Here is a 57,671-nt window from a genome sequence, read left to right as displayed (position 1 = left end):
TAACAATCCACGTACAAAAATATGCGGAGGTTTCTTTTTATGGAGCACACTCATGAAATCTTGCACTCGCTTATGAGAATTTTAAGAAAATTGCTAGCTTTATCAAACTAAATTAGTTTATCTTGAAATGAAAAATCAAATAGGTTATAGATCTTTATACAAAACGGATTTATTTGAAATTGGCAATGTCTATGAAGATGCCTATTTAATAAATAATGAGACTAAAGAGAACATTCATATTGGATGGTTTTATGGAGAACCTACTTGCGCTTTTATAAATGCCGATAATAGTTGGTGTGTTGTTGGAGGAGATGTTTTAATTCTGATAAAGAATTTTAAGCTTATAGATATTGATGGAATAAAGGATGTATTTGCTGTTAAGTCTATTGATGAAAGTAATATTCAGATTCTTACAGATCCATGGTCGGAATATTCTTCTATTTGGCAATTGAATGTTGAATCTCTTGCATGTATTAAAGTCCAGAACTTTACTAAATATAAGGGTGAAAAATATACTAATGATGTAGATTGGTGAAATAAAAATCCCCAAGCATTTCTTTTGAGGATTCTGAAATTTGTGGAGCACAGCGCCAAAGTCTCGAACTTTTTTTGTGAGGATTATAAGGAAATTGTTAGCTTTATGGAATATTTTAATTTAAGATTATGAAATTTCTTTTCTTTAGTTTACTATATATAGTATGTATAAATTCTTTTGCTCAAGAGTTTGATAAACAAAACATATACTATAAGGCTTTAAAGTCACATTTCGAGTATATTGAAGCCTCAAACAAGAAATACCCTAATTTATGGAAAATGTCTGATTTATATTATATTGAGAAAGATGATTTAACAACGAAAAATTTTCCTGATTCAATAATGAGTTATAAGATAGAGCTTTTATCTCTTCCTGACATTAGAGAAAAAACCAATAAAAAACGCTCTATAAGTATATTCGCTGTGCGGCCTGCCCAATGGGAAAATGGCAAATTGCTTATAAATGTCATACAGTTTTCGGTTTCAAGAAGAGGTAATGATTATTCTTATATGAATATGATGGATGGAACATCATATCAAGTTATATATGACTCAAACATTAAAGAGTATTCTCTTCTTCCCATAAAATAAAATCCCCACACTTTTTCAAATGCAGGGATATTTATTTCGTGGAGAATATCGGACTCGAACCGATCACCTTTAGACTGCCAGTCTAACGCTCTAGCCAGATGAGCTAATCCCCCGTTCTCAATTCTGCAACAAAGATACAAGTTTTTCTTTAATTGTGGTCTTATTGAGAATAAAATACAAATTAATTAGATACATTTTCAGACGAACTATCCGCCTGTAGATGTGTAATTGATGTTGCTTGACTCGTTTTGCAATTCGATTTTCTATTACTTTCTAAAAACACCCCGATAGCAAAGGCTGTAGGTAGTATTGTCAGTGCAGTAAGAAGCGTTGCAACATAAATTTTTTTCAAGTGTAAATCTCTTTTCATACGCATTTTTAATTTAAAATTGTTACTACTCTTATAATGATTATCAGGATGGAAAGTTCATAAAAAAAATAGATATTTCAGTAAAAAGTGAGATTTTTTTATAGTTAAATAATAAGTAGTGCTTTGTGTTAATTGAATTTGAACGTTTGTTGTGATATTTTTGCTTATAATAGCTTGTATTATTGGTCTTTAATAAGTGGATAGGTTTTGTGTTTATGCTAAAAGCAAATTATCTGATTATCTTTGTATGCAGTATAGATAAATCTTATAGAATAATTATGTTGATATTTAATACAACTCTTCATATTGAAGATACGGTGCATGATGAATGTCTAATCTTTTTGAAAACGTTTTACATCCCTAAAGCTTTAGAGAGTGGATTGTTAAGCCAACCCAGCTTAGCTAAAATAGAACGTCAACATGAAGAAAGCGGTGTAAGTTATGCCATGCAATTTAAAACAGAAGACATAGATATCCTGAACAAATGGGCAGGAGAAACGGGCGAAGGTTTAAGTGCTGAACTAAATAAAAGGTTTGGAACTACAGTTGGTGGTTTTGTAACTCTTCTGGAGGAAGTTTCATTAATATAAATACAATCGGTTTTGTCGATTGAATATTTGTAGAAGGAATGGCTTCACTGTTGTAAATAATAGGTCTGTGACCCGAATAAATGATTAATGGCTAAAGTAGATAAAGAACGTATAATTTTGGGCATTGACCCCGGTACTCAAATTATGGGGTATGGAGTGTTGCGTGTATTAAATAATAAACCTCAGTTGGTGACAATGGGAGTAATACAGTTGAGTAAGTATGACGATCATTATTTGAAATTGAGACGTATTTTTGAGCGTGTTTTAGCTTTAGTAGAAGAATATCTTCCGGATGAGCTGGCAATCGAAGCTCCTTTTTTTGGGAAGAATGTTCAGAGTATGTTGAAATTGGGACGTGCGCAAGGAGTCGCTATGGCTGCTGCTTTGTCTCGTGATATTCCGATTTTTGAATATGCTCCTCTGAAAATAAAAATGTCAATAACGGGTAATGGTAAAGCTGCAAAGGAACAGGTTGCCTACATGCTTCAGCAATATTTGAAGATACCTGACGAAAGTATGCTTCCTCAACTCGATGCCACCGATGGACTGGCAGCAGCAGTTTGCCACTACTTTCAGACTAATAACCCTACACAGGAAAAGAAGTTTAATAGCTGGAAAGATTTTATAAATCAGAATCCAAACAAGGTAAAAGGCGACAAGTAGAGAAATCTGATAGAGTTAATAAGCGATTCTTATTAATATCTACTAAGTAAAAAAGGCCACCTTTAATCAATTCGAGGATCTGTACCCCACTTTAATTTGTTTTTAAGCGTGCTGTAAAAAGTCTGTCCTATTCGCTTTACTACCCGTACAGATGTTTTCGCTTTGGTTATTTGTAAGGTTGTACCATTAATTGGCATGGCTTTTGACCGACCATCAAGCGAAATCAGGAAGCATGAACTGCGACTTCTTATAGTTAAAGTTAAGATATTATTGTCCTCAATAACCAATGGTCTGGCACTTAGACTATGAGGCGCAATTGCCGTAATAATAAAATTGGATGTATTGGGCGCCATAATAGGTCCTCCTACACTAAGAGAGTACGCAGTTGAGCCCGTTGGAGTAGATACCAGAAGTCCGTCTGCTTCGTAAGAGGTAAGCCTTTCGCCATTGATGTGGACATCAATAGTAATCATTGAAGAAGAATCCTGCTTTAGTATAGCTATCTCATTAAGGGCAAAATCGGCAGCTTCGCATGAAGAATCATTAACCATCAGTTTGAGTTGGCTGCGTTCTTCTATTGTATAATCCCCGTTTAGTATTTCGGACAGAGTTTGTTCCATATCGTTTTCCGAAACATCAGCCAGAAAGCCGAGACGTCCAGTGTTAATGCCTAAAATAGGAATGTTCTTTTCTCTAATTGCAGATACAGTACGCAAGAATGTACCATCACCTCCAATACTAAATGCCATATCCAGACTTAAATTATTATAGTCGATAATACCGGCAATAGAATCTTTTAAATCCAGACTAGGTTTCAGGTATTCATAAAATTCCTTTTGAATAAAAATCTCGACCTTGTTACGAGATAAGATGTCAAAAATTTTCTTTATTTGCTCCTCTTTCTGATATTTTTTGCCGAAAATTCCAATTTTCATAAAAGCTATAATTAATATCTGTTTATTTTATCACTTCCTTTTTTATTACTTTAATAACTTGTTACAAAAGTAATACATTTATCTGTGCCCTTAAAAATACTGAAATAGTACCAAGTTTCGGTATTTACTATTAAATTTGCGTAATAGTATATCAGGCGATAGTACAAAGTTGGTGAAAAAGTTTTATTATTAGAGGTAGCCGACTATTAATTGCTAAAATTTAAATGTAGCTATTAATATTACATGTTGCTTAGTTATATACTTTAAGAAGAATAAAAGGTCAGAGACCTTAATCAAGTAAAGAAGCTATTATGACACAGTTGAGCGTAAATATTAATAAAATTGCGACTATCCGAAATGCACGGGGAGGAAACGTTCCAAATGTTTTGCAAGTTGCTTTGGACTGCGAAAAATTTGGAGCGCAAGGTATAACAGTACACCCTCGTCCTGATGAGCGTCATATTAAGTTTAAAGATGTGTATGATCTGAAAGCTCAGATTAATACCGAATTTAATATTGAAGGATATCCGTCAACTGACTTTATAGAGCTTATCAAATCCGTAAAGCCGACTCAGGTAACACTAGTACCCGATGCTCCCGATGCTATAACATCCAATGCAGGTTGGGATACAAAAACTCACCAATCTTTTTTGAGCGATCTCATAGATGAATTCAGAGCAATGGGGGTGCGTACTTCTATTTTTACAGGTACTGATCCTGAGATTATAGAGTATGCTGCTAAGACCGGTACTGACCGTATCGAATTATACACGGAACCTTATGCTACTTTCTATCCGAAGAATAAAGAAGAAGCTATAGCTCCATTCGTTGAAGCTGCTAAGATTGCCAAGAAATTAGGATTGGGAATAAATGCAGGACATGATTTGAGTTTAGAGAATCTAAATTTCTTCTATAAAAATATTCCTTATATTGAAGAAGTATCAATAGGTCATGCATTGATCAGTGATGCTCTTTATCTGGGATTAGAAAAAACTATTGCAGCTTATAAAAACTGCTTGAAATAGGTCGTATAGACCTCTAAATAAAGTAAGCCTATGGCTATGGTAAAAGAAAAGACAATAAGTTTAGCGGGAACGATAGCGTTTCATGTAATACTATTGTTGTGCTTACTGTTCTATTATATAAAACCTGTTAGTGATAACAGATATAGTCAGGAAATGGGCGGTGTGCCCGTTATGTTTGGTAATGTTGCCGATGCATTGGGCGATGACGAACCTTTTGGAAGGGGTAATGGTTTGACCGAAGATGTGACGGAGCCGATAGAATCGGATCCGACTATGCCTAATAATTTAGGTGAATTGACCCCCGATGTGAAAGTTGAACCTATTCCGGTAAAGGCTACTACTCCTAAAGTAGCGAGTAAAGAGGCTAAAGCTCCTACCGCAACACAGGATATGGAAAAAACGATAGCCATAAATGAAGCCAAGAAAGCTGAAACCGAACGGAAACGGAAGGAAGATGCAGCTGCAGAGGTAAAGCGTAAAGCTCAGGCTGAAGCCGATAGACAAGCACAAGAAGAGGCTGCCCGGAAGAAGAACATAAACAACCAAATGGCTGGTCTATTCGGAAACGGATCGGGTAGTGGTAGTCGCGGAAATACTCAAGGTACGGGTACTCAGGGTTCACCTTCGGGTAATGGTAGTACAGGAAAAGTATCAGGAGTAGGAGGTACGGGAACTTACGATCTTGGAGGTAGAGGTGTTGGAGCAGGAGGTTTAAAACTGCCCGAATATCATGTTGATGATTATGGTACTGTAGTAGTAGATATAATTGTAGACCCTAAAGGAAATGTTATAGAAACCAGTATTGGTAAGGGTACAAATACAACAAATGCAAGTTTGAGAAACGAATCTTTACGTGCTGCTCGTCGGACTAAGTTTTCTGTCAGTCCCGACTCTAATAATCAAAAGGGGACGATTACATATAAGTTTAATCTAAACTAAGTTTTTAGACTTTTATTTATAATAACAAACAGGTCTGCGACCTTAACTAGAATTGAAAATGAGAAAAGCATTGATTTTTTTAACAACAGGATTTGAGGAAATAGAAGCTTTGGCTACTGTAGATATATTGAGGAGAGGCGATGTGGATGTGAAAACCATTTCATTGACCGATCAGAAAACTGTAGTAGGAAGTCATGGTATTCCCGTGGTTGCCGATTTGTTATTTTCGGAAGCTGATTGCTCAGCTACGGATATGTTGATTCTACCGGGTGGTACACCTAAAATCAACGATCATGAAGGATTGAAAAAACAGGTAAAAGCTTTTTCGGAGGCCGATAAAGATATAGCTGCTATTTGTGCAGCGCCAATGGTTTTAGGAGGATTGGGTTTACTCAAAGGTAAATCTGCAACATGTTATCCCGGATTTGAAAAATACTTGGATGGTGCAACTCTCAAAACGCAGGAAGCAGTGGTTGTAGATGGCAAAATAGTAACAGGAAGAGGACCCGGTTTAACTTTCGATTTTGCTCTCCAATTACTAGAGGTGCTGGCAGGAAAAGCAAAAAGAGACGAAGTTGCTAAAGGTTTACTTCTAGCTTAACCATATACATAGTATATAGATGAGGCGTCAAGTATAAATTAAGATGTTTGGCGCTTCTTCACACTACTCTTATTTTTCTAATACTAATGAATCTGAATTAGTTCTGTAATCTTGGCAGAACTTGCTATTGATGATTAAACCACTAACATCTCTTCGATTTGTATTTGCCTTTATGGTCTTTATGAGTCATTATATTCTTTTCGACAAACAAACAAATCCTTTCCTTCATCATATATTTTATGAAGGGTATGTGGGCGTTAGTTTCTTTTTCGTACTGAGTGGTTTTATTCTCGCGTATGTTTATCAGCAAAGTTTTCAGGAAACTAAGGTTAGCAAGCACTTCTTTTATGTGGCACGTTTAGCACGTATCTATCCTTTGCATATTCTCACGATGCTTATTTGGGTATATATGAGGAAAGATCATCCTTTGAATGAGCCTTATATAACTAATTTTATTTCTAATGTATTTCTTATCCAAAGTTTCTATCCGACAGAAGAAATTCGTTTTAATGCTGCTGCATGGAGTCTTTCTAATGAAATGTTTTTTTATCTTTTATTTCCTTTTCTGGTAACTTGGTTTACAACGATGAGGCGTAAGTTTCTTGTTGTGTTTACTGTGGCTAGTATTATTATTTTGCTTTTATGCCCAATACTGAGTGGTAGTAAGAATGAAGAATGGTTTCTTTATAGCTTTCCTCCGGTGAGATTGCTCGATTTTGTATTAGGAATACTTTTTTACAATATCTGTCAAACAATTAAGGTTCAGAATTTGGTAAAATCTGTTTCTCCTACATTGCTGGAATTATTGGTTATTGCTCTATTCTTGGCTTTTTATGCTTCTGCTTACTTTATCCCACAAGTTTATCGTCATTCCCTATGGTATTGGCTACCCGTGGGATTGTTTATATCAGTATTTTATTTTCAGGCAGGAAAAATTTCTCAGTTTCTATCAAGCAATACATTTATATGGTTTGGTGAGATTAGTTTTGGTTTTTATCTGTTTCACGAAATAGTTATCTGGTATACAGACAGAGCTTTATTCTTGCTGGATATCCATGTCGATAAACCGGTTATCTTTATCTTGGGAGCTACTTTCTCTATTATCGTTTCAGGCTTTTCTCTCAAATATATCGAGAAGCCTGCTAATAAATGGGTGAAGCAGAGATTTAATAAGCCTTTAGCTTCAATTCTATAAGTTGAAAAAAAATCGATATTATATTTCGAAACTATAAAAGGGCTGAGACCTTAGAGCCATTTTTTCTTTTTCAAAAACAGAAGGGCTATTATTACGATGAGTATCATTATTGCCCAAGCTACAATGTAGCCAAATTTCCACTTCAATTCGGGCATATAGTCAAAATTCATGCCCCATACTCCAACCATAAAAGTGAGGGGGATAAATATCGTAGATACAACAGTCAGTTTGGTGATGACATTATTCATCTTCAAATTGTTGTTATTGAAATATAGATTGCTTAGAGAATTAATCGATTCATGGAAAATATCAAGATCATCGGATGAAGTTCTTAATCTGTCATCAAAATCATTGAAATATATTTTGTTTTCACGCTTAATCAGACGATTGTCATTGTGGAGCAAGTTGGAGTATTCCTCTCGCATTGACGATACAGCTCGTTTTAATAATGAGTAATCGTTCTTGCGAATCCTTATAAATCTCATAATATCAATTCCTTTAGTATCATTCTCAATGAGTTTATCTTCCATATTGTCAATTTTAGTTGCTAACTTTAAGACAGTATCATTGTATAGAGATTGTACACAGTTGAGTAATATATATAAAAGATAATCGGTACCTTTCTCCCGTATTTGCACTTTCGAGTTTTTGATAGCTTCCTGAACATCTGTAAATATGGGTGTGCCATTTTCCTGAAGACTGATGATATAATTATCACCCAGAATAAAAGCGATATGATCGAGATCCAATTCGTGGGACTCGGTGGTGAAGCATCCCGACATCAATATAAATGTGTTGTGCTCATAAGTTATCACTTTCGTAACATGGCGTCCCGATAAGAGGTCTTTAACATCAAATCGGGGTATTCCAAACGATTTACAGATGTTGAATATCACTTCGGCATCTGATATTCCTGTTATTTTAAACCAGCTTATACAATCGTCCTTTATGAGGTCTTTTAATTTATCGGAGGGTGCGATAGATTTTGTAGAAGTTTGTTTTGAATTATATTGAATAAATTCAATCGACGTAGGTAATTGTACCTCACCTAAGTAGGAAAGAGTTTCGAGCAAGTGAGCATTTTTTATATGCTTACGGTTACGTATTCCGTTAGAACTTCGTTTTGCCATAAAATTGTGTATGATGATAAACTTAGATCAAAAATAAGAAAAAATGCTATATTTGCGACCTACATTATAGGTATAAACACATATAAGTAAAAGTAAGCATAAATGTTGTACTTAAAAGGGACAACAATTGATAACTTTTATATTCGAGTAGACAATAAAAAGGTCTGAGACCTTAATCAAAAAAATGGATAATTAACTAATGGATAGTTCTTTTGTAAAAGCATTGTATGGAAAGAAGCTGCAAATCTTTTTTCTATTCTATATGATTATGTTTCTTCCGCTTCTGACACCTTTAGCGCAGAACCTTTCTTTCAAACATGTGGTCGCCACAATAACGATAAATGCAATTCTGTTTATATCAATCGGGCTTCTTCTGTTATTCTGTAAATCACGAACCCAAAAACTGGTTTTCTCGGGTTTATTCGTAATCTCGTATCTGCCTAATACTATTTATACAAGTTATTTGTTGTTTGCACATGTATTGCTGCAGAAAAATAGCGTTATAAGCTTGTTTGAGACTAATCCCGAAGAGAGCCGGGAGTTTCTGGTGCACTATTTCAATCCGTGGATTATAGTTGGATGCCTTGTTTATATATTACTCTGCTTCTTGATTATCTGGAAGATGAGAGTGGGCGAACCTTTGAAAATCAGAAATCATAAGATAACTTTCGTCTCAGCCCTGGTTTCGGTGTTGTTGGTTGTATCTCTTACTCCATTATCTCAGTCTGTTTATTTCGTCAATTTTTATAAGATGTTTGTTAATTATAAAATAAGATTGGGTAAAGAAGAGTGTGCAATTTTAGAACGGCAATCTCAACCTTATGAAGTAAAGGAAATATATCAGGATACAGTACCTAAAACAATTGTGGTGGTGATTGGCGAGTCATTGACCCGTAGGCATATGTCTTTGTATGGATATCCAAGAGCTACGAATCCGAAATTAGGAGCTTTAGGCGATAGCCTGCTGGTTTATGAAGATGTTGTATCGCCTCAGGTGCATACAATTCCGGTGTTGCGCTCTATACTTACTTTGGCTGATAGGGATAACCTCGATTACATAACAGAGAAACCTTCTATGTTTGAACTATTCAACAGAGCTGGCTATGAAACTCACTTTATAAGTACTCAGCCGTTTGGGGGGAATTTCAAGACAAGTTATGATGTATTATTGAATCTATCGAAAAATATATATAGTCTCTCTAGTGAGAAACAGCCGGATGAGATAATCTTGCCTACTTTTAGGAATATATTAGCGGATGGGAATAAAAAGAATAAGTTGATTCTGATTCATCTTATCGGTAATCATATGGCTTACGGATTTAGATATACTCCGTCTTATAATATCTTTAATAACGAGAAGGATCATCTAATAACAGAAACCGATTTTAGGGATAAAAAAGCTATACGTACTATTGACAAGTATGACAATTCTGTTTTGTATAACGACTTTGTGATTTCTCAATTGATACATACTTTGCAGGAGCAATCGTCTCAGAAAACAGCCTTAATATATTTCTCGGATCATGGTGAAGAGGTATATGAAACAAGAGATTTTGCAGGGCATGCCTATGAAAAAGTGTCACCTAGCATGTGTGAAATCCCTTTTCTGGTATGGATGTCTCGCGATTTTAAAGAAGGGCGAAAGGACTTGATCTTGAATACAAAGAGAAGTTATTCTACATCTGATTTTTTGTATAGCCTATCTGATATAGCAGGTTTTAGTTACCCTGATTATGATGATAAAAGAAGTGTTTTTTCGATAGACTTCGAACCTAAAGAACGTTATGTAGGCGAACTTACTTATGATGAAGTAAAGAGGAAGAATTATAAGAAGTAGTAATTTTATAATTACTACTTCTGTTTTATAATAGATTATGCATTACTAGTTAAAGCGTCCGCTTCTTTTTTGAGGCTTCTTACCTGAAATGTAAATAGAATGAAAGTTACAATTACCGCTAAGGAATCTGCCACAGGCATGGATAACCAAATCCCTTTGAGACCCAGATATTGAGGTAATATATATAAAGCAGGTACTAAAAACAGTACCTGACGGGTAAGACTTAAGAAGATTGATTTTCCGGCTTTACCTATACATTGGAAAAAGTTGGTGACAACAATCTGAAATCCGGCAAGAGGAAAGCATATAACGACAAGACGTAGTGCTGTAGCCGATTTTTCAGCAAGTTCAGGTCCCGGTCCAAAGAAACTGACGAATATTTGTGGGAAAAAGAAACCCAAGATAAAGCCAAATGTAGTAATACCTGTACCTACTTTAATGGTATAAATAAGAGTCTCTTTTACCCTCTCATAATTCTTTGCTCCATAGTTATATCCCACAATAGGCTGCATACCTTGTGTAAGTCCTAGTACAATCATCACAATAAGCATAAGCATAGTGTTGGCAATTGTATAGGCTGCAATCGACATATCACTGGAGTGGGAGTCTGTTCCTCCGAATATTTTAAGCTGTGCTATAATGAAGAACACTACAACTGAGGCCGTCAATTGAATAAGGAAAGGCGACATCCCGATAGATGTAATAGACCAAACAATCTTTTTATTTAGTCTCAGATTTTTCCATCTAAGCTTTATATAACTGTTAGGATTCAGGAAGTGTTGCATTACAAAGATAAAGCCTATTACCATGGCTATAAATGTAGCTGCTGCGGCTCCCTTCATTCCCCAACCTAAATAATGTATAAAGATGGGTGCTAAAATGATATTTGCTACCACACTGATAAGCATGGTGATCATTGCTTTTTTAGGGTAACCCGATGCTCTCATCATATTATTGAAGTTAAAGCATAAAGACAGGAATAGATTACCCGGTAAAAAGATTACGAGGAAATCTCTGGCGTATGGATAAGTAGCCTCACTTGCCCCTGCGTACATGAGTACGGGTTTTAGAAATAAGAGCAGTAATCCTATAACGACACCGCTGATAATAATAGTCATAAGAAAGGACGTTCCTGCAATTTTTTCGGCAGTTTCTTTATCCTTTTTTCCCAGATAGATAGAAATACGACTAGCTGATCCTGCTCCTACAAGCATACCTACTGCTGCTGTAATATTCATAATAGGAAGTACCAGCCCTAAGCCGGCTAAGGCATCGTCTCCCACCCAATGACCTATAAATATACGGTCGATTACATTATACAGAGAGTTGACCAGAGTTCCCACGATTGCAGGTAATGCATATTGCCAAAGAAGTTTAGCAATGTTTTTGTTTTCGAGTTCGTCAACATTTGCAACTTGTTGCATTTCTTTTAAAATTTAAGAATGAAGAGCAATACGAGATGTGTAGGTTTTGCGAATAAAGATAACTGCTCCATATTATCTCTACTGATCTGATATTTGATGTGTCTTAGATTTTGTCTAATAGGCGCCTGTTGTTTTCAGATAAAGCAACGCAAAGTTATACAATAATCCTCAAAGAAATAAAAATAAGAGGCTGTTTCGATGGATAAATTATAGACAGCTTTCGAATAGCATATAGATCATTATGCCAGGTTAAGCAACCGTAAATAATGATAAATATAAATAAAATAAGCATTTTTAGTTAAAATATCGACTTGGGGTAGTAGGTTATTATAAAATGCTGACATATATTTGGGAAATCTAAAAACTATCTTACAATATTCTATTTTTAGTAGAAACCTTATAAAGAATACGTATGAGAATAAAGAAACTGCTCGGACTACTGTGTATCCTGTTGTTTTTCCCTTTGCTGCTAGCGGCTCAGTCTGCACCCGAGTCTAAAGTTACGCTAAAAGGCATCGTATCCGATTCGTTAACTTCCGAATCGATACCTTATGCAACTATTAAGATTTTTAAACAATCTAGTCCCCAGAAGGTAGATAAGGTAGTTCCTACTGATGAGAACGGAAAATTTCAGTTCTCGATAACTCAACCCGGAGAGTATTTGATGACTGTAGAGTTTATTGGAAAGCAATCTGTCAGTAAACCTCTGACGTTGAATGATAATAAGATACACGATTTAGGAAATATTCTAATGCAAGACGATAGTAAGATGCTTAATGAAGTGGTGGTTTCTGCTCAAAAGCCTCTGATAAAGGTAGAATTAGATAAGATAACCTACAGTATGGAGGATGATCCCGAATCTAAGACCAACAATGCTCTGGATATGATGAAAAAAGTTCCCATGATAACAGTAGATGGAGAAGATCAGATTCAGCTCAAAGGATCATCGGCATTCAGAATTTATATAAATGGAAAACCTTCTTCGATGTTGGCTAGCAATCCTAAAGATGTATTAAAGAGTATGCCTGCCAGCACTATTAAAGATATAGAGGTGATAACCGATCCCGGGGCAAAGTACGATGCCGAGGGAGTGGCAGGTATTATTAATATCATTACTGTGAAAAATACTTCGATGGGTGGATATACGGCAACTGTAAGCAGCTGGGGTAACTCTCAGGGAGGTTATGGAGCTTCGGGATACCTGACCATGAAATCAGGGAAGTTTGGTTTTACAGGTAATTACAGTTATTACGAATATAGAAATCCTGAATATGATACTTACCTGAGACGAGAGAATTTCTCTAGTTTAGATGATAAGTACTTAATTCAGCGAGGAGCAGGTAAGAATAGAGGTAATGGGCAATTTGGAAATGGAGAACTTAGTTATGAAATAGACTCATTGAATCTGATAAATGCAAGCTTTGGTCGTTATGCCGGAACAGGGACGCAGACTTCTTTTACTAATAATAGAATAGAAAATGCTTCATTTACTCCTGTAAAGGAATTTGATCAATTTACAGACGGTGACTATAAATACGGTTCTACGGAGTTAAAAGCAGATTACCAAAAGACATCGAAAACTGTAAAAGACAGATTGTTGACACTTTCGTATCGTTTAGCTTTGGAACCGGACAATTGGTCATCGGACAATAGAGTGGATGGTATTTTAAATATTGATAGCTTCAAAAATAAACAATACTCAGATGGTACTCAGAAGGAGCATACCATGCAAATCGATTATGCTACCCCTTTTAAAAAAATACATAATCTGGAAGTCGGTCTTAAGTACATTATACGATTGAATAAAAGTAATAGCGGACGGTTTTATGATCAATCGGGGGAGTGGGTAGAAGAGCCTTCTCTGAAAGATGAATTTAAGCATAGACAGGATATTTATGCAGGCTATGCAAGTTATGCTGTTAAATATAAGAAATTTGGTCTCAAAACAGGACTTAGATATGAGGGAACTAACTTAAGTATAAAATATCCTTTGGCGGAGGGAGAACAGGCGGATGAAAAGAACTATGAAACAGATTTGTCTAATTTTGTACCTTCTGTTACTCTTAGTTATCAGTTGAAACCTTCTCAAACTCTTCGCTTGGGTTATAATATGCGTGTGTCCAGACCGGGTATATGGCAACTGAACCCGTTCGAAAATAGAACCGATTCATTGAACGTAAGTGTTGGTAATCCAAATTTGAAGCCTATAGAATCGCATACGATCGATATGAATTACAGCTTTTTCAATCCTAAGTTTAATATGAATGCCAGCCTGTCTTATAATTTTGTAGATAACTCTATTGAACGTATTACCGAACTGGATAATATTATAAGTAGAACAACTTATGCTAACATAGGTAAAAGTAAAAGGCTGGGGCTTTTTACGTATTTTAGCTGGACTCCTACTCAAAAGATCCGATTGTCGGGAAATGTGTCAGGCTCATACATCGACGTTAAATCTAATATGGATGAATTCGAGTTCTCTAATTCGGGTTTTGCTGTAAATGGCTATACTAATATGCAGTACACCTTGCCTAAAACATACAGAGTGAATGTGTTTGTAAATGGGGGGACTCCATATATTAATATACAAGGAAGAGGACCTTCTTATAACTATTATGGATTGTCGGTATCCAAGGGTTTTCTGGCAGACAAATTGAACGTTAATATATCTGCCTCAAATATGTTTTCAGATAAGCAGACATTTAGAAATATAGTGAATAACCCGACTTTCAGGTCAGAGTCATATAATATCTATAGACGCCGGTATTTTGGAATAAGGGTATCATACCGATTTGGCGAAATGAAAGCTCAGATTAAGAAAGCAGCGCGCGGAATTAATAATGATGACTCCATGGGCGGTGGTGGCGGTAATGCACAAGGCGGTGGTCAACAATAAAATGTAAGGTGAAATAACCATTTAAACATCTCTAAGGAACAGAAAACTTAGAGATGTTTGTATTTTAAACAGGCTCTAAATGAAACATAATTGCTGAGGCTTTGTTTAATAAAGGAATAGTTTTATTAATATTGTTGAAAATGTAGACCCTTCTGTATGAAAATAAAGAAACGTAAGCTTCTGGAGATTGTTTGTTTCGCTATAATAGGTATTGTTATAGTGGGATTTATGGTCAATTGGTATATGAGGAACAGGCTTGAGGGGTTCTTACGGGAAAAATTAAGCGAAAGGATATCGGAAGCAACGGGTGGATTTTATCAATTTCATTCCCAACACCTCGATATCGGACTTTTTAATGGAGAGCTGACTCTTAAAGGAGTGGAGCTTAAACTTGACTCAACGGTGTTTAAGGAATGGGCATCAAAGGATAGTTTACCGCAAAATTATTTTGATATAGAAATAGAAAGAATCCATTTTAAGGGGCTCAATCTGGTTTGGCTGTTTAATTATAGACAGCTTCATTTCGATTTGTTCGAAATACAAAGACCTGTAGTAAAGGTTTTTGAATCGGAATATTCATCACGCCTTGAGATAAAAAACAAAAATCAGAGTTCAAAATCACTGCATGAGTTAATATCTCCATATATGGATGCATTAACCGTGAAAAAAATGAATTTGGAGAATGCCAGTATTTCTTATTTGGCAGATGATCAGGGCACACCGGTTGTGTATGGTCTGAAAGATGTAAGCTTTCATGCCTACGGCTTTGTTTTGGATCAGAACTCAGCACAATCCGGAAAACTACTATTCTGTGATAACTTCGATTTTACAACTAATCAGCCTCAGGTTTTATTATCTAATAATCAATTTTTACTTCAGACGGACAATATAAGATTAAGTACAAAAGATTCGATTATTCAGATCGATAAGGCTCGTTTGGAGCCACGGACACTTTTGTGGGAACAACAAAATGCACTTCCTGATACTTATCTGGACGCAAAAGTAAATTCAATAGAAGTTAAAGGGGTGCGGTTTAAAAGAAAAAATGCCTATAACTACTTAGAGGCAAATTCTTTTAATATAAATAAATCAGAAATAGAATACTTCAATGTTAGGCGTGATAGTGTGAAAATCGATCCTAAAAAGGAACCCGAAACTAAAGATACATTAAATCTGTCTTGGACTTTGTACGCCATAGTATCACCTATCTTACACAGTATTACAATAGATAAGATAGGTATAGAGGATGCCAGATTTAAGTATATAAATTCATCTAAGGATGCGGTCGATATATATAATCTGGATCGTTTCAATTTCGAGGCTTATGGCTTTAAGGTTGATTCTTTAGCCGATATTCAGCAACGTTTTCTGTATTCGCAGGGTTTCTCTGTAGATGCTGCTGATATAAAAGGTGTTGTTAACAGTCAGAATCATGCGATGAGTATAGAACGTATGAAGCTGAATACTTTAACAAAAGACTTTCAAATTAATAATGTAAAGCTCTCGCCACTGAAACTTAAAACTCAAAAAGATTACATTGTTGGAACAATAGATTCGATTCGTTTATCGGGCTGGGAATATGATAAAGGAATGCGGGCTCAACGTTTATCGATAGATGCTCCACGTATCGAGTATGTGAAAATGCATAAATCGAAAAAGAAGGAAATAACGGAAGTAAATGATAAGTCGGTCAATCTGAATGCCGTTACTCCGCTTTTTAATCATATATCCATAGGTGAAGTAAATCTGAACAATGGAAATATTACATTCCGTGATAAGACAAATAAGGATAATCTAGTTTATAAATTGCCTAAGATTGACTTTTTTGCATCTAATTTCCTTATTAATGAAATCACGCTAAAGCATTCGCATACATACTTTGCATGCGATAATCTGCGGTTTAGTTTCGAACGTTTTGATAACCTTCTGCCTGGGAAGGATTATCGTCTGATGATAAGAAAAGGTGTGTATACAGGCATACAAGGCAATCTTGAATTATATGATCTAAAACTGTTACCTCAGAAAGATACATGGAAGAAGGCTCCCGATACTTATTTTTCAGTGCTGATACCATTTGTAGCTGTAAGGCATATCGATTATAAGATATCGGAAAAGGAAAATACATTCATGTTTAATTCTTTTAATATAGAGTCTCCAACAATACAAATAGTCAAGACCGGAGCAGCTTCGAATACGAGTAAAAAGGGAAGTGAACAGAAAGATAAAACCATCAGTTTTATTGCAGGATTATTTGATATCTCCAATGCGAAAGTAGAATATTCGGACAGGACAACTAAAGACAGTTTGAATACAACGGTAGGTAAACTCCAATTGAAAGCGTTGTCATGGGATGCTGACATGAAGAATACTTCCATTGGGGAGATTACATTACAATCGCCTGTAGTTAACTATAAAAAAGAGATGGAAGGAGCAGGAAGCCAAAGTAAGGCAAGTACTTCGAAAGCTTTTACCGGCTCTATAAAGATCGGGCGAATCGGGGTTTCCGATATTCGGGTAGGTGTAGATCAGCCCGGTTTAAAACTGCATTTCGAAACTTCAAATCTGGATATTCTGGATATCAAATTGAATAATCAGATATTCAATCTTTCAAGTGTGGATGTCGCTAAACCTTTGGTTAAAATAAATCAGATTTCAAAATCGGAACAAAAGAGCAAAGTTGCATCCGATAAGCAAGACATCTATAATATCTTCGGACAATTAGGCAAACAGGTATCTGTAAATAAGTTTAATGTATCGGATGCTAATATTGACTATGCAAGTACATTGAACGGGAAACTTTACAGGCAGCAACAATTGAATACTACCAGCTTGTTTTTCAGTGGACTGGTTGTAAATAGTGAATTGAAAACATTTGCACTGGATGATATTAATTTCAGTACACGCAATTTTCATTTCCCTATCAACAACGGTTTCTATACCTTACAAGCAGAAGCAATTGATTTGAAGAAGAAGGAGGGTAGTTTAAATATCGAGAAACTCCATCTAGTACCTGCCTATCCTAAAAAAGAATTTGCATATCACCATCCTACTCATAAAGATTGGTTCGATGTGGGGGTAGGGCATATATCATTATCAGGAATCGATTTTAACCGATATTTTGCCAATAATATATTTCATGCAAGAGAATTGCTGGTGAAGGATGTCGAACTTCTGAATTTCAAGAATCAGCAGATTGAGATACAGCATAATATTATGCCGATGATTTATGAAGGTTTACAGAAGCTTCCGGTGAAATTTGATATAGATACTGCTAATGTCAATAATTTTAAAGTTGTTTATGAAGAATTGCCCAAGAATAATACTGTTTCGGGTGTGATCTTCTTTACAAATATGAACGGACGGTTATCGGGACTTACTAATATTGTTTCCCGACCTCACCAGTATATCAAACTCGATGCCGATGGAAATTTGCAGGGAACGGGGTATTTTACAGCTACGTGGATGTTGCCTGTTGATTCTCTTAACGATCATTTCCATCTAAAAGCCCATCTGCATCAATTTGATTTAAGAGATCTGAATCAGTTGATTACACCAATGGCTCCCGCAAGAGTTGAAAGTGGTTATGTAAAGTCTGTTATCTTTAACACCGATGCATCCAGTAAGGGAGCTACTATCGAGATGCTTATGTTATATAATGATCTGAGTGTTTCTGTGTTGAGAAATAAGGATGGAGAACTGACGACCAATTCATTCGCCAGCACAGTTGCCAATAAGGTTATAAAAACGAATAACCCGGATAAGCCTCATAAACGGGCCCGACATGTTCATGTCACTATTGAGCGGAATGCATACCATTCTACATTCAATTATCTTTGGCAGATACTACAGCCTGCTGTAGTGGAGTCTGTTGGATTTTCCCAGAAGAAGCAGAATTTTGCGAAAAAGGTTTCGGGCTTCATTCATAAGATGAAAAATATATTCCACAAAGATAAAAAAGAAGATAAGAAAGGAACAAAAGGTACTATTAAACCCGTAGTGCATTAATATTTCTTGTTTTCTTCTATAAGTTCTTCGCTGCATTGTTCGGGTGCTAGCGAAGTAAATAGCTCTATCAGATTTTCTTCAGGATCTCGTAGGTGAACCACTCGCATTCCCCAGTCCGGCATATCTGTCGGTTGATTAATAAACTTTACTCCGTTGGCAGATAATGTTTTATAAATTTCATCCACATCTGATACTTCAAATGATACTTGAGCATACTGCTGTACTGCACGGATAGCGCCTTTCTCGAGTCGAACCGGAATGTGATTTATAGAATCTTTATAATTATATAAATGATCCAATACTAACATAACACAACTTCCGGGATACCCGAAAATTGTACTTACATCATGGTTTAAAAGCGATTTTAATAATATCTCAGCACCTGCGATTGATCTGTCCATCTTTTTCAGACAAAAGTATTCTCTGTCAGAAAGAAGAACAATAGTGAAATATAACTATTGGAAGTGATAAATCAAACCTTAGCTTTTTTGCATAACCTTCCCTGATATGCATTGCGCTCGGCAAATCGTTTCAAAACTTTAGCGGTAAATTCAAAGTTCTTCAATCCCCAATCGGGAGCAATAAGCAACGATTTGGGAGATTGTGACACAAACCGTTCGATAATGAAGTCGGGGTTGAGGCGTTCCGTAAAATCAATACAAAGATCAATATAGTCTTCTACTTTAAACAGGTTGAACCATTCGGGATGTTCTCTGTATTGACGGGCCATAGCCGTGCCTTTTATCAATTGCAACTGGTGCATTTTTAGGGTGGTCAAAGGTAGTTCTGATAACTTATCGGCATGCTCTAACATTTGCTCTCTGCTTTCTCCGGGTAATCCCAGAATCATATGAGCGCCCGTATATATTCCTTTGGCAGCCGTTTGGTAAATTGCCTCTACGCTTTCGGCATAGGTGTGTCCTCTGTTGATAAATTCGAGGGTAGAATCTAAAGTTGATTCCAAACCATACTCTATCAACAGGAAAGTTCTTTCTTTTAGCTTGGCGAAATATTCGAGCAGCTCGGCAGGCATACAATCGGGGCGGGTGCCTATAATGATGCCTACTACATTGGGGTAAGCCAATGCCTCTTCGTATAAGGCGATTAGCTTCTCTATATCATCGTATGTGTTTGTGTATGACTGGAAGTATGCAAGATACTTCATCTCAGGATATTTATGGGAAAAGAAGGCAATGCCATCTCTTAATTGATCGGTAACTGTGCGTTGCTTGCCTCCATATCCGGGGCTAAAGCTTTGGTTGTTACAGTATGTACATCCACCTACTGCTTTAGAGCCGTCGCGATTGGGGCAGGTAAAGCCGGCATTGATAGATATTTTCTGAACTTTATGTGGAAATATGCTGTTTAAGAAATCTCCAAACTCTTTATATGGTTTATTTGTCATTAATTTTGCTCTCATGTAAAACTATGCAAAGGTACAAATTGTTATAGAACCAAATGAGTTTAAGTACAATTTTAAGATTTGAGGTCGCAGACCATCTTTAAGCATTGATTATTGTATTATACTTAGATCTTTAGCCTTTACATTTGCTGAGATAGTTCGACTTTCGAGGCAAATGGCTAAGAATTTACTATAACAGACCCTTACTTATGCGCAGTATTAGAAAATTTGGCGTTGTATTATTTATATACAGCCTATTGTACCTCAATGTATCGGCTATGGATGCATCTTTCGCGTTGGAAGAGGACACCATCCCGTTATATTCGGGAGGTGTAATCAAAAAATCGATTTATCCTCAAACTGCGGCGAAACGAGCCGGGTTATATAATCGCATTGTCGGTAAGCATTATCGTGAACTCTATTCTACCCCAATAACTGTTAAATCAACAGAATTATATGACCTTCACGGAGGTCTCAAGTTTATAGGTCAACTGCCTCGTCTGCATGCTTTGTTTCTTGAAGATAAAAATGCACACCTTTACATGGTCAGACCTCTTGGCGGTGCAACAACATTTATGGAGTCCGATTTTTTTAAGAATACATATAGTAAGCAGGAGTTTCAAGGTACTTATGTTGATAAGTTTATAGGAGACGCTTATACGATAACCCATCCCTATGCTTTTATGGTTGCTAATAAGTTGGCAGAAGATGTAGGAGTGAATTCTTTTGATTCTGAAATATACTATATCCCCAAACACACAACAACAGATACTATTGCCGATGGAACAGGAATAGCTGATAGATTGATTAGTATCTATGATTTAAAGACATTCACTACACACTCTAAAGTGATAGAGACAACTGAGTTGCTGGCTAAGATACAGGAATCCAAAGCTTTTCATGTTGATCAGCATGAGTATATAAGAGAACGGCTTTTAGATATACTTATCGGAGACTGGAATAAGACAAGAGAGAGCTGGCAATGGTATGAAGTACCTCATGGGGATAGCCTTGTGTATATGCCATTGGTTGCAGACCGTAGCCATGCATTTACAAAAGTCGATGGGGTTTTGTTTAAGCTGATGTTAGATGTATTCGGTCTGAATAGTATAACCAACTACGATAGTAATATAAAGAATCTGAGGAAAGCAAATGGTATTGCTATTCCCCTTGATATAGCGCTGGTTGCAAGAACAGGGCGGGATGTATGGTATCAGGAAGCGAAATATATTAAATCTCTTTTAACTGATGCGGTGATTGACAATGCTTTCAAAGAATTGCCCGAAGAAATTTATGTATCACCGGACACGGAGATTATCAAAGAGAATTTGAAAAATCGCAGGGATGTTGTTGAACAGATCGCTCAAAAATATTATGATATGTTACAGGAGACACCGGTAATTACCGGTACTCATGGAGATGATTTATTTGTCATAGATCAGAAGGACAGGCATACTACTAATATTCGTATATACGATCGAAAATCAAAGCTTCTGTTGTTTAATAAGAAATATGACAAGAGTACAAAAGAGATTTGGTTGTACGGACTAGAGGGAGATGATGAATTCAGATTAAATAACGAGTCAAAGAGAGCTATGCCGTTAACATTAGTAGGAGGAAAAGGCTCCAATACATACAATGTTATAGGAGGTCGAAATGCAGATATCTATGATTATAAGTCTCATGACGTTAAAAATGATACACTCGGTAATGCGAGCATTATACGGACTAATGTAGAGAAAGTGCATACTTATGATTATAAGAAATTGAAGTATCAAACTATAAGCTTTACGCCGTGGGGGGTATATGACTCCGACTTGGGTTTTTATTTAGGAGCATATGTAAGTAAAACAATGTATGGCTTCAAACGCTCGCCTTATAGTTACCGTCACAGAATTGGTTATAGTTACCTGGACGGTTTGATGTATCAGGGAATGTTTCCTTCTCTGGATGAAATGAAGGGTTTTAATATTGAAGCCATTTTTGGTATTGCAAACGATTTCCATAACTTTTTCGGATATGGAAATCAGACAAACGGATTTAGGGATAAATCGATCGATTTTAACCGGGTAGGTATTGCCAAATATAGTTTAGAACCCTCCTATTATTGGAAATTTGACGAAACTAATAAGTTTACAGCTGCGACGACAGTCGAACTATATAAAATGGATAAGCCTACTGATGATAGGTTTATAAATGAAGTATATGGTGATGATGATCCGATATTCGATACAAGGGTTTTCACCGATTTTCATTTGACTTATGAAATAAACCGCGAGTTTAGTACTTTGCTAAAATCAATAGATTTTTCAGTAACCGGAGGCTGGAATTGGGATGTGAAGGATATGAGTCGAAATTTTCCTTATTTGAAATCGAGGTTTGCATTTAATATAGCATGTGGAGATCGTCTGTCGTTAGCCATGGCGGTAATTGGTACGGCACTGTTTACGGACGATTACGAGTTTTATCAGGCAGCTTCTGTCGAACTTAGAGGTTTTAGAGAAAGCCGTTTTATAGGCCGCCAATCTCTCTATCAACATACCGATCTTAGATACGATCTGGGTCACCTAAAGAACCCTTTTACACCTGTGCAATATGGTGTTTTTGTTGGTGCTGATTATGGTCGGGTATGGTATCCGGGCGAAGATTCTCAAAGGTGGCATACCTCTTATGGTGGAGGCTGGTGGCTAACACTCTTTAAGAGCTATACGGGTAAATTCTCTTATTTCGGTTCGAAAGATGGCAATCGTTTTTCTATTGGCATAGGTATGGGTTTTTAAACGTAATAGATATAGATGGAAAGAGGCGAGTAGTAAATTCGCCTCTTCTATTTTAATGATTCTGATAAGCTTACAATGTCGTAAATGAGCCTTTTATTGGTTTTGATTCATTCCCGAAAGAGTCTACTGCCGAAATCAATACGTTATAGGTTGAACCGGCATCCAAATCCTTCAAGTCCCAGCCTTTCGATTGAGGCATCTCTGCATTTAAAAAGAATCCGGAAAAAATAGTCATAATGGTAGGAGGTGTATCTTTTTCCCCTTTCTTGGTCAATAAGATTTTATAGTGATGTACTATATCATTATCGGAAGCTTGTTTCCATAATAGCCTGCAACCATTTTCAGTTATATTGTAAAAGGTGGGCTTAATGCCTCTTGCAAACTTAGGAGCTCTGTCGTCTTTTCTGTCTTTGTATATAAAAGCAGAGCCGTCATGAGGAGTTCTTATTTCCCATGGGGTTTTTATTTCTACAGCTTGTGCAGTATTGTATCTGTGAATATTCACTCTGCTATTATCAATGCTAACAATCATGCCTTCGGTAACATCGTTAAATCCTTCGGGGTGTATACCTTCGGTTTTACCCGTTTCTATTTCCGAATAGGCAATGCTTCCATCATTTACAGACGTAAACTTGTCTTGATGTATTGATCTTTCATCTCCGATAGGGTAATGCGAGTGACCCGAGAATGCTACAATTTGAGGATATTGTTCGCAAATATCTTTCAATCCGCCGGTACCCCATGAGTCCTTGCCTCCGATTTCATAAGAGCCATATACAGTATTTACAACAGGCATATGAAAGAATACGAAAATAGGTTTACCCGGGTATTTTTGAGCTGCATATTCCAATTTTTCGGATAGAAATTTACGGCTTGGTTCTGTATAGCATTTATCATAAGAAGAATTTTCCATGCTTATAAGTATAAAGGGATAATCGTTAACCTCGACATATTGGTTCAGATCTTGCCCTAGTGTATTCTGAAAACGAGTGTTCTCACTGCCCTTGTCATTATATCTATCGTGATTTCCTAAACAATAATATCTCGGGAAGTTAGCGGGAAATTCTTCTGTATATACTTTCTTGAATAGATCATATTCTTGTTGATGGCCATTATTTGTAAGGTCTCCAACAATAAAAATAGCTTCAGGCTTGTTAGGTTGATTCAGTAGATAGCGAAGGGTTGCCCTGTTCTTTTCTTCCGACCCTTCTCTGCCAAGGTGTGTATCGGAGACCACAATAAAGCTAAAAGGCGATTGAGAGAATAGGTGTGTGCACGTAAGCAGAAATACACATAAAAATAGGTAAACATGTTTTTTCATAGTAAAAATAGTATTAAGGTCCTGGATCTGTTTAATGTTTTGGTAAGTATAGAAATTTTAGTCTTTTTATAGCTGGAAAGTATATCATAAGATAGTTTCATTTACTTATATGCTTCAAGTCTTCAACAAAGTTACTATATTTGTATTTCTATACAAAGTTGAGAAAAGATTATTCTCAGTTAAGAATAAGATTATTAAGTAGTAGTGTTTTTTTGAAAAAAGATAGTTTATTAACTGCCAATAATTTGCTGATTCAAAAAAAAGGTTTAATTTTGCACCCTGTTTTACTACGGCAAGGAATAAAATAAATAAAAAATAAAATATAGTAGCGATGTCCAAAATTTGTGAAATTACAGGAAAGAAAGCTATGGTTGGTAACAATGTCTCTCACTCAAATAAAAAGACTAAGAGAAAATTTAATATCAACCTATTCAGAAAAAAATTCTATTGGGTAGAAGAAGATTGTTGGATTAGTCTAGATGTATCTGCGTCGGGTCTTCGTACAATTAATAAAATTGGTTTGGATGCTGCATTGAAAAAAGCAGCTGAAAAAGGTTATTTAAAAGCTTAAATCAAAGGAGAACCTAAAAAATGGCAAAGAAAGCAAAAGGAAACAGAATTCAAGTAATTCTAGAATGTACAGAGCATAAAGAAAGTGGTATGCCTGGTACATCACGATACATTACTACAAAGAACAGAAGAAATACAACTGAGAGATTGGAGTTGAAAAAATACAACTCGGTTTTGAAGAAAGTAACAGTACATAAAGAAATTAAGTAAAAATAATATACAACCATGGCAAAGAAGACAGTCGCAGGTTACCGCGATCCATCATCAAAAGATGGTCGTAATTATGCAAAAGTAATTAAAATGGTAAGATCTCCTAAAACAGGAGCTTATACATTTAAAGAAGAAATGGTTCCAAATGAATCGGTGAAAGATTATTTTGCAAAATAATTTAGTTAAAAATAACTAAAAACCTCCTTTCAAGAATTTGTTAGGGGGTTTTTTGTATATCCTTTATTAGCTTTGTGTACCTTGTGCCAACTATGTGTTGGTAGCAACCATATTATAGTATTCAAGAACAAATTATAGATATTATGGGTATTTTGGACTTCTTCTCAAAACAGAAAAAAGAATCGTTGGATAAAGGTTTGGAAAAAACAAAAGAAAACATGTTTACCAAACTTTCAAGGATTGTTGTTGGGAAGTCTAAAGTTGATGACAGTGTATTGGATGATCTGGAAGAAGTATTAATTACTTCGGATGTAGGTGTGGATACTACATTGAAAATTATCGAACGTATAGAAGAACGTGTTTCCAAGGATAAGTATGTAAATACAGATGAACTGAGTAAAATCTTACGTGAGGAAATTGTTGAGTTGCTTACTGAAAATAATTCCAATGATAATACTGTCGGCTTTAATTTACCTGACAACCATAAGCCTTATGTGATAATGGTGGTGGGTGTTAATGGTGTAGGCAAAACTACGACCATTGGTAAGTTGGCAAATCAATTCAAAAAAGCAGGGAAATCAGTCTATCTTGGAGCTGCCGATACTTTTCGGGCTGCTGCTGTAGAGCAATTGGTAATATGGGGTGAAAGAGTTGGTGTTCCCGTAATTAAACAAGCTATGGGATCAGACCCTGCCTCTGTTGCATTTGATGCTATAAGTTCGGGTAAAGCTAATAATGCGGATGTTGTAATAATAGATACAGCCGGACGTTTACATAATAAGATCGGATTGATGAACGAATTGTCGAAGATCAAAAATGTAATGAATAAAATTGTCCCCGGCGCGCCTCACGAAGTATTACTTGTTCTGGATGGATCTACAGGTCAGAATGCATTTGAACAGGCAAAGCAGTTTACTGCTGCCACAGATGTTACCTCTCTGGCTGTAACTAAATTAGATGGAACGGCTAAAGGTGGCGTTGTAATTGGTATTTCGGATCAGTTTAAGATCCCTGTAAAATATATCGGACTAGGTGAAGGTATAGATGATTTACAAGTGTTTCAACGAAAAGAATTCGTGAACTCATTGTTTGGTGGGTAATTTATGCTATTTTTGCCCTTGCAATAGACTATATTGCAGGATTTAAGGTCACAGACCTTTTTTATTGCTTGGAAAATATAATAACCGGAGACAGTCGAGACAGTTATTATTAAAGAGTAATAAATATTTACTCTTACTTATACCTAAGAAGGAAGGATTCTTTTTGAATGAAGAAAAATAGAATTGATGTTGTAACGCTGGGGTGCTCTAAAAACCTGGTCGATTCGGAGATGTTAATGAAGCAGCTCCTCGCTAATGGATATACTGTGAAGCATGATCCCGACAAACCCGAAGGCGAAATTGTAGTTATCAATACATGTGGATTTATAGGTGATGCAAAAGAAGAATCAATAAACACGATACTTGGTTTTGCGGAAGCTAAAAAAAATAGAAAGCTGAATCAGCTGTTTGTAATGGGTTGTCTATCCGAGAGATACATGGAGGAGCTGAAGGCTGAAATACCTGAAGTTGATAGGTTCTATGGTAAATTCGGATGGAAAGGTCTCATTTCCGATCTTGGAAAATCGTTTAGAAAGGATGTTGAATATGAAAGGGCTTTAACAACTCCGGCACATTACGCTTATCTGAAAATATCAGAAGGATGTAATCGTGCTTGTTCGTATTGTTCTATTCCTATTATGACCGGACGTCATAACTCACGACCAATGGAGGAGATTGTAGCAGAGGTTCAGTCGCTCGTTGCACAGGGAGTTAAAGAATTCCAGATTATAGCACAAGATTTATCTTATTATGGGATTGATCGTTATAAGGAAATGAAACTTCCCGAACTGATAGAGCGTATATCCGATGTGAAAGGGGTTGAGTGGATTCGTTTACATTATGCTTATCCTGCAAAATTTCCTTATGATTTACTTCGTGTAATACGTGAGAGAGACAATGTTTGTAAATACTTGGATATAGCGCTTCAACACATAAGTGACAATATGTTAAGCAAGATGCGCAGAGGTATTACGAAACAAGAAACTATCGATCTCGTAAAAAGGATCAGGGAGGAAGTTCCGGGTATTCACCTTAGAACAACTTTTTTGGTAGGACATCCGGGAGAGGCTGAGGAAGATTTCGAAGAATTGATGGAGTTTGCAAAAGATGCCCAATTCGAAAGGATGGGAGCTTTTCCTTATTCGAATGAAGAAGGTACTTTTGCATATGAAAAATACGAAGATAATATTCCCGAAACAGTTAAGCAAGAACGAATGGATATGTTAATGGCTATTCAGGAGCGTGTTTCCTTGAACATTAATGAGTCTAAAATCGGGCAAACTTTTTCGGTAATTATAGATAGAGAAGATACTGATTATTATATTGGTCGTACGCAATATGATTCTCCAGAGGTAGACCCTGAAGTATTGATCTCAAAAGATACTCCGTTGAACAAAGGAGATATTTATAATGTTATTATAACTCAAGCAGAACCTTTTGATCTGTATGGTAATATTGTAATTTAAGTTTATATATTAGCTATCATAGATAGTTGTTATTTTGGATATTAGCGTAATCAAAATAATAAATAATCAAGGAGATAGCAATGAATAGTTGAAAGTGCTTATAATCTGGCAAATCTATGACAAATAAAGAATTAATTGCAGAGCTGTCTAAAAGACTGGAATGGACACAGGCTCAGACATCTAAGATTTTGGAGGATGCTGTGTCTGTTGTAAATACTAATTTGGCGAACTCTAATTCTATTAACATACAAGGATTTGGATTGTTTGAAACAAAAAGACGGCAGGAGCGGATGTCTGTAAATCCTGTTTCTAAGCAGCGTTTTTTAGTTCCACCGAAGATTACAACTGCGTTTCGTCCGGGTCAGGTAGTTAAAGATAAATTAAAAAAGTTGTCTGAGAATGAATGATAAACTATCACTTCAAGATTTGGTTGACGTCTTATCTAAGAAAGCTAAGATAACCAAGAAGGATGCAGACTCTTTTTTTAGAGAGCTCTTTCAATTGATTTTGGAACGGATATTTGATAATGATTCTGTCAAGATTAAAGATTTCGGGACATTTAAACTGATATCTGTAAGTAGTCGTGAAAGTGTCAATGTGAATACCGGAGAGAAAATAGAAATTCCTTCTCATTATAAACTAAGCTTTATTCCCGATAAAATACTTAAAAATCTTGTCAACAAACCATTTTCTCAATTCGAAACCATATTATTGGAGGATGGCGTTGTATTCGAAACTTCTGTAGAGAACGAAGAGAGTATAAGTGAGGATGAAATTGTTGAAAGTTCAGATATAGATATGGAAAATGAAGACGATGACATCGTCTCCGAGATAGAAAAACCGATTATTGCAGAGTCTGCTTCAATAATTGTCACTACAAACAACACACCGGTGAGAGAAAAGGATACTGAAGAAACTAACCCCGAGAAAGAATCTAAACCCCAGAATTCTTCAAAGCAAATATACCCCCGATCATTCGTATATACCTATACTACTTCCAAACCGTCAGAAGAGTCGGACTCGATAACTCTTACTGTACCTAAAGAAGATTTAGTTAGGTCTGTTTCTATACCGAAACCCGAAGAAAAAGAACCTGAGCTTCCTGTTCAGAAAGTTTCAGAGCAAAAAGAGTTTCCAATAGAATTACTTGATCTCCCTCATGTTCCAATGGAGGAGACTAAAGAAGAGGTTGATATAGAGGAAGAGGTTGATACTTATGATCTGGTTGAAGATGAGCCAAAAAAGATAGAGGAAAAAGCTGTAGATGCTATTCAATCAGAAGATGATCTGGAAGAGCCCTCGCAGTCTGTATTATTGACGAGTGAGTTTTTATCAAAAAATGTAATTTCAGATGATCTGGAATTAGAATCCGATTTAGATTCGGAGATAGAGACAGAAGAGGATATCATTATCCCTGTTCCTATTCCGATAATTGATCGGTTAGTTAAAGAGGGAAAAGAGCCTGTTGATACATCTGAAGCTCAATCTACAGCCAAGGAAGAAAAGAAATCTGTATTTTCGAATGAAGATCCGGAACGTCCATTGTTTCCTGTGGAAGAGGATGATGTAATCGCAGATAGTGATTTTGTTGCACTGGATGAACCTGTAAACAAGGTTGCTGAAATCTCTGAAGAGGATAAACGTCGTGTTAATCCATCTATGGGAGATATGGGCAGTTATGCAGGGAATAACAAACCTGCTGAGACGAGAAGTGTCTCGTTTTCTAATACGATAGATCCGGTTGATATTCCATATCACGATTTTAATTCTCCTTATTTAGGTTCTAAGTTTAGAAGATGGTTACCTATGGGACTTTTCCTGCTCGTAATTGTAGCATTTTTGACTTATGGGTTAATCAAAATGTTGAATAAGCCTTACGACTTTGAATATAATTTAGGAAGAACTAATCTTACATTAAGCGACACTTTACCATTTGTAGATGAAGTTTCTCCCAAGGTTCAGGCAACGGATGCTATGCTCGACTCAATGAAGAGATTACAGGCTGAGGGATTGAAAGATAGTGTGACACCCGTTAAGAAAGAACCTATAGCCCCCATAGCTAAAAAGCCTGCTGTTGAGCAAAAGGTTGAGGCAGCAAAGCCTGGTATCGTTGGAGATGCTGATTCTTTGACGAGAGATTTAATAAATAAAGAGAAGAACGGTTTTGTTATTTCTGATAAATTGAAATTTGGAATACTTAATAAAGCGGAATTTCATCTGGCGAAATATCAAAAAGAGAGTAAGGCTGAACTGCTTTATGATTCGAAGGAAAAAACTCAGCCGGAGTCAAAGGCAAGTTCCAACTCAAAACCCAAATATGATACCATAAAAAGAGGTACAACTTTGCGTACATTGGCTGCTACCCACTACGGTAACCCCGATTATTGGGTATATATTTATCAAGCGAATAAAAAGAATATCGCTAATCCCAATAATGTGCCTATTGGAACAAGCCTTCTTATACCGCCTTTATCCGATTATGGGGTGTATAATCCGAGCGATGCAAGAGAAATTCAAGTAGCTAAAAATCTTGAAGCAAAAATTCTTGAAGCAAAAATTCTAAGACTTAGATAAAAACGATATACCATACTATTCAATTATAACTATATTGGGTTTGCGGTGGTAACAAGGTATTAAATTAGGTTTTCGGCCTTAAAAAAGAATAACGGATATAAGTATCTGTTATTCTTTTTTGTTTTTATATGTAAAATACGTACAATAATTTGTAATTTTACCGGCTCGTGAATTTGTGTCGGCAACACAGTGTATTCACAATTTTGCCAAAACATAAAAAAAGGTCTGAGACCTTAAAAGAATATAAGATAATGAGTATCCTAGAATTAAGTGAACAAGAAATTTTTCGAAGAAAAAGTCTGGACGAAATGCGCCAACTGGGTATCGATCCGTATCCTGCTGCGTTGTATGAAACGAATGCATATTCGGTTGAAATAAAAGAAAGCTTTAAGAATGATGCAGAGCGTCGTCAAGTGGCAATTGCCGGTCGTATAATGAGCCGTCGTATTGCAGGAAAAGCTGCTTTTGTTGATCTTCAGGATTCAGAAGGTCGTATACAATTATACATTACCAGAGACGATCTTTGTCCGGATGAGAATAAAGACCTATATAATGTAGTTTTCAAAAAATTATTGGATATAGGTGATTTTATCGGAGTTACAGGATATGTATTCCGTACTCAGATGGGAGAAATTTCGGTTCATGCTGAAACTCTTACCGTATTATCTAAATCGCTTCGTCCTTTGCCTGTTGTTAAGGTAAAAGATGGAGTAACTTACGATGGATTTACCGATCCCGAAATGCGTTACCGTCAGCGTTACGTTGACTTAATCGTAAATGAGGATGTAAAAGATATATTTATTAAGCGTACAAAAGTGTTCAACTCAATGCGTAATCTTTTTAATGAAAAAGGTTATATCGAAGTTGATACACCTGTGTTGCAAAGTATTCCCGGAGGAGCATCTGCTCGTCCGTTTATAACTCACCATAATGCCCTGAATATTCCTCTTTATTTGAGAATAGCCAATGAGTTGTACCTGAAACGTATGATTGTAGGAGGTTTTGATGGTGTGTATGAGTTTTCACGTAACTTCCGCAATGAAGGTATGGATCGCACGCATAATCCAGAATTTACTGTAATGGAAATCTATGTAGCCTACAAAGACTATATCTGGATGATGGAATTTACAGAGCAAATGATTGAAAAGGTTTGTTTGGATGTACTGGGTACAACAGAAGTGCAAGTAGGGGACAATCTAATTAACTTTAAAGCTCCCTATAAACGTGTGACGATGATTGATTCTATTAAAGATCATACCGGAATTGATATTAATGGAATGAATGAAAGTCAATTACGTGAAGTTTGTAAGCAACTGGGTGTTGATCAGGATGAAACAATGGGTAAGGGTAAACTTATCGATGAGATATTTGGTGAAAAATGTGAGGGTAGATATATTCAACCTACATTTATTACCGATTATCCGATCGAAATGTCACCTTTATGTAAACGACATAGAACGAATCCCGAATTGACGGAACGTTTCGAATTGATGGTTAATGGTAAGGAATTGGCAAATGCTTATTCTGAATTGAATGACCCTATTGATCAACGTAACCGTTTTGAGGAACAATTACAACTTTCGGCAAAAGGCGATGATGAGGCGATGTTTATCGATCAGGATTTCCTTCGTGCTTTAGAGTATGGTATGCCCCCAACATCGGGTATGGGAATTGGAATGGATCGTTTGGTAATGTTACTAACAGGACAAACCTCTATTCAGGAAGTATTATTATTTCCTCAGATGAGACCCGAAAAAGTAGTTAAGAGAGATCCTGTAACAAAATATACAGAAATAGGCATCCCCGAAGAGTGGGTATCAGCCATTCAAAAGGCGGGTTATCTGACAGTAGAGGATTTGACAGAGGCTAATCCTAATAAACTGCGTCAGGAGTTGTGTGAAATGAATAAAAAGCACAAGCTCGAATTAGCCAACCCAAAAGATGAAGAAGTGCAAGCATGGGTTAACAATGCTAAAAAATAAGGTCTGAGACCTTTTATTTACTTTGGAAAGTAATTGACAAAGTTAGTTATGACTTAAAATATGGAAAGTATTTTGTTTACTGTAATTAAGTCTCTATTGTTTAACTTGAATAATGACCGATGAACTATCCGGGAAGAATAGCTATAATAGGAGGAGGAACATGGGCTACTGCCCTTGCTAAAATAGTGTTGACTCAGGAAACTCATATCAATTGGTATATGCGTCGTCCTGAGCAGATTGAAGATTTTATAAAAGTTGGACACAATCCTTCTTATTTATCAAATGTACCATTTAATTTATCCAGAATTTCTTTTTTCTCAGATATCAATGAAGTTGTAAATAATTCGGATACACTGATTTTTGCTGTACCGTCACCATTTCTAAAAACTCATTTGGAGAAATTAAAAACACCGATAAGCGACAAGTTTATTATATCTGCAATAAAAGGAATCATTCCTCCTGAAAATTTGTTAGTTACCGACTTTCTGACTAAAGAATATGGTGTACCTTCAGATAATATTGCCATAGTAGCAGGTCCTTGTCATGCCGAAGAGATAGCACTCGAGCGTTTGACATATCCTACTATTGCGTGTACCGATCTGGCTAAAGCTAGTGCTGTTGCCCGTATATTTACAAATCGTTTTGTGAAAGCGTCAACTTCGGTAGATGTGAGTGGTATTGAATTAGCTGCGGTATTGAAAAATGTATATGCTATAGCCGCAGGTATATGTCATGGATTGAAATACGGGGATAATTTTCAGGCTGTATTGGTTTCGAATGCAGTACAGGAGATGGAGAGATTCATGGAAGTGGTTTCTCCTATCAAGCGGCGTATATTTGAATCGGCTTACATAGGAGACTTGTTGGTAACTGCCTATTCTAGTTTCAGCAGGAATAGAACATTCGGATCGATGATCGGAAAAGGATATTCGGTAAAAGCTGCGCAAATAGAAATGGAGATGGTAGCTGAAGGTTATTACGGAACTAAATGTATAATGGAAATGAATGCTGATTATTGCATTAATATTCCTATTGTAGAAACGGTTTATCGTATCCTATATGAAAAAGTTCCGGCACGTATAGAAATAAAACGTTTAAGAGAAGAAATATTAAAATAAGGTCTCAAACCTTTTTATTGCTTTGGTAAGTGAAACGACAAGTTGGTTATAGCTAAGAAAGGGTAATAAATGGTTACGAGTAAACCGATAAATAAATTTAGAGAGATGGAAAAAGTTATAAGTTTAAATGTTGATAAAGTATTTTCTTTTGTAAATAAGTCAGACATACAAGCTGGTGCAGCTTTGGCTAAACAATACAATGAAACTTTGCACAAAGGTTCGGGCAAAGGAAGTGATTTCCTGGGTTGGTTAAACCTTCCGTCATCTATTACAGATGCTGACCTGAAAGATATTGCAGATACAGCTCAAGTATTGAGAAGCAAATGTGAAGTTGTAGTAGTTGTTGGTATTGGAGGTAGTTATTTGGGTGCAAAATCGGTGATTGAAGCACTTTCAAATTCTTTCGACTGGTTACAAAAAGATCGTAAAAATCCGGTGATAGTATATGCCGGTCAAAATATCGGAGAAGATTATGTATCGGAACTTATCGCTTATTTGGCTGATAAATCGTTCGGTATTATCAATATATCTAAATCGGGAACAACAACCGAACCTGCTCTTTCGTTCCGTATCCTTAAAGGAGAATTGGAAAGAAAAGTTGGAAAAGAAGAGGCTAAAAGCCGTATCGTGGCAATCACTGATGCAGCTAGAGGTGCTTTGCATACATTAGCTAGAAAAGAAGGCTACAAAATGTATGTAATTCCTGATAATGTAGGAGGCCGTTTCTCGGTACTTACTCCTGTTGGTTTGCTTCCTATTGCAGTTGCCGGATTCGATATTCAAAAACTGGTACAAGGTGCAGCTTTCATGGAAAAAAATACAGCTCCTGATGTTCCATTCGAGAAAAATCTTGCTGAACAATACGCAGTTACTCGTAATGAATTGTACAAAAAAGGCAAGAAAATAGAAATTTTGGCTAACTTCAATCCTAAACTTCACTTCTTTGCTGAGTGGTGGAAACAATTGTACGGAGAAAGTGAAGGTAAAGAAAACAAAGGTATCTTTAATGCTGCTGTAGATTTCACAACCGATCTTCATTCAATGGGACAATGGATTCAAGAAGGTGAACGTTCTATCTTCGAAACTGTTCTATCGGTAGCAAATCCTGCTAACACAGTTCTTGTACCAAAGGATGAAGAAGATTTGGACGGGTTGAACTTTTTAGTGGGTAAACGCGTTGATTTCGTGAATAAAATGGCGGAACTTGGTACTCAATTGGCTCACGTTGACGGAGGTGTTCCAAACATAAAAATCGAAATTCCTGAATTGAGCGAATATTATTTAGGTCAATTAATATATTTCTTTGAGAAAGCATGTGGTATAAGCGGTTATATCTTAGGTGTAAATCCTTTCGATCAACCGGGAGTAGAGGCTTATAAAAAGAATATGTTTGCACTATTGAATAAACCGGGTTTTGAAAAAGACCACGAAGAAATACAAAAACGATTATAAAGGTCGCAGACCTTTTTATTTCTAAATTGTAGGGGCAAATCGATGTGTTCGCCCATTTTAAGGAAGCATATATAATTTTGTCCCTGCAAATAGAAATACTAAATTACTTAAGAGTACAGAATGACAGAGAAAAAGCACCTATTGGGACTTACTTTAGATGAACTGAAAGATGTTGCATTAGAGTGTGGCTTGCCTAAATTTGCTGCTAAACAGATGGCGGATTGGCTTTATAAAAAAAGAGTATTATCGATAGAGGAAATGACAAATCTATCGTTAGCGAATAGAAACCTATTGTCGGAAAAATACGACGTGGGGCGTTCTTTACCAGTCGAGGATCAACGGTCGATAGACGGAACGGTTAAATATCTGTTTAAAACAGATGCGGGGAAATTTATCGAATCGGTAATGATTCCCGAAGACGAGAGAGCTACTTTATGTGTATCGTCTCAAGTTGGTTGTAAGATGAATTGCTTGTTCTGTATGACAGGAAAGCAAGGCTTTAACGGACATTTATCTGCCAACGAAATTCTAAATCAAGTATGTTCGATAGAAGAGTCGGATGATCTTACCAATATCGTATTTATGGGTATGGGAGAGCCTCTTGACAACTACGAACAATTAAAGAAAACATTAGATATAATGACTTCGGACTATGGTTTTGCATGGAGTCCGAAGCGAATTACCGTTTCTACTACAGGTGTAACTCCTAAGTTGAAACGTTTCTTGGATGAAAGCAATGCTCATTTGGCTGTAAGTTTACATACGCCCATTAAAGAGCAGCGATTATCCATAATGCCGGCTGAAAAAGCATTCCCTTTATCGGGAGTTCTCGATCTGCTGAAACAATATGATTGGTCAAAACAAAGACGTTTGTCTTTTGAATATATAATGTTTAAAGATTTTAATGATTCACTGGTACATGCCAGAGAGTTGTTTAAAATATTAAACGGCTTGGACTGCCGGGTCAATTTGATTCGCTTCCATGCTATCCCGAATGTCGATTTGGTAACATCTACTAACGAAACAATGGTTCAGTTTAGAGATTTTCTGACTCGCAAAGGGCTTATGTGTACCATACGTTCTTCAAGAGGTGAAGATATATTTGCTGCTTGCGGAATGCTATCAACAGAGAAGAGTAAGAAGTAAGATTATGTCATTATGAGTAAACAACCACATATAAATTTTACAACTATTTCTGATGGAAAAAGCTCGTTTGATAAAGAATTTCAAACTACATTTCCATCATTAAATAAACTTTTGTCGAAAGCCAGCTGGATTGATTTTACAATAAATAACAATCAGGTTTTTCGTCAATATGTTTGGACGGATAAACATGGCAATACCTCCGGATGGTTATGCCACATGGAGCATTGTGTACCCCGTGGACGTAACATTATACATGAACATGCTTTGCTTTCTAAGAATGTGGGCACTATAGTTCAGTATTGGATTGGAGATCATCGGAATATAGATACATTTCTGACTAACAACGAGCATACTTTTACATTAAAAGATGCTGTTATCGGTATGGGCGGCTGGGAAGGGAACTATCTTGCGGCATGTAAGTCGGAAGGTATTGAGCCTTTAGATATAAATGATCTAGTAACCTTTGCTCTTGAGGCAAATGGTAATACAACTTTCTATAATAATAAAACAAAAGAGATATTCTTTTTCGCTCACGATGGTTATTCGCCAATTGACATTTCGAAAGTAAAAGGCCAACCCGAATATACTATTCATAAATTTGATGCGGTGAATACATTTACCGATTATGCCGAGCAATTGGCTCATCAATGGGAAAAGGTGGTAAAGTAGACTTGATAATTGATAAATAGATTACTTAGAAAAACTAATATATAATGATAAAAGTAGGAATTACACACGGTGACATTAACGGTATTGGCTATGAGGTCATACTTAAGACGTTTGGTGATATCCGCATTGCAGAATTATGCATTCCTGTGATATACGGATCTACAAAAGTTGCAGCCTATCATCGCAAAGCTTTAGAATTGCCTCCTGTTACTTTCAACCTGATTCAGGAAGCGAATGAAGCAGAGGTGAATAAAGTGAATGTTATTAATTGTATTCCCGATGACATCAAGGTCGAACTCGGAAAGTCAACCAAAGCAGCAGGCGATGCCTCGCTAAGTGCATTGGAAAGGGCTACAGCCGATCTGGCTGCCGGATTGATTGATGTATTGGTTACAGCACCTATCAATAAAGATAATATACAACAAGATGCCTTTCATTTTCCCGGTCATACAGAGTATCTGGAGCAAAAGTTCGGACAGGATACATCTAAATCATTAATGATTCTTGCTAAAGATGACTTAAGAGTTGCTCTTGTTACCGGGCATGTACCTTTAGGAAAGGTTGCCGAAAATATTACTAAAGACAAAGTAAAGGAAACGATCGGTATATTTAATAAATCGCTGCTTCGTGACTTTAATATAGATAAACCCCGTATAGCAGTGCTCTCTCTGAATCCTCATGCAGGAGAAAACGGGTTGTTAGGAACAGAAGAAAACGACATTATTATTCCTGCTCTGCGTGAAATGGAAGAGAGTGGCGTTTTATGCTTTGGTCCCTATGCTGCCGATGGCTTTTTTGGATCAGGGCGATTTAAGTCTTTCGATGGTATATTGGCTATGTACCACGACCAAGGTTTAGCTCCTTTCAAAACGTTAGCGATGGAAGAAGGCGTTAACTTTACAGCAGGTTTACCAATTGTGCGTACATCGCCCGCTCATGGTACGGCTTATAATATTGCAGGAAAAAATGAAGCATCGGAAGATTCGTTCCGTCAGGCTATTTATCTGGCAATAGATACCCGACGTAACCGTATTGAGTACGATAAAGCTCACGCTAATCCATTGAGAAAAATGTATTACGAAAAAGGTGGAGATAATGAAGTCTTAGACTTAACTAAAGAGGTTTCTGAAGATTAAAGGTCGGAGATCTTTTTGTAGCTTTGATAAGTGTAATGACAGTAATGAGTTATTGTAACGGACAAAGTAATAAATATTATATTACTAAGAATAAGATAAGATGAATTATGCAATAATAGCCGCCGGAGAAGGTTCGAGGTTGGCACAAGAAGGGGTTACATTACCAAAGCCTCTTGTAAAATTAAATGGCGTGGAGATGATCCGTCGCCTGATCGATATTTTTGCGAAAAACCAAGCTGATTCTATTAGCATCATTGTAAATGAGGAGATGAAGGCTGTGCAAGAGTATGTAAAGCAAATAAAGCTGGATATTCCATTAAATATTGTAATTAAATCTACTCCCAGTTCGATGCATAGTTTCTTCGAATTGAGAGAGTTTTTGCGCACTGGTAAGTTTTGTTTGACTACTGTTGATACTATATTTAAAGAAGAAGATTTCGAACAATATATTAAGGCTTTCATCGCAGATTCGGAATCGGATGGAATGATGGCTGTTACGGATTATATTGATGATGAAAAGCCTCTTTATGTAGATGTGAATGAAGCTATGCAAATTACAGGTTTTCTGGATAATTCGGATTCATGTAAGTATATTTCAGGAGGTATCTATGGCCTTACACCTAAAGCGATAGATACACTCGAAAACTGTTTGTCTTCGGGACAATCACGCATGCGTAATTTTCAGCGTCAACTTGTGGCTGATGGACTGTGCCTCAAAGCATATCCATTTCCTAAGATTGTAGATGTTGATCATGCAGAAGATATTGTGAAAGCAGAAGCCTTTCTAAGGAATTAAGGTCTCAGACCTGTTTGTTGCTTTGTTGTAGGGGCGAACCTATGTGTTCGCCAGTTAGGACAGACACATAGGTCTGCCCCTACAGATTGAGGGTAATGCATTTTTTGCAGCCTTCCCATAAACCGAAAATCAAGAAGTAGAGCAATTATATTATAAATAATCATGTCTAAAGGAAAACTAACTGGGATAAAGCGACAAACCAAATACTCGCCCAACCATATTGGAAACGACGGTACCATCTATAACATGACAGCACAATGTCTGAGAGAAATGGGCTACGACGTACAAGATTATACAGAGTCGGAATTTGTTTTAAGTGATATCAAGGATAAATTTATTTTTGATATGGCCCGCGATAAGAGCACGATTAAAAGGTTAAAGCATCTGGAAGATAATGGCTCGGTTGTCATTAATTCGGCTTATGGTATCGAAAATTGTACCAGAGGAAAAATGACCAGTTTGCTTATAGATAATAATATCCCTCACCCTGAGAGTATTATTATAGACTGTAACGATGATCCGACGCAATTGTTGGAACAAATGGAAGCGAATGCTTACTGGATCAAGCGGGGCGATTTTCATGCTATACACCGAGAAGATGTTACTTTTGCGAGAAGTATAGCTGAAGCGAAGGAAATTTTAAAGGAATTTGCGTTCAGAGGAATTCCTAATGCTGTTATAAATGAGCATCTTGTTGGTGATCTTGTGAAATTTTATGGAGTAGCTGATACTGATTTTTTCTATCATTTCTATCCTTTTGATTTGAGCCATAGCAAATTTGGTTTAGAGGAAATAAACGGAGCTGCCAATCAATATGCTTTTTCAGTAGAAGCTTTGAAAGAGGCTTGTGATAAAGCCGGAGAAATTCTGAATATAAAAATATATGGAGGTGACTGTGTCGTTGCAAAAGACGGATCATTTAAAATTATTGATTTTAATGATTGGCCAAGTTTTGCTCCTTGCCGTGAACAAGCTGCACCTAAAATTGCAGAATGTATAGATAAGCACATTCAAAAAAATCTTAACTGAAAATTACACATCAATGCAACAAAATAAACCATCTTTGGAATCTACGTTGAAATCGTCAGATACAGAAGAGTTTATCGATATTTATTTTTATCGTCCCATAGGTTATAGATGGGCTTTACTTTTTCAAAAATTAGGTATAACTCCCAATGCTGTAACTATTGCCAGTATTTTTATTGGAGTGGGTTCGGGTATTTGTTTCTATTTTGATAATCTGTGGATTACTATTTTAGGTATATTTCTTTTGGTATGGGCTAATTCATATGATAGTGCCGATGGACAATTGGCTCGCATGACCAAACAGTTTTCTGCTTTAGGCAGGGTGTTGGATGGCTTTGCAGGTAATCTGTGGTTTGCCTCCATTTATATTGCTATTTGTATGCGTCTTTTCCCGGTATGGGGTTGGAGTATATGGGTTCTGGCTATTATTACAGGCTTTTTTCATAGTAAACAGGCTTCCATGGCAGATTACTACCGCAATATACATTTATTGTTTTTGAAAGGAAAATCGGGTAGTGAGTTGGATAATACGAATGAGCTAAATCTAAAAAATGCTGCCCTAACTTGGAAATCTAATTTTTGGGAGAAATTAGTTCTTACTTTCTATACTAACTACACAAAAGGACAGGAAAGCTGGTCGGGTAATTTCCAAACTCTGTTTAAACTTCTGAGAAGCAGATACGGTGAGACTGCTCCTGAACAGTTCAGGGTAGATTTCAGGGAAAAAAGCTTACCTTTGATGAAGTGGACTAATATCTTGTCTTTTAATACTCGTGCAATAGCTTTATTTGTTGCTATGCTTATTAAGGAGCCTTGGCTTTATTTTGTCTTTGAGCTTATAGTCCTGAATATTATACTGGTGTACATGGTGTTTGCACACGAGAAAATGTGTGAAACATTTACAAAAGAGATTGCAGAGCATAAATACGATTAATACCAATCAGTTTATCTATCGGTAAACGGGGTGTAGTAGGGGCGTATGCAATGCGTCTATGTGACCGGTTAATCGTTATAAGAACGATGAAAAGTAAACAGTAAACAAGGAAAAATAAAAGTCGTAAAAAAAGTGTTACTTTTGTCACCTTTGTCACTTTTTAGAATGTTATTGTTTGATTTTTAGAGATTTAAAAAATACACAAAAGTGACATTTATTAATCGTTTACCGATTACTTTTGTTACTTAATTTGTTTACTTTTTGTAACTTTTGATTGCCATTAAATAATTAAAATAAACCGAATATATGTTTGATTTGAGTACCGTTAAAGGTATTATTTTTGATTACGGGGGTACGATAGACAGTAACGGAGCACATTGGGCTGAGGTCTTATGGGATGCTTATCAGGATGTAAATGTACCTGTAACTAAAGAAGCCTTTCGTGAAGCATATGTATATGGCGAACGTTATTTGGCTACACATCCTGATGTACAACCGGATCATAACTTCTACGATTTATTGAAAATAAAGACCGACCTCCAGATTGGTTATCTGAAAGAACAAAAAATGTTAGACGATAATGACAAAACGGCAGGCTATTCTCTTGTTATTTCAAAGCAATGTTATAACTTTGCTAAAGAGATCATAAGTAAAGAAAAGGTGATTCTAAAAGCTTTACGTGATCGTTACCCTATGGTGCTTGTGTCTAATTTCTATGGAAATGTACAAGCTGTATTGGGAGATTTCGGTCTATTAGAGTTCTTTGATGATATTATTGAATCGGCTGTTGTTGGTGTCAGAAAACCCGATCCTGCTATTTTTGGTTTAGGTGTGGATAAGTTAAACCTTCCTGCTTCTTCTATTGTCGTGATAGGAGATTCTCATGCAAAAGATATTGTACCTGCATCTAAAAACGGATGTCAGACTATCTGGCTAAAGGGTCCGGGGTGGGGCGATGACGATGAAAATGCAACGGCAGATATTGTGATTACTGATTTTATGGAGTTGAAAGATATTTTTCAACTGAATTAAGAATATAAAACTGTTATGTTTTTTGATTAACAGGCTTTGGCTGATGTGTTGGTTGAAGTAATGAAAAGGTCAAAGACCTTACTTGTATATTTTGGTAGTATTATAGTGTTAGCTGTAATGTCAATTTCTAATAATGGAGACTAAAATTATTTAGTTGAAAAGCCCGGGTTGGGAGAATAAAATGGAAAGAGGCATTCTCTGAAACTATTCTATTATATGCGATTTATGGATTTGAGTAAAAATTACTCCATGATATGAGTCGCCAGTTTAAAGGATTACTGCGGGTTGCAGTGTATTTTAATTTAATTAAAAAAATGGAAAAAGTACAAGTGAAAGAAGCCAAAGGTAAACTTGGTGTTCTTGTTGTTGGAGTTGGTGGTGCAGTGGCATCTACATTTATCGCAGGTACATTAATTTCTCGTAAGGGATTAGGTGTTCCTGTTGGTTCAATCACTCAATTAGCTACAATGCGTTTGGGTAAAAGAGAAGAAAACCGTTTCCCGAAGATTAAAGATGCAGTGCCTTTGGCTGATCTTAATGATATCGTTTTCGGAGGATGGGATCTTTTCGAAGATGATGTTTATAAAGCAGCTAAACATGCTGAAGTATTAACTGACGAAGATCTAAACAAAGTGAAAGACGAGCTTTCGGCAATCAAGCCTATGAAAGCGGTATTCGATCAAAATTTTGTAAAAAGACTTCATGGTACATGGGTAAAACAAGCTCCTACTAAATGGGACTTGATGGAACAAGTAAGAGAAGATATCCGCAACTTCAAAAAAGACAATAACTGCGATAGAATAGTTATGATCTGGTGCGGTAGTACAGAAGTATTTACTCCTCTTGGCGAAATCCACAAAACTCTTTCTTCTTTCGAAAAAGCAGTAAAAGAAAATCATGCAGATATAGCTCCTTCTAACTTATATGCTTATGCAGCTATTGCAGAAGGTGTAGGTTACATCAATGGTGCTCCTAACTTAACTGTTGACATTCCTGCAATGTGGGAATTCTCGGCACAAAAACAAGTTCCTATCTGTGGAAAAGACTTCAAGACCGGTCAAACTATGTTGAAGACTGTTCTTTCTCCTATGTTCAAGACTCGTATGTTAGGTCTTAGCGGATGGTTCTCTACAAATATTCTTGGTAATCGTGACGGAGAAGTTCTTGACGATCCGGGATCATTCAAAACAAAAGAAGAGTCTAAATTATCAGTTATCGATAATATCCTTCAACCAGAATTGTATCCGGAACTTTATGGTAATGTATACCACAAAGTACGTATCAATTATTATCCTCCTCGTAAGGACAATAAAGAAGGATGGGATAATATCGACTTGTTCGGATGGTTGGGTTACCCAATGCAATTGAAAGTGGATTTCCTTTGCCGTGACTCTATTCTTGCTGCTCCTTTGTGTCTTGACCTTGTGTTGTTCTCTGACCTTGCACAACGTGCTGGTATGAGTGGTATCCAAAGCTGGTTATCATTTTACTTCAAGAGCCCAATGCACGAAAAGAATCAAATTGCAGAACACGATTTATTCATTCAATATGTGAAGTTAAAAAACACACTTCGTAAAATGATTGGTGAAGAAACTGTTGATTTTATCGACTAATATAGCATAACTATATAATTTGTGGAAAGGAGGATTTTGTCCTCCTTTCTTTTTTACTTTATATCTCAATAGACTTAAATATTATATAAATCATAAGTTTCTTTACTTTAGAATCTTAAGTGTTTTATAATATCTTATTGAAATAATTTATTCAAAAAAGTGTTTAAATACTTGCATAATCTAAAAAAGAGCCTTACTTTTGCAACGCATTAAAGCAATGGCTGCGTAGCTCAACTGAATAGAGTATCTGACTACGGATCAGAAGGTTCAAGGTTTGAATCCTTGCGCGGTCACAAAATGAGAATGATAAAGGCTGTAAATCAACGATTTACAGCCTTTTATTTTCAGGTACTTACAGAATCACTTACAAAAAGACCTTTAAATTCATTAGTGAAAAAATAAATTTGAAAATTTGTATGGTTTATTTGCAGATGTAAAATAAATGTATATATCTTTGCAGAGAGAATTTGAGTCGAATTTCGCATAAATGTGAGATTTGGCTTTTTTGTGTTTATACACATACCCCTCATATTTTTTAGTAAATCCCCCATCTCTAGCATGGATGCCTTAATAACAATTAGGCATTATGACTACAATAAAAAGTAACATTCCCGGCTTTGATAATTATTACGTCACATTAGACGGAAAAGTTTTCAATCTGAATACTGGGAAATATCTAAAACCACAGAAACATCCACGCGGATATCTACGAGTTTGCTTATATGCAGACCTAAAGCCAAAAATGGAATCAATTCATCGGATTGTTGCAAAAGCATACCTTTCTAATCCGAACAACCTTCCTTGTGTCATGCACTTAGATGACAACCCAAAGAATAATCATGTATCAAACTTGCGTTGGGCTACCCACCAAGAAAATATGGCTGACAGAGATTCTAAAGACCGTCAAGCTAAAGGAGAACTCCATGGACATTATGGAAAATATGGAGAAAAGCATAATGCATCAAAGCTATCTGATACAGAACGTAAAGAAATCTGTAAAAAATATTCAACGGGTAATTATCGATACAGAGAATTATCTGCTGAATATGGAGTCAGTCAAAGACAAATAGGAAATATCGTAAAAACATTTTAACAATCTAAATTATGACAACCACTATAAATATTTCTAAATCTGAATTATCAAGCCGGTTAATATCGGTTAGTAAAATTATTACACCGAAACCAGCATTACCGATTATGTCTTGTTTTCTATTCAAAGTAGAAAACAGAGTACTCCACATTTCAGCAGCCGATCATTCGGGGCGAATCAATACAACAATTGACAACGTAACAACAGAGGACGAAATAAGTATATGCTTCGAAGCAAAAATATTACTTGACGCTTTGAGTAGTCTTCCGGAGCAACCTATTGAGTTTCTAATTAATGAAAACCTGAATACTACTATTAAGTACAACGGGGGTAAATTTGAGTTGATGGGCAAATCATCCGAAGAGTTTCCTGTCGAAAATAATATACCTGATGCTACAAGTCTGTCGATACCAGTAGTCACCTTTCTCGACGGTATAAATAAGACATCGTTTTGCGTAGCTGATGATGATCTTCGCCCGGTTATGAATGGTATTTATATTGAATTGGTAGACAATACGATCAATTATGTAGCTTCCGATGGTCATAAACTAGCCTTAGCAACATACGAATTTCCGTTTACCCGAAGCCACTCTTTTATCCTTCCTTCAAAAATAGCCTCTATTCTGAGGAAAGTAATTTCACACAAAGAAGAAACGATTGATTTATTGATCGGCTCAAATAATGTACGATTCGCATTTGGAACATATATTATTGTCGCACGGCTAATCGAGGGCAACTATCCGAATTACCGCTCTGTCATACCGCAAAACAATGATAAAATTCTAACTATCGGAACATCTGCTCTAAAAAGTGCTTTAAGCCGTGTGATGGTATTCTCTAACCAGTCAAGTAACTTGGTTAAGTTCGAATTATCGAATGATAGAATCGAACTTTCCGCACAGGATATTGATTTCTCAACAGCAGCCAATGAAACGGTTACTTGTGAGTACAACAACGATTCTATGGCTATCGGTTTTAAAGGGCATTTTCTTACCGAACTTATATCTGCTATTCCATCCTCTGACTTACAGATGTCATTCTCAGATCAGAGTAAGGCCACTCTCATTACTCCTGTTGATGATAAGTCAACTGATAAGCTTACGTATTTGCTAATGCCGATGATGCTAAATGATTAAGAAATGAAACTAGGGAATACAGGAGGTGGTAATCTAGGCAAGAAATACCTCAAAATCAAAGGAAATGAAGTCATTACACCGGAAAATCAATTAAAGGTAGATGCCTTTAATAAATGGTTTAGCGATAATTATTTATTCCTTAAAAAGAAAATAACTTCTCAAGGGGGGGGATTTGATGAAGAGATATTTCACGAGACATATATCCGTATTGCGACTAAAATAGTTTATGGCGGTCTTGAAATCAAAGATTATGCCTTCTATTTCCATAGATCATATTACACAAACGCAATTCAATTAGCGATAAAAGAGAATCGATATGCCGATTGTGAATTTATTCAATTTAACATAGTTGACGAATCAGAAGAAAATATTGAAATTATGAAAAAGCAAGAAGAAACAATACAAGCAATAAAGGATTTTGTTAAGACAAATTATCCCGGGGATTATGATCTCTTCATTGGTAATATGATAGATGGTGTTACATATCCTGAATTATCAGTTAAAGCAGGCATAAAAGAATATATCATACAGAAGAAAATTTCAGAAATAAAAAATGCTCTTAAAAAAGAATTTACGGACATTTCTTTGCCTCATAAAAACAGGTATACTTCAGATGCGACTCAAATTGTAATTAAGCAGAACGATAAATATGTTCCGGAAGCTGAATCAACACTAAAAACATCGATGCAGAAGCCAATAAAGCTGAAACATCAGCCGAGAAAGCACGTAAAGCATCGCAAAAGGATTTAGATGAAAGATTAAAATATTACAACGAAAGAGAGAAAGCGGATCAAGAGTCATACAATAAGCAGTTAGAGAATCAACAAAAACAACTTGATCTAGAACAAGACGGATTCGATAAATCTCAAAAGCAGCTTAGTCTGAATTTAGATAAGGAGATATTGGCTATAAATAAGTATGCTCAGGAATTACTGGAGAAACAGCAAAAAGCAGAACGGGATAAATGGGATATCGAAAATCCGAATGGTTCAAGTACTCCATTCTCTCCTACTACTAAAACAATAGAAGATTTATACAAAATCAATCCTAATGCAGAAAAAGAGATAACTGACAGTTTTGTAATCGCGAGAAAAGCGTACGATAAAGGTATTGCTGATCTATTAAAAAATCTTACTGATAAATATCAGGATTATGCAAAACAAAGATTAGAGATCGAGAAAGAGTTTAATAAGGATATAGACTTTCTGAACGCTCAGAGACTAAATGCTCAGACCGATGCCGAAAAAGAAGTAATTGCCCGTAGTTTAGCTAAAGCAACCTCCGATAAAGGTAAAGCTCTTATGTCCTTTGATTTTGCAAGACTTAAAGAGTCGCCCGAATATGTAAGGGCTTTTGAAGATTTAAAGAACACATCTACGGAAACATTAAATTCTTTATTATCTCAACTAGACGAAGCAAAACAGACTGCAGCTTCTGTTCTTTCCCCAGATCAGCTGCGAGAATATACAAGTACTATTCAATCTATCATCGATGAATTGGTAGACAGAAATCCATATAAAGCATTAAGCGATTCGAGAAAAGAATTATCAAAAGCGGCAATAGAACTAGCTAATGCCGAAAAGCAACTTAGAATAATACAAGAAGGCGGCAAAGTAAGTAAGCTGATTGTTGAAAACGGTAAACTGGTGACAACTTATATCACCGAAGAGGAAGCCGTACTAAAGGTCAATGAAGCAAAAGATAAATATACCAAGAAGAACACTGATGTTATAAAATCTCAAAAGAAAATATTTGATCAGGTAAATGAATTATCTAAAGCTCTTACAGACTTAGGCAGCAATATGGGAGGGACATCGGGGCATATAATTAGCCTGATGGGTAACGTAACCTCTTTTATGACTACTTCGATGGAAGGGATATCCAAGGTTGCACAAACAGGAGCTCATGCCATATCTGCGATAGAAAAGGCATCTGTCATACTCGCTATTATATCAGCAGCTATCATGCTGATGAAAGAGCTTGATTCATTATTGCCGGATGCCCACGAAAAATATGAAAAATATGCTGCGAAAATTCAGCAGATAAATGATCTCGAACAAGCTGTGAGAGATTATGAAGTAGCTGTTTTAAAGGCAAAGCAAGCAGAAAAATCGTGGTTTGGACAAGATAGTTTGCAAAGCCTAAAGCAAGCTAAAGAATTGCAACAGGAAATAGTCAAATCTAAAGATGAGATAAATAAACAGGCACAAGCTACTTACCAAAACGAAAGCGGAGGCGGATGGGCAACGAGTTGGGCAAAAACAGCATTACAGGTTAGCAAAATAGGTCAACTAGATAAGCTATTAGGAACGGGATTATTAGATGGTAATTATGAAAAAGGGACTAGTGCTGCCATTGAAAACTTAAAGATCGAGACAAGGAAAAAAAGCAGCGGGCTATTTGGATCAGGGATTGGAGGTAAATCACAGAAAACGGAAGACCTGCGTACATGGGTTAAAAATAATCTGGGTTTTGATCTCTTTGATGCAGATGGATGGATAAACGAGGAAGCATATGAGGTCGTCATGTCTAAGTATGGCGATAAACTGGTGGGCCAAACCAAAGCTACACTCGAGGCTATGGCGGAATACAAAAAGCAGTATGACGAGTACATTGAACAACTTCATGAGTATGTGAGTAGCATGTATGAGCCTCTGGTTGACAATATGGTTGATTCTCTCTGGGATTGGCTCGATTCGGGCAAGGATGCACTGGATAGCTTTAAAGATTACGCATCCGCTACATTCAGGGATATAGTTACCGACATGCTGAAAACAATCGTCCTTAATGATGTTGTGGGTGATTATAAAGATACCGTTGCTAAACTCTATGAGGATTATTCAGCAGGGAAGATAACTGAACAGGAATTAATGGATGGTATTACAAAGCAAACCAAAGACCTTCAAAATAGGTATGAAACAGCATTACCCGGATTACAGATGTTCCTCGATGGTGTGAATAAATCCCTTGAATCTGTAACGGGTATAGACATAAAAGATCAGCAAGACAAAACCTCTCAGCAAGCATCCAAAGGCGGTTATGAAACCATGAGTCAGGATACAGGTACAGCCATTGAGGGGTTACAGCGTTCCACTCAAATGAGTGTATTAAATATCGAAGGATATATATTAACCTTAATTGGTATACATACCGATAGTAACAGTATACTGAGAAGTTTCTCTGCCAATTTTCAAGAATTGAGAAACATCGGACTTGATATAATGTATAATATTCAGGACATCAAGAAAAATACGAATGAGTTGTATGAGATAAATTCTGAGATTAAAGGTATGAGCAGGAAATTAGATAGTTTGTAAAAATGTGCACACTATTTAGAATTAAATGAGTTTTAAATTATAACGTTATAATGCAATAGTTAATATATTGTACTCAATTTAACACTAATAATTTATACAATGAAAAAATGGACGTTTTTATTCCCATCTTTATTTTTATTTCTAGCTTTTCAGTTCTCTTGTTCTAAAGATGATGGCTTAGCTTCTGATCTTAATACACCTGATAATTCATCATTAAGGACTATGGCGATATATACAGATTGGTCTGGAGATATAGAAGTTATTATCACCTCAAAAGCTATAACTGGATATCATAACTCTGTTTCAGTTGAAGTTCCATCAGATTATGTGGTAGTAGGTGGAGGTGCTTCGATATCAAATAGTGCGAAAGCTGGAGCTTTATTAACTGGATCTTTCCCTGATATGTCGCTGACTAAATGGAATGCAACCTCCAAAGATCATTTAGAAAAGCAACTTCATACACTAACAGTGTATGCTATCGGTATAAAATTAAAGGGTATTACAAAGAATACACTTAAAAGCTATATGACAGTTCAAACAGCAACAACAATAGGGGTTGCAGGGAAAATAACCAATACTAATGTCAATATGCTTCCAGGCTATATGATTGTTGGAGGAGGCGCCGAAATTATTCAAAAATCAGGACCTGGTGTTTTATTAACCAAATCAAGTCAGGATTATTATGTAGTCAGTGGAGCAGTCATGCTTAATAGTTGGCGTGCACAAGCTAAAGATCATATAGAACAATCTACTGCTGATTTAAAAGCATATGTGATTGGTATCAAAAAAGATATACCTGGCTTTGGCGAATTAGAAACTTTTAGTACCAGAAAATTTGCGTGGTCAACAGCTTCGTCCGGAGCTTTTACAACTACAGTTGATATTGAAGCAGAATGGGTACCTACATGTGTTGGAGCTGGAGCTAATTGGAATGGATATGGAAGAATGCTCTATAGCATGAAGCCCTCTTATAATCAATTTAGTGGAACAACAACAGATCATTCAAAAGCTGATACACCTGTTGCTATTGATCTTGTATATAATGTTATACGAAAAAAGAAATAACGATTGTATAGTAATGATATCTTTATTGAATGAAAAGCCCTTCATAATGAAGGGCTTTTTCTATGCTATTTTAGTTATAACCTTTCATATTCTATGGTTAACAAACCCTCATCAATGGCTTTCTGAGTAGGCATTCCATGCTCGTCAATGAGGCCCTCTCTTTTCGCTAATTCAATAACCTCTTCCTCTGTAACACCAATTTGTTCTGCGATTTCTTTAAAAGAAAATACAGGGTTGTCCTGCTTAGGGTATAATTCTTTCTTTTCCATAATCATAATTTATTATTAAAATACCCCTACTGGTTCTCGGCTTTTAATTATCGCTTTAGCGACAATTCTTGCTGAATTTTGGCATTCTAGTTTGCATCTGTTTTCGCCATTAATATTTTTAGCTTCAATATTATGTCTTGCCAATGTTTCGGCAAAATCAACAGTTGATAATTCAAGTTCTGACATATTATCTCTTATTTTAGCTGTATCAGGTAGATTTTTCTTTTCTCTGATAGTAGAAGTACCGCCTTCTCCATATAATGGCTCATAAATTGCATTGGTGCACTTCTTAAAGCCCAATGGCGACTCAACACCATGTTTGGCAAGGCAAGAGGTAAATTCTTTTCTTTTGATTTTGCCATCAAGTCTAGCTTTTATCCATTTATCGGATTTTCCCTTTTTGTGATATGCTGCAATATATCGATCACCTATTAAATCCGGATTCTTTTCTTCTTCTACTCGTTGAAAGAAAACTTCATTAACAAGAATACCTAATCGTTCATCCAAATATTGAGCATATTCTAAAGCAATTTGCTTATGTGCATAAGTACCACCACCTTTACCTCGCTTAATTTTTAAAAGGTAATTTTCAGTTACCTTTTGGAATTTACAAAGAGCGTGAATAAATCCTTTTGTTTGATCATTTCCTAACCAGTGTTTAGGGGCTTTGGATTCCACACTTCCGGCTTCTTTCCATAAATCGGTGAGACTAATCATATCCGCACTACAATTAATGCGTTCTATCAGTTCTCTTTTCTCTTGGTTGAATAATGTTACTTCTTTCTTCGCATCATTCTTTTTGTTTACTTTTGTCATAAAATCTATTGGTTTTATAGAGGCTTTTCAAAGTTTCCCGACCGTGATAGCCTCTTTTTTTGTTTCAAATATATTTCCTCTTCTCATTCTTTATTGCACTTGATGCAAATAGTTATTTACACCCCCTTTTATTATAAACCTTTATTTTGTCCGACAAAAAAGAAAAGCCATCAATCAAAAAGTTGCCTATTGTGGATACTTGCAACTAATCAATTAATGACTTTTTATATTTTTCTCAATCAACAGTATCCACAAAGTTGATTTCAGAACATTCTATCCTAATATATAAGTCGGACAAATTAATACCGTAATTATTTTATACATTTTATCCATCATATAATACAATCATTTAACACGATAGGGATTATTCGGCACAATGGCAAACCCTACGAGATCAATTCTATTGAAGATATAGAAAGCTTATTAGAGAGAATAAAGGGAGAAAAATAAAGTTTTTTTAATGAATACTTATTTATTATTCTATAATATGGAATAATATTTTGTATTCTGGAATAATATTTGTATATTTGTAATATAAATGATACCAATATGCGAATTATCAAAAAAAAACCATTAGTCGATTTCTATAAAAAGCACGCTGATGCTAAAACACCGCTAGAAGATTGGTATACTAAGACAAAAGATGCTGAATGGGGTGATTTTAGCGATGTGAAAAATACTTTTAATAGTGTTGACTCAGTTGGTAATGATAATTATGTATTTAATATTAAAGGAAATTCTTATAGATTGATTGCAAGAATATTGTTTAAGATCAAAACTGTGTATATAAGATTTATTGGTACTCATCCAGAATATGATGACATAGATGATGCCTCTAAGGTGTAAACAAAAATATCTTTGATATTATTATCTATATTTAGATTTATATAAAAAAAGCATTATGAAAACTATAACAAAGCAAGAGTATGACGTTCTCTTATCCAAGATAGAGGATTTACTTGAAGTTGTTAATAATGAAACAGCTATTGATGATCCTAATCTTGTTGAGTTAAATCTTCTTTCTTCTTTAGTTGAGGAATATGAAGAAAGATACTATCCAATTTCAAAACCAACTCTCTCGGATATACTGAAACTTCGAATGTACGAGATGAACTTGTCTCAGAAAAAACTTGCGGAGATATTGAATATAAGCCCATCAAGAATAAGCGAAATTCTATCAGGAAAAAGTGAACCTACTTTACCTGTTGCAAGAAGTATAAGTCAAGAATTAAATATTAGTGCATCTATTGTTCTCGGAGTTTGAAATTGTGATTTGCTTTCAAAATTGTATCTTAGTTCATTGAAATACATCAAAGAATAAAAAAGAGTAGCCGTTTGGTTACTCTTTTCACATTATATAAATAATTGTTTAGCTGATTCTTCTGTTTGGGAATATTACTTTCAACTCATGGTCTGCATATCGAGGGAATATTTGTAGTTGGCTAAAATCCTGTTCGTCAATTTTCTTTAATTCTTTTTTAATCTCTCTTTGTCGCTTCATCCCCCTTTCAATGCTGCGATTCACTTCAGAAAGTTCAGTGCGAAGCAAGTACCGACGTTTAATATTTGCTTCAACTATCTCTACCCTTGAAAAGGTTTCTCCCTTAATGATCTCTTCCATATAATTAAAGGCTTCGATGAATTCAAATTTAAAATCGAGTGCTTTCTGTCCGGTAAACCCCATCGTTAAAATCATAAACCCATCTCGATTCATTATGTACATAGGGTTACACTTTCCGCTATCATTTGTATAAGTACTTAGGACAAAACACTGACACGATTTTTCGTGTGAGTTCAAGAGGCTCTTTATAGCGTCTGTTACATGGAAATGTTTTTTTCCAAACTTTTCAGCAATCCTCAATCCTCAAGCTGTCTGTTCTTATTTGTCCGTTCTGACTAAATACCAATTCTTCCATAACTATTATAAATTAAAACAACCCTGTCTTTTCTTCACCCCGTATTTTGGAAGCCGGGCAAATACTCAGACAGAGTTGTAGTTATTTCTTTTAAGGTGGCTTCCAAACGACCTCGTATATTCTAAAATATAAGTCGTTGGAACTTTTTCCTCTTTTTTTTATTACATTTGAAATTCAATCACGATAAACTACCCAATTATGAAAAAGTTACTATACTTAATACTTGCTATTACCTTATTCACAGCATGCTCTAGCGATGACGATCCTGAAACGAACCAAGGGTATACGAGCTTTGTGGTGTTTCACAATGAAAATGTGAATTTAACAAATTGCATAGCTGCCTATAAAAGAGATAATAAATATTATAAGCTTGGCGAGTTAGGCAATCTTACAAAAGGAAAATATTCACCCGAGATAAGTCTTGCATCACTTTCATTCCCAATTACAGAGATCTATATATTTAGTGATTATAACGGAGTTATAAGATTTGATGATGTATATAAATTAAATCAAAACACCAAAAATATAATCACTATAAAGAGCGGCACTAAAGGAATTGAAGTTAAAGACAAAACAGATCCAACACAATACCCTCAATAAAATATATACAATATAAAAGCCTATTGATTGACTCGGTAGGCTTTTTTTATTTTCACCTCATTTTTGTATATTTTCGGGGGCAAATTCGCTCAAAACCAACTAATCTCTATCTATAACTATTATCTTAAGCTATAACTAATTCGGCAAACAGATCCTAGGGGAAGAGGTATAGCAAGCCTTAGAAGGTATTTTAGACCTTTAGCTATACCGATTAGTAACTTATTCGTATAAACGAGTCCCTTTTTCATCGGGGTTGTCATTACCAAAGATTAACAACCTTTACGGATTTAAACGCTTTGTCGTTTCGTACGAGTCTCCGCTTTAGCGACTCCCATTCTGAGTACGTTCCCCTTTGAATGGTTAGACTATGATAGACAAGCGTTGATTTCTCCCGTCAGACTATCAAATCAGGCAAAAGAAAAAGCCCGAATCAAGTTGCGATTGACTGGGCTTTTTCATATATAAATACCGCAATGGGTAAGTATAATCAGCTTAATAATACTAATCGCAACTTAATATCTAATCTAATATATAAATTGAAATCATTTTTTATGGAGATGGCTTGTTTTTATGTTAAAATAAAAAGTTAAAACAGACTAATTATTTGATTGTTAGATTGAAAAATATTTTAAATTTAGAATTGATTCTAAATAATATCATCCCTTTTAGAAGATAAAGGGGCTTATGCTTCTATTTAACCATCCTAATAATTCCATCATCACCACAATAATGCTGTCCTTTTCTTAGTCCAAGACTATTCTCTGGCAATCCTTCTGTTATTACTTCCAACGTATCAGTATCAGAAGGTATACTAGCTCGAAATCCTCTAAGTAGTTTATTCGACGAGTCAAATTCAGAAACTGACATCCCACCATATCCATACTGCCCAAATCTATTTTCAAATTGTGATTCTATCCCAGTGGCTAACATTCTTGTTTTGTTATTATTATATTCTAATTCAAAACGTGATCCGTATTCACTAAATACCCATCTACCATAAATATCTCCATTAGCATCTATTAATTTTATTGACCTATCTTCAGGATCAATTATTATTCTATTCCCATCTTTATTACTCTCAAACAGACCTCTCATTAATATATTACCTAAAGCATCCCATAAAATATTACCTTTTGCTAACTGTCCCGATCCATCCATTCTAAGAATAATATTAGCAATGCTTTCTATCGCATCGTCAAAAGTACCACCACCCCAAAGAAAAGGATCGTCTCCTGCTTCGGTAACAATACCGCTAATCCCTGCATTCTCTTTCCAAACATTTCCTACCATGTGGCCTAAGCGAATAAGAGTAGTAAGGATTAAACCGCCCTCGATAGTAGTATTGTTTTCTAAAGCAATACGCAAATAGTTTAGGGCCTTTACATTTCTCAAAGCTCCGTTAGCCGCCCGCATCGCTTCTAAGTATTGAAGATCGGCAATCTCTCTATTTGTCTCGATCGTTTTATCAATCGTTTTCAAACGGGAATAACGAGGTTTATCTCCGATCGTATAAGTATCTTCAAATGTCTCCAGGCTCTTTTCATAACCGAAAACACGAGACTCTTTGATGCCATATTTAAGAATATCGCTTATCAGATTAACTCTTTGTCCCAATCCCATGCTTAACTCATTGTGATAAGCCCATACAGGATCTACAGGACATGTATAGGTTGAGTTGTCCATGCGAACACTTTCCATCCATTCGGTAGCTTCTTCTAGTAGTAGCTGTTCCGCTTCTCCTACGTACTGATCTCCAACTAAAGATATATCGAAATTAAAGAGGGTGTAGAAATCACCAACTTTGGGTCTTAAAATATCATTTGGAATAGTAATATTCGGGAGAGACTGATCATTGATTATCTCAAATTCGCCCGTTTCTCCCTCTATTGTCGAAGGATGGTATTCCAATTCGAAAGTTCGTCCGGCCAACCAACTGTTATCTCCAAAAGTAAGTTTCAATGTTTGCCCGGGCAATATGTAATCTTCACTAAAGTTTAGTCCCGAATCTTTAAAATAAAATATCAACCAAGGGTTGCCATCCTGATCTTTTTGGGTATCATCTATCCGCAATGAAGTAATTTCGCCGGTACGTTGAGGAAATATATGATCGAAGAATTTAACCCTCTCTATGATCTGATTAGGAAGCATATTAGGAATAGCATCTATAAAATCACCATTCGAAGCCGGTAGCCTTAGACGTTTTTGTACTAAAGCATCTACAACTGATCCCGGTTCTATACCTCGATAATTGGTTGGTATATTTCGTGCTCCTCCAAAAGCAAAAAGTCGGGTGCAATAATCATCGTTATTTTCATTCGATCGCTTGAATTCTTTTAATGCCTGATCGATCTCTAGGTCTATAGCTTCTGATTCTGATTCATAATAACCGAGATTGAGAGTCTTACTTTCATAATCTAACCACCATTCAGCACCGAATTTCTCTGCAATATTAGTAAGGCCATCGAATGTGTTTTGATTCTCAAAGGATATTTCGATGGGAGTCATAACAGGGAATACACCTATTTTCCACTTATCGGCTTCATCCATTAAACCGAAATACTCATTGATATTTACAAGGGCAATCTGTAGGAACTGTTGCGGTGTGCCCGTTAATGTCCATGCCGCTTCGCTAAAACCCTGAAAGGTATAGAAAAGTACAAAATCAAGAAAAAACATTTCAATTGCTTCGAATTTCAGCGTATATCTTAGTTCGTATAGACCTTTCTGTTCGGGTAACGATTCTTTTCTGATTGTATAAATGCGATCTTGATACTTAACGAACATGCCTCTTCCAAATTCGAAATATTCAGTGTAATTCAATGAGAGCTGTATGTAATGCTCATTCATTAATTCTCGTTTGAAGAGTCCTCCGGCAAAGCCTATTTCTGCAATCTTATTACCGTTGATGTCAAATATATCAATGTCTGAACCTGTTATTATCATAATCTTTCATTTAAAGTAAAAAGACCGTCAAATAAAAGTTGCCTATTGTGGAAGTTTGCAACTAGTATTCAACAGTCTTTTTATGTCTTTTTTTCGGAAACTTCCACATAACCGATTTATAGTAATATATAAATCGAAATATTTTTTTCCTGATAATCCCTCCTGCTCTTATATTTTATTATAAACAGTATTGTTTCATGATTCCAAGACAATTATATATCAACGGAAAAGATGCTTGGGAAACTTGGGGAGTTTTTCTTGAAGAAAATAGTGAGCGAGCATTCCTTCTTCCGGCTAATAATAAAGAGTTTGTTAGCAATAAGAATAGATCGGAGCACGGAAAACGAGTCCTTGTTAATAATCCCAGATTAGATGAGCGTGATGTTCAGCTAGTCTTTTGCATTTTCGCCAATTCAGAAGATGATTTCTTAGAGAAATATGAATCTTTTGTTGCTGAACTAAATAGTGGATGGGTTCAAATGAAAGTGATCAAAGTAAAGAAAGTCTACAATTTTACAACTACTAGCTTTCTTGATTTGGGTTACTATGACGATAAGGGAAAACTATCAGTGAAGTTTAATGAACCTAATCCAGATGATCGTTCCATAATTAGATTTTATATGGCATTAGGTACTCAAGATTCTAAAATAGTGCAAACACAAGATAACAAAGTAGTAATTAAGTGATATTATAGATATGGCACAAGAAGAACAACAATTTAATCTAATCAAAATAACAGACCTTCCTCAGGCATCAACTACAGAAGGCTTGGTAACCATAGGAGTCGACAATACAAGTAAGAGTGTTCAGGTTAGCATTGAGCAACTAAAAGGAAACAAAGGTGATACGGGCGACAACGGCAAGGATGGAGCTACTCCGACTATCGGAGTTAATGGTAATTGGTTTGTCGGTAATATCGACACAGGCAAACCCGCACGAGGTGAAGATGGTAATAATCTCTCAAGTAAATCAATTTACAATGTTTCCCTAACTACGGGGAACTATGCCTATGCAGACAAAACAACTGCTCGCAATGCCGTCACAACAACTTTAAGAGCGTTAGGGCAAATCATAATTTATTCATATGGCTCTAATGAATTTGTTTCTCTTCCATTCACTAATATTGGTAACTATGTCATTAATGCAGCCACAGGAGTACAGGCAGCAAGTCCAAATCATATCGCCCATTCGGCTGCAATACCCACAGGAACAAAACAGATAGAACTTCAAGTGTTCACCTCGAGCGCAAACGGCGGAGCATTTTTTAACGCATCGAA

General features: G+C 36.0%; 50 protein-coding genes, 2 tRNA genes and 1 pseudogene. 41 read left to right on the top strand and 12 right to left on the bottom strand.

Going from position 1 to position 57,671, the window contains the following annotated elements; translation table 11 throughout:
- Positions 1 to 127 precede the first annotated feature (127 nt).
- Together CLV62_RS13635 and CLV62_RS13630 are read left to right on the top strand one after the other, a co-directional pair.
- Entirely contained in the window at positions 128 to 535 is a 408-nt protein-coding gene (locus CLV62_RS13635; protein ID WP_110311335.1) for a hypothetical protein, read from the top strand.
- 128 nt (positions 536 to 663) lie between these two features.
- A complete protein-coding gene (locus CLV62_RS13630) occupies positions 664 to 1,125 on the top strand; it encodes a hypothetical protein (RefSeq protein WP_110311334.1) in 462 nt (153 codons plus the stop codon).
- Between the two features lie 39 nt (positions 1,126 to 1,164).
- Here the strand turns inward: CLV62_RS13630 and CLV62_RS13625 are convergent.
- Positions 1,165 to 1,238 (bottom strand) — tRNA-Ala (locus tag CLV62_RS13625).
- A gap of 68 nt (positions 1,239 to 1,306) precedes the next feature.
- Positions 1,307 to 1,495 carry a hypothetical protein gene (locus tag CLV62_RS13620; RefSeq protein WP_146212746.1) on the bottom strand — a complete coding sequence of 63 codons (189 nt, stop codon included), beginning with the start codon at positions 1,493 to 1,495 and terminating at the stop codon, positions 1,307 to 1,309.
- A gap of 215 nt (positions 1,496 to 1,710) precedes the next feature.
- On the opposite strand from CLV62_RS13620, the gene CLV62_RS13615 reads away from it, so the two are divergent.
- Together CLV62_RS13615 and ruvC are read left to right on the top strand one after the other, a co-directional pair.
- On the top strand, positions 1,711 to 2,085 hold the full coding sequence (locus CLV62_RS13615) for a DUF4286 family protein (protein WP_245904095.1): 375 nt from the start codon (positions 1,711 to 1,713) through the stop codon (positions 2,083 to 2,085).
- An 87-nt stretch (positions 2,086 to 2,172) separates the two neighbouring features.
- Positions 2,173 to 2,748: a crossover junction endodeoxyribonuclease RuvC gene (gene ruvC / locus CLV62_RS13610; protein WP_110311331.1), complete on the top strand. Its 576-nt coding sequence runs from the start codon at positions 2,173 to 2,175 to the stop codon at positions 2,746 to 2,748.
- A gap of 62 nt (positions 2,749 to 2,810) precedes the next feature.
- Here ruvC and CLV62_RS13605 read toward each other — a convergent pair whose 3' ends face one another.
- Positions 2,811 to 3,683 (bottom strand): NAD kinase, encoded by an 873-nt coding sequence (locus tag CLV62_RS13605; RefSeq protein ID WP_110311330.1) that lies wholly within the window; start codon positions 3,681 to 3,683, stop codon positions 2,811 to 2,813.
- A gap of 311 nt (positions 3,684 to 3,994) precedes the next feature.
- On the opposite strand from CLV62_RS13605, the gene CLV62_RS13600 reads away from it, so the two are divergent.
- From CLV62_RS13600 to CLV62_RS13585, 4 genes are all read left to right on the top strand, one after another.
- Positions 3,995 to 4,708 (top strand): pyridoxine 5'-phosphate synthase, encoded by a 714-nt coding sequence (locus CLV62_RS13600; RefSeq protein WP_110311329.1) that lies wholly within the window; start codon positions 3,995 to 3,997, stop codon positions 4,706 to 4,708.
- 30 nt (positions 4,709 to 4,738) lie between these two features.
- On the top strand, positions 4,739 to 5,647 hold the full coding sequence (locus CLV62_RS13595) for a TonB family protein (RefSeq protein ID WP_110311328.1): 909 nt from the start codon (positions 4,739 to 4,741) through the stop codon (positions 5,645 to 5,647).
- 58 nt (positions 5,648 to 5,705) lie between these two features.
- A complete protein-coding gene (locus CLV62_RS13590) occupies positions 5,706 to 6,248 on the top strand; it encodes a DJ-1 family glyoxalase III (protein WP_110311327.1) in 543 nt (180 codons plus the stop codon).
- 130 nt (positions 6,249 to 6,378) lie between these two features.
- On the top strand, positions 6,379 to 7,443 hold the full coding sequence (locus CLV62_RS13585; protein ID WP_110311326.1) for an acyltransferase family protein: 1,065 nt from the start codon (positions 6,379 to 6,381) through the stop codon (positions 7,441 to 7,443).
- Positions 7,444 to 7,493: 50 nt separating this feature from the next.
- Here the strand turns inward: CLV62_RS13585 and corA are convergent, their stop codons facing one another.
- Positions 7,494 to 8,573: a magnesium/cobalt transporter CorA gene (gene corA / locus CLV62_RS13580; RefSeq protein ID WP_110311325.1), complete on the bottom strand. Its 1,080-nt coding sequence runs from the start codon at positions 8,571 to 8,573 to the stop codon at positions 7,494 to 7,496.
- A 199-nt stretch (positions 8,574 to 8,772) separates the two neighbouring features.
- Here corA and CLV62_RS13575 point away from each other — a divergent pair, with 199 nt between their 5' ends.
- Positions 8,773 to 10,410, top strand: coding sequence for a phosphoethanolamine transferase (locus tag CLV62_RS13575; protein ID WP_110311324.1), 1,638 nt, complete (start codon positions 8,773 to 8,775; stop codon positions 10,408 to 10,410).
- Between the two features lie 35 nt (positions 10,411 to 10,445).
- Here the strand turns inward: CLV62_RS13575 and CLV62_RS13570 are convergent, their stop codons facing one another.
- Entirely contained in the window at positions 10,446 to 11,834 is a 1,389-nt protein-coding gene (locus tag CLV62_RS13570) for an MATE family efflux transporter (RefSeq protein WP_110311323.1), read from the bottom strand.
- Between the two features lie 412 nt (positions 11,835 to 12,246).
- Between CLV62_RS13570 and CLV62_RS13565 the strand changes: the two genes are divergently transcribed.
- Complete coding sequence (locus CLV62_RS13565) at positions 12,247 to 14,733, top strand: TonB-dependent receptor domain-containing protein (protein WP_110311322.1); 2,487 nt, start codon at positions 12,247 to 12,249, stop codon at positions 14,731 to 14,733.
- A gap of 156 nt (positions 14,734 to 14,889) precedes the next feature.
- Positions 14,890 to 18,738, top strand: coding sequence for a DUF748 domain-containing protein (locus CLV62_RS13560; protein ID WP_110311321.1), 3,849 nt, complete (start codon positions 14,890 to 14,892; stop codon positions 18,736 to 18,738).
- On the opposite strand, the gene CLV62_RS13555 is transcribed toward CLV62_RS13560, so the two are convergent.
- Both CLV62_RS13555 and CLV62_RS13550 read right to left on the bottom strand, forming a co-directional pair.
- Complete coding sequence (locus CLV62_RS13555) at positions 18,735 to 19,139, bottom strand: VOC family protein (RefSeq protein ID WP_110311320.1); 405 nt, start codon at positions 19,137 to 19,139, stop codon at positions 18,735 to 18,737. The genes CLV62_RS13560 and CLV62_RS13555 overlap by 4 nt on opposite strands.
- Positions 19,140 to 19,210: 71 nt before the next feature.
- Positions 19,211 to 20,143, bottom strand: coding sequence for a TIGR01212 family radical SAM protein (locus CLV62_RS13550; RefSeq protein WP_110311373.1), 933 nt, complete (start codon positions 20,141 to 20,143; stop codon positions 19,211 to 19,213).
- Between the two features lie 206 nt (positions 20,144 to 20,349).
- Between CLV62_RS13550 and CLV62_RS13545 the strand changes: the two genes are divergently transcribed.
- Positions 20,350 to 22,920 carry a hypothetical protein gene (locus CLV62_RS13545; protein ID WP_110311319.1) on the top strand — a complete coding sequence of 857 codons (2,571 nt, stop codon included), beginning with the start codon at positions 20,350 to 20,352 and terminating at the stop codon, positions 22,918 to 22,920.
- A 70-nt stretch (positions 22,921 to 22,990) separates the two neighbouring features.
- On the opposite strand, the gene CLV62_RS13540 is transcribed toward CLV62_RS13545, so the two are convergent.
- Entirely contained in the window at positions 22,991 to 24,241 is a 1,251-nt protein-coding gene (locus tag CLV62_RS13540) for a metallophosphoesterase (protein ID WP_110311318.1), read from the bottom strand.
- Between the two features lie 331 nt (positions 24,242 to 24,572).
- Here CLV62_RS13540 and rpmB point away from each other — a divergent pair, with 331 nt between their 5' ends.
- From rpmB to CLV62_RS13415, 24 genes are all read left to right on the top strand, one after another.
- Positions 24,573 to 24,812 (top strand): 50S ribosomal protein L28, encoded by a 240-nt coding sequence (gene rpmB / locus CLV62_RS13535; RefSeq protein WP_050709023.1) that lies wholly within the window; start codon positions 24,573 to 24,575, stop codon positions 24,810 to 24,812.
- Positions 24,813 to 24,832: 20 nt separating this feature from the next.
- Positions 24,833 to 25,021, top strand: a complete 189-nt coding sequence (rpmG, locus tag CLV62_RS13530; RefSeq protein ID WP_110311317.1) for a 50S ribosomal protein L33 — start codon at positions 24,833 to 24,835, stop codon at positions 25,019 to 25,021.
- A gap of 15 nt (positions 25,022 to 25,036) precedes the next feature.
- On the top strand, positions 25,037 to 25,198 hold the full coding sequence (locus tag CLV62_RS13525) for a DUF4295 domain-containing protein (protein WP_110311316.1): 162 nt from the start codon (positions 25,037 to 25,039) through the stop codon (positions 25,196 to 25,198).
- 143 nt (positions 25,199 to 25,341) lie between these two features.
- Positions 25,342 to 26,298 carry a signal recognition particle-docking protein FtsY gene (gene ftsY, locus CLV62_RS13520; protein WP_110311315.1) on the top strand — a complete coding sequence of 319 codons (957 nt, stop codon included), beginning with the start codon at positions 25,342 to 25,344 and terminating at the stop codon, positions 26,296 to 26,298.
- A 167-nt stretch (positions 26,299 to 26,465) separates the two neighbouring features.
- The gene (rimO, locus tag CLV62_RS13515; protein ID WP_110311314.1) at positions 26,466 to 27,764 is read left to right on the top strand and encodes a 30S ribosomal protein S12 methylthiotransferase RimO; all 1,299 of its coding nucleotides are present in this window, start codon (positions 26,466 to 26,468) and stop codon (positions 27,762 to 27,764) included.
- Positions 27,765 to 27,880: 116 nt separating this feature from the next.
- A complete protein-coding gene (locus CLV62_RS13510; RefSeq protein WP_110311313.1) occupies positions 27,881 to 28,171 on the top strand; it encodes an HU family DNA-binding protein in 291 nt (96 codons plus the stop codon).
- Positions 28,164 to 30,338, top strand: coding sequence for an HU family DNA-binding protein (locus tag CLV62_RS13505; RefSeq protein ID WP_110311312.1), 2,175 nt, complete (start codon positions 28,164 to 28,166; stop codon positions 30,336 to 30,338). The genes CLV62_RS13510 and CLV62_RS13505 overlap by 8 nt, the downstream gene beginning before the upstream one ends.
- 251 nt (positions 30,339 to 30,589) lie before the next feature.
- The gene (gene lysS, locus CLV62_RS13500) at positions 30,590 to 32,320 is read left to right on the top strand and encodes a lysine--tRNA ligase (protein ID WP_110311311.1); all 1,731 of its coding nucleotides are present in this window, start codon (positions 30,590 to 30,592) and stop codon (positions 32,318 to 32,320) included.
- A gap of 119 nt (positions 32,321 to 32,439) precedes the next feature.
- Positions 32,440 to 33,438 carry an NAD(P)H-dependent glycerol-3-phosphate dehydrogenase gene (locus CLV62_RS13495; RefSeq protein ID WP_110311310.1) on the top strand — a complete coding sequence of 333 codons (999 nt, stop codon included), beginning with the start codon at positions 32,440 to 32,442 and terminating at the stop codon, positions 33,436 to 33,438.
- Between the two features lie 105 nt (positions 33,439 to 33,543).
- Complete coding sequence (locus tag CLV62_RS13490) at positions 33,544 to 34,890, top strand: glucose-6-phosphate isomerase (RefSeq protein ID WP_110311309.1); 1,347 nt, start codon at positions 33,544 to 33,546, stop codon at positions 34,888 to 34,890.
- Positions 34,891 to 35,010: 120 nt separating this feature from the next.
- Positions 35,011 to 36,036 (top strand): 23S rRNA (adenine(2503)-C(2))-methyltransferase RlmN, encoded by a 1,026-nt coding sequence (gene rlmN, locus CLV62_RS13485; protein ID WP_110311308.1) that lies wholly within the window; start codon positions 35,011 to 35,013, stop codon positions 36,034 to 36,036.
- A 12-nt stretch (positions 36,037 to 36,048) separates the two neighbouring features.
- Positions 36,049 to 36,705 carry a hypothetical protein gene (locus CLV62_RS13480; RefSeq protein ID WP_110311307.1) on the top strand — a complete coding sequence of 219 codons (657 nt, stop codon included), beginning with the start codon at positions 36,049 to 36,051 and terminating at the stop codon, positions 36,703 to 36,705.
- Positions 36,706 to 36,749: 44 nt separating this feature from the next.
- Positions 36,750 to 37,841: a 4-hydroxythreonine-4-phosphate dehydrogenase PdxA gene (gene pdxA, locus CLV62_RS13475; RefSeq protein WP_110311306.1), complete on the top strand. Its 1,092-nt coding sequence runs from the start codon at positions 36,750 to 36,752 to the stop codon at positions 37,839 to 37,841.
- A gap of 100 nt (positions 37,842 to 37,941) precedes the next feature.
- Positions 37,942 to 38,637, top strand: coding sequence for a nucleotidyltransferase family protein (locus tag CLV62_RS13470; protein WP_110311305.1), 696 nt, complete (start codon positions 37,942 to 37,944; stop codon positions 38,635 to 38,637).
- Positions 38,638 to 38,799: 162 nt separating this feature from the next.
- Positions 38,800 to 39,666 (top strand): ATP-grasp domain-containing protein, encoded by an 867-nt coding sequence (locus tag CLV62_RS13465; protein ID WP_110311304.1) that lies wholly within the window; start codon positions 38,800 to 38,802, stop codon positions 39,664 to 39,666.
- A 13-nt stretch (positions 39,667 to 39,679) separates the two neighbouring features.
- Positions 39,680 to 40,597: a CDP-alcohol phosphatidyltransferase family protein gene (locus tag CLV62_RS13460; protein ID WP_110311303.1), complete on the top strand. Its 918-nt coding sequence runs from the start codon at positions 39,680 to 39,682 to the stop codon at positions 40,595 to 40,597.
- A gap of 306 nt (positions 40,598 to 40,903) precedes the next feature.
- The gene (locus tag CLV62_RS13455) at positions 40,904 to 41,629 is read left to right on the top strand and encodes an HAD family hydrolase (protein ID WP_110311302.1); all 726 of its coding nucleotides are present in this window, start codon (positions 40,904 to 40,906) and stop codon (positions 41,627 to 41,629) included.
- 314 nt (positions 41,630 to 41,943) lie between these two features.
- Positions 41,944 to 43,242, top strand: coding sequence for an inositol-3-phosphate synthase (locus CLV62_RS13450; RefSeq protein WP_110311372.1), 1,299 nt, complete (start codon positions 41,944 to 41,946; stop codon positions 43,240 to 43,242).
- Between the two features lie 219 nt (positions 43,243 to 43,461).
- Positions 43,462 to 43,535 (top strand) — tRNA-Arg (locus CLV62_RS13445).
- 293 nt (positions 43,536 to 43,828) lie between these two features.
- Positions 43,829 to 44,335 (top strand): NUMOD4 domain-containing protein, encoded by a 507-nt coding sequence (locus CLV62_RS13435; protein ID WP_110311300.1) that lies wholly within the window; start codon positions 43,829 to 43,831, stop codon positions 44,333 to 44,335.
- Positions 44,336 to 44,346: 11 nt separating this feature from the next.
- A complete protein-coding gene (gene dnaN / locus CLV62_RS13430) occupies positions 44,347 to 45,468 on the top strand; it encodes a DNA polymerase III subunit beta (RefSeq protein WP_110311299.1) in 1,122 nt (373 codons plus the stop codon).
- Positions 45,469 to 45,471: 3 nt separating this feature from the next.
- Positions 45,472 to 46,218, top strand: a complete 747-nt coding sequence (locus tag CLV62_RS13425) for a sigma-70 RNA polymerase sigma factor region 4 domain-containing protein (protein ID WP_110311298.1) — start codon at positions 45,472 to 45,474, stop codon at positions 46,216 to 46,218.
- Between the two features lie 152 nt (positions 46,219 to 46,370).
- On the top strand, positions 46,371 to 48,785 hold the full coding sequence (locus tag CLV62_RS13420) for a hypothetical protein (RefSeq protein WP_110311297.1): 2,415 nt from the start codon (positions 46,371 to 46,373) through the stop codon (positions 48,783 to 48,785).
- Positions 48,786 to 48,884: 99 nt separating this feature from the next.
- On the top strand, positions 48,885 to 49,850 hold the full coding sequence (locus CLV62_RS13415; RefSeq protein ID WP_110311296.1) for a hypothetical protein: 966 nt from the start codon (positions 48,885 to 48,887) through the stop codon (positions 49,848 to 49,850).
- A 74-nt stretch (positions 49,851 to 49,924) separates the two neighbouring features.
- Here CLV62_RS13415 and CLV62_RS13410 read toward each other — a convergent pair whose 3' ends face one another.
- Together CLV62_RS13410 and CLV62_RS13405 are read right to left on the bottom strand one after the other, a co-directional pair.
- A complete protein-coding gene (locus CLV62_RS13410; protein WP_146212745.1) occupies positions 49,925 to 50,119 on the bottom strand; it encodes a hypothetical protein in 195 nt (64 codons plus the stop codon).
- A 15-nt stretch (positions 50,120 to 50,134) separates the two neighbouring features.
- Entirely contained in the window at positions 50,135 to 50,935 is an 801-nt protein-coding gene (locus tag CLV62_RS13405) for a KilA-N domain-containing protein (protein WP_110311294.1), read from the bottom strand.
- A 549-nt stretch (positions 50,936 to 51,484) separates the two neighbouring features.
- Between CLV62_RS13405 and CLV62_RS13400 the strand changes: the two genes are divergently transcribed.
- Both CLV62_RS13400 and CLV62_RS13395 read left to right on the top strand, forming a co-directional pair.
- Complete coding sequence (locus CLV62_RS13400; protein ID WP_110311293.1) at positions 51,485 to 51,781, top strand: type II toxin-antitoxin system HigB family toxin; 297 nt, start codon at positions 51,485 to 51,487, stop codon at positions 51,779 to 51,781.
- A 55-nt stretch (positions 51,782 to 51,836) separates the two neighbouring features.
- On the top strand, positions 51,837 to 52,199 hold the full coding sequence (locus tag CLV62_RS13395; protein WP_110311292.1) for a helix-turn-helix domain-containing protein: 363 nt from the start codon (positions 51,837 to 51,839) through the stop codon (positions 52,197 to 52,199).
- Between the two features lie 105 nt (positions 52,200 to 52,304).
- Here CLV62_RS13395 and CLV62_RS13390 read toward each other — a convergent pair whose 3' ends face one another.
- Entirely contained in the window at positions 52,305 to 52,796 is a 492-nt protein-coding gene (locus CLV62_RS13390; RefSeq protein ID WP_110311291.1) for a Rha family transcriptional regulator, read from the bottom strand.
- Positions 52,797 to 53,049: 253 nt separating this feature from the next.
- On the opposite strand from CLV62_RS13390, the gene CLV62_RS13385 reads away from it, so the two are divergent.
- A complete protein-coding gene (locus tag CLV62_RS13385) occupies positions 53,050 to 53,451 on the top strand; it encodes a hypothetical protein (RefSeq protein ID WP_110311290.1) in 402 nt (133 codons plus the stop codon).
- 690 nt (positions 53,452 to 54,141) lie between these two features.
- Here the strand turns inward: CLV62_RS13385 and CLV62_RS13380 are convergent.
- The gene (locus tag CLV62_RS13380; protein ID WP_110311289.1) at positions 54,142 to 56,394 is read right to left on the bottom strand and encodes a hypothetical protein; all 2,253 of its coding nucleotides are present in this window, start codon (positions 56,392 to 56,394) and stop codon (positions 54,142 to 54,144) included.
- 197 nt (positions 56,395 to 56,591) lie between these two features.
- Between CLV62_RS13380 and CLV62_RS13375 the strand changes: the two genes are divergently transcribed.
- Both CLV62_RS13375 and CLV62_RS13370 read left to right on the top strand, forming a co-directional pair.
- Positions 56,592 to 57,080 (top strand): hypothetical protein, encoded by a 489-nt coding sequence (locus tag CLV62_RS13375; protein WP_110311288.1) that lies wholly within the window; start codon positions 56,592 to 56,594, stop codon positions 57,078 to 57,080.
- A 10-nt stretch (positions 57,081 to 57,090) separates the two neighbouring features.
- Positions 57,091 to 57,671 (top strand): annotated as a pseudogene (locus tag CLV62_RS13370) (hypothetical protein); the annotation flags it as partial.

The organism is Indolivaga alginatilytica (assembly GCF_003201355.1).
Lineage (GTDB): Bacteria > Bacteroidota > Bacteroidia > Bacteroidales > Dysgonomonadaceae > Dysgonomonas_A > Dysgonomonas_A alginatilytica.
Note: the sequence above shows the minus strand (reverse complement) of the source record. Positions and strands in the feature narration are given on the sequence as shown.

What these genes read in the sequence shown, in the direction of transcription:
- CLV62_RS13635 (WP_110311335.1), top strand. Translation starts at nt 128, where the DNA reads ATGAAAAATCAAATAGGTTATAGATCTTTATACAAAACGGATTTATTT.
- CLV62_RS13630 (WP_110311334.1), top strand. Translation starts at nt 664, where the DNA reads ATGAAATTTCTTTTCTTTAGTTTACTATATATAGTATGTATAAATTCT.
- CLV62_RS13620 (WP_146212746.1), bottom strand. Translation starts at nt 1,495, where the DNA reads ATGAAAAGAGATTTACACTTGAAAAAAATTTATGTTGCAACGCTTCTT.
- CLV62_RS13615 (WP_245904095.1), top strand. Translation starts at nt 1,711, where the DNA reads ATGCTAAAAGCAAATTATCTGATTATCTTTGTATGCAGTATAGATAAA.
- ruvC (WP_110311331.1), top strand. Translation starts at nt 2,173, where the DNA reads ATGGCTAAAGTAGATAAAGAACGTATAATTTTGGGCATTGACCCCGGT.
- CLV62_RS13605 (WP_110311330.1), bottom strand. Translation starts at nt 3,683, where the DNA reads ATGAAAATTGGAATTTTCGGCAAAAAATATCAGAAAGAGGAGCAAATA.
- CLV62_RS13600 (WP_110311329.1), top strand. Translation starts at nt 3,995, where the DNA reads ATGACACAGTTGAGCGTAAATATTAATAAAATTGCGACTATCCGAAAT.
- CLV62_RS13595 (WP_110311328.1), top strand. Translation starts at nt 4,739, where the DNA reads ATGGCTATGGTAAAAGAAAAGACAATAAGTTTAGCGGGAACGATAGCG.
- CLV62_RS13590 (WP_110311327.1), top strand. Translation starts at nt 5,706, where the DNA reads ATGAGAAAAGCATTGATTTTTTTAACAACAGGATTTGAGGAAATAGAA.
- CLV62_RS13585 (WP_110311326.1), top strand. Translation starts at nt 6,379, where the DNA reads ATGATTAAACCACTAACATCTCTTCGATTTGTATTTGCCTTTATGGTC.
- corA (WP_110311325.1), bottom strand. Translation starts at nt 8,573, where the DNA reads ATGGCAAAACGAAGTTCTAACGGAATACGTAACCGTAAGCATATAAAA.
- CLV62_RS13575 (WP_110311324.1), top strand. Translation starts at nt 8,773, where the DNA reads ATGGATAGTTCTTTTGTAAAAGCATTGTATGGAAAGAAGCTGCAAATC.
- CLV62_RS13570 (WP_110311323.1), bottom strand. Translation starts at nt 11,834, where the DNA reads ATGCAACAAGTTGCAAATGTTGACGAACTCGAAAACAAAAACATTGCT.
- CLV62_RS13565 (WP_110311322.1), top strand. Translation starts at nt 12,247, where the DNA reads ATGAGAATAAAGAAACTGCTCGGACTACTGTGTATCCTGTTGTTTTTC.
- CLV62_RS13560 (WP_110311321.1), top strand. Translation starts at nt 14,890, where the DNA reads ATGAAAATAAAGAAACGTAAGCTTCTGGAGATTGTTTGTTTCGCTATA.
- CLV62_RS13555 (WP_110311320.1), bottom strand. Translation starts at nt 19,139, where the DNA reads ATGGACAGATCAATCGCAGGTGCTGAGATATTATTAAAATCGCTTTTA.
- CLV62_RS13550 (WP_110311373.1), bottom strand. Translation starts at nt 20,143, where the DNA reads ATGACAAATAAACCATATAAAGAGTTTGGAGATTTCTTAAACAGCATA.
- CLV62_RS13545 (WP_110311319.1), top strand. Translation starts at nt 20,350, where the DNA reads ATGCGCAGTATTAGAAAATTTGGCGTTGTATTATTTATATACAGCCTA.
- CLV62_RS13540 (WP_110311318.1), bottom strand. Translation starts at nt 24,241, where the DNA reads ATGAAAAAACATGTTTACCTATTTTTATGTGTATTTCTGCTTACGTGC.
- rpmB (WP_050709023.1), top strand. Translation starts at nt 24,573, where the DNA reads ATGTCCAAAATTTGTGAAATTACAGGAAAGAAAGCTATGGTTGGTAAC.
- rpmG (WP_110311317.1), top strand. Translation starts at nt 24,833, where the DNA reads ATGGCAAAGAAAGCAAAAGGAAACAGAATTCAAGTAATTCTAGAATGT.
- CLV62_RS13525 (WP_110311316.1), top strand. Translation starts at nt 25,037, where the DNA reads ATGGCAAAGAAGACAGTCGCAGGTTACCGCGATCCATCATCAAAAGAT.
- ftsY (WP_110311315.1), top strand. Translation starts at nt 25,342, where the DNA reads ATGGGTATTTTGGACTTCTTCTCAAAACAGAAAAAAGAATCGTTGGAT.
- rimO (WP_110311314.1), top strand. Translation starts at nt 26,466, where the DNA reads ATGAAGAAAAATAGAATTGATGTTGTAACGCTGGGGTGCTCTAAAAAC.
- CLV62_RS13510 (WP_110311313.1), top strand. Translation starts at nt 27,881, where the DNA reads ATGACAAATAAAGAATTAATTGCAGAGCTGTCTAAAAGACTGGAATGG.
- CLV62_RS13505 (WP_110311312.1), top strand. Translation starts at nt 28,164, where the DNA reads ATGAATGATAAACTATCACTTCAAGATTTGGTTGACGTCTTATCTAAG.
- lysS (WP_110311311.1), top strand. Translation starts at nt 30,590, where the DNA reads ATGAGTATCCTAGAATTAAGTGAACAAGAAATTTTTCGAAGAAAAAGT.
- CLV62_RS13495 (WP_110311310.1), top strand. Translation starts at nt 32,440, where the DNA reads ATGAACTATCCGGGAAGAATAGCTATAATAGGAGGAGGAACATGGGCT.
- CLV62_RS13490 (WP_110311309.1), top strand. Translation starts at nt 33,544, where the DNA reads ATGGAAAAAGTTATAAGTTTAAATGTTGATAAAGTATTTTCTTTTGTA.
- rlmN (WP_110311308.1), top strand. Translation starts at nt 35,011, where the DNA reads ATGACAGAGAAAAAGCACCTATTGGGACTTACTTTAGATGAACTGAAA.
- CLV62_RS13480 (WP_110311307.1), top strand. Translation starts at nt 36,049, where the DNA reads ATGAGTAAACAACCACATATAAATTTTACAACTATTTCTGATGGAAAA.
- pdxA (WP_110311306.1), top strand. Translation starts at nt 36,750, where the DNA reads ATGATAAAAGTAGGAATTACACACGGTGACATTAACGGTATTGGCTAT.
- CLV62_RS13470 (WP_110311305.1), top strand. Translation starts at nt 37,942, where the DNA reads ATGAATTATGCAATAATAGCCGCCGGAGAAGGTTCGAGGTTGGCACAA.
- CLV62_RS13465 (WP_110311304.1), top strand. Translation starts at nt 38,800, where the DNA reads ATGTCTAAAGGAAAACTAACTGGGATAAAGCGACAAACCAAATACTCG.
- CLV62_RS13460 (WP_110311303.1), top strand. Translation starts at nt 39,680, where the DNA reads ATGCAACAAAATAAACCATCTTTGGAATCTACGTTGAAATCGTCAGAT.
- CLV62_RS13455 (WP_110311302.1), top strand. Translation starts at nt 40,904, where the DNA reads ATGTTTGATTTGAGTACCGTTAAAGGTATTATTTTTGATTACGGGGGT.
- CLV62_RS13450 (WP_110311372.1), top strand. Translation starts at nt 41,944, where the DNA reads ATGGAAAAAGTACAAGTGAAAGAAGCCAAAGGTAAACTTGGTGTTCTT.
- CLV62_RS13435 (WP_110311300.1), top strand. Translation starts at nt 43,829, where the DNA reads ATGACTACAATAAAAAGTAACATTCCCGGCTTTGATAATTATTACGTC.
- dnaN (WP_110311299.1), top strand. Translation starts at nt 44,347, where the DNA reads ATGACAACCACTATAAATATTTCTAAATCTGAATTATCAAGCCGGTTA.
- CLV62_RS13425 (WP_110311298.1), top strand. Translation starts at nt 45,472, where the DNA reads ATGAAACTAGGGAATACAGGAGGTGGTAATCTAGGCAAGAAATACCTC.
- CLV62_RS13415 (WP_110311296.1), top strand. Translation starts at nt 48,885, where the DNA reads ATGAAAAAATGGACGTTTTTATTCCCATCTTTATTTTTATTTCTAGCT.
- CLV62_RS13410 (WP_146212745.1), bottom strand. Translation starts at nt 50,119, where the DNA reads ATGGAAAAGAAAGAATTATACCCTAAGCAGGACAACCCTGTATTTTCT.
- CLV62_RS13405 (WP_110311294.1), bottom strand. Translation starts at nt 50,935, where the DNA reads ATGACAAAAGTAAACAAAAAGAATGATGCGAAGAAAGAAGTAACATTA.
- CLV62_RS13400 (WP_110311293.1), top strand. Translation starts at nt 51,485, where the DNA reads ATGCGAATTATCAAAAAAAAACCATTAGTCGATTTCTATAAAAAGCAC.
- CLV62_RS13395 (WP_110311292.1), top strand. Translation starts at nt 51,837, where the DNA reads ATGAAAACTATAACAAAGCAAGAGTATGACGTTCTCTTATCCAAGATA.
- CLV62_RS13385 (WP_110311290.1), top strand. Translation starts at nt 53,050, where the DNA reads ATGAAAAAGTTACTATACTTAATACTTGCTATTACCTTATTCACAGCA.
- CLV62_RS13380 (WP_110311289.1), bottom strand. Translation starts at nt 56,394, where the DNA reads ATGATAATAACAGGTTCAGACATTGATATATTTGACATCAACGGTAAT.
- CLV62_RS13375 (WP_110311288.1), top strand. Translation starts at nt 56,592, where the DNA reads ATGATTCCAAGACAATTATATATCAACGGAAAAGATGCTTGGGAAACT.